Below are 56,803 nucleotides of genomic sequence, written 5' to 3'. Positions count from 1 at the left end.
TCAGATGTGTATAAACGACAGGGCTAGAACGTCAGTTACCACAGAGGCGATCGTCGCCAGAGGCTCATGTTTATAAGAGGCAGCTCGCCGCTATCGACAGTGACGGCAGCGTTGTTCGACATGTTCTGCGGCTTGAACGGCAGCACGCGCAGGCCTTGCAGGCGCTCGCCGCCGGCGTCGAACCGCACACCGACATGAACCCGGTGTTGCTGAAGCCCGAAACCGACGTCGGCGCCCAGATCATCGTGCACGGCAAGCGGATCGCGACCGCGCGCGCGCGGGAATATGCCGGCATGAAGCCTTCGCTGATGACCCCAGTGTTGGAAAGTTTTGGGCGTCTGAAGGATCGCGCCGATCTGGTGCTGGTCGAAGGCGCCGGCAGCCCGGCCGAAGTGAACCTGCGCAAGTCCGATATCGCCAATATGGGCTTTGCGCGCCGGGCCGACGTGCCCGTGGTGCTGGTCGGCGACATCGACCGCGGCGGCGTGATCGCGCAGCTCGTCGGTATCCAGGCGGTGATCGACCCCGAGGATGCCGCGATGATCCAGGGTTTTGTCATCAACAAATTCCGCGGCGATCCCTCGCTGTTCGACGACGGCTACCGTCTGATCGAAGCCCGCACCGGCTGGCGCGGCTTTGGCGTGCTGCCCTGGTTCGTCCGCGCCGGTGAGCTTCCTGCCGAAGACGCACTCGGGCTCGGCGAGGCGCGCAAGCCCGGCCAGTGCAAGATCGCGTTTCTGGCGCTGTCGCGGATCGCCAATTTCGACGATCTCGATCCGCTGAAGCTCGAGCCCGGTGTCGATCTCGTGATGGTACGATCAGGCGAGGCCATCCCCGGCGATGCGAAGCTCGTCATCCTGCCCGGCTCGAAATCGACCCGCGGCGACCTCGCCTTCCTGCGCGCGCAGGGCTGGGACATCGATTTGCTGGCGCATCATCGCCGTGGCGGCCATGTGCTGGGTCTGTGCGGCGGATACCAGATGCTTGGCGAGAGCGTCGCCGATCCCGATGGGATCGAGGGTCCCTCCGGCGAAACGCCCGGCCTCGGGCTGCTCGATGTCACGACTGTCATGACCGAACAGAAGACGCTGACGCGCGTCAGTGCGGTGCATGCCGCGACCGGTCAACCGATCAGTGCCTACGAAATCCATATCGGACGCACCGAAGGGGCGGATCGCGCCCGGCCTTTTGCAACGCTTGACGGCGTGGCAGAGGGCGCGGTTTCCAGTGATCGGCGCGTTCACGGCAGCTATCTGCACGGCCTGTTCGCTTCGGACGAATTTCGCAAGGCGTTCCTTGCGCAGCTCGACATCCCCGCGGCGGATCAGCCGTACGGCGCGAGGGTCGAGGGTGCGCTCGACGCGCTCGCCGAGCACATCGAGGCCCATCTTGATGTCGAAGCCCTGCTCGCGCTGGCGCGCTAGACGGACAATGCGGCGGAAAGACGCGACCATTCGGTCTCGCTGCCCGGCAGACCGAGGCGCAACCAGCCCGGCTTTTGCTGGAAGACACGCGACCAGATCTGCGCACGGGCAAGCTTCTCCTGCGCGGCCAGCGCATCGCCGACTTCATAGAGGCGGAACAGCGACGCGCCACCGACCAGCGTCCAGCCCTGCACGCGCGCCTCCGCATCGAGCCTGACGCAGTCGTTCGCCAAACGTGCAGTCGTCGCCTTTGCCCAGTCGCGATCGAGCAAGGCGCGCCGCCCGATCGCTATTGCGGCACCGGAAACCGGCCATGGTCCAGTCATCGCTGCAAGCGTGACGATATCCGGTTCGCAACTGAGGGCGAAGCCGAGCCGCAAGCCGGCCAAGCCGTAGAATTTCCCGAATGAACGGAGGATCAGCAAACCCGGTCGTCCTGCTTCCGATGCCAGCGAAATGTCGGGTACAGCGTCGGCAAAGCTCTCGTCAATGACGAGCCGGCCGACGCGCGGCAACAGCGCGAGCAGTTCGTCCCGATCGTGGCGTCTTCCATCCGGATTGTTCGGATTGACGACGATGGCAATGTCCGCACCGGCAAGCGCTGCGAGATCGGACACCTCACTGACGTCCCAGCCGGCAACCGATAACACCGCGGCGTACTCATTGTAGGTCGGCGCCAGGATGCGCGCCCGTCCCCGAGGCGCGAGGCGCGGCAGCAACTGAATGGCGGCCTGTGCACCGCCCATCGCCACGATCGGCGCATCGGTCGCGTAAGCCTGCCGCGCGGCGGCGTGAAGGGACTCGATCTCGGATCGCGACGGCAACGCGTTCCATTGCCGCGGCTCGACATCGACCAGGGGATAAGGTACCCGATTGATGCCGGTCGACAGGTCGATCCAGTCTTCCGCAGCTCCGCCGAAGCGTTGCTGGGCGACGTCGAGATTTCCGCCGTGCTCTCGCATGCGTCGGTCTCTTACAGCAACGCCAGGGCGACGAACACCCCGGCCAACAGCATCATGGCGCGACGATAGAGCTTCAATCCGGCGAGGATGTCGGCTGCCGCCGGATCGCGCGCGCCCTCATTCAGCCACGGCTCATCCGCGACGTGCCCGTGATAGATGCGGGGCCCGCTGAGCCGCACCTCGAGCGCGCCGGCCATCGCGGATTCCGGCCAGCCGGCATTCGGCGAGCGATGGCGGTACGCATCGCGCAGCATGCATGACCACGCCCGCGAACGGTTTGGCGCAAGCAGCGCGAACAGAAGCCCGGTCAGCCGCGCCGGAACGAGATTGGCGAGATCGTCGATCCGGGCCGCGGCCCAGCCAAAGGCTTCATGCCGCTTGGTGCGATGGCCGATCATGGAGTCCAGCGTGTTGATCGCCTTGTAGCCGAGGATGCCCGGCAGGCCGAACAGCGCGCCCCAGAACACCGGCGCGACGATGCCGTCGGAGGCATTCTCGGCGAGACTCTCGATGCTCGCGCGCGCGATGCCGGCGCCGTCGAGTGTTGCCGGATCGCGTCCGACGATCTGCGCGACCGCCAGACGTGCGGCCGAGATATCGCCGGAGACAAGCGGATTTGCCACCGCGCCGACATGGTCATGCAGCGAGCGCAGGGCCACCAGCGGCCACGCCAGAACACCCACAAGACCGACGCGAACCCACCCGGGTGCGAGCGCGGACTGAACCGCCCAACCGATCGCCACCGCCAGCGCGATCACCATGATGGCCGCCGCAACACCTGCCACGCGCCGAAACGAAGGCGCATCAGCGTCCCGGTTCCAGCTGCGGTCGAGAAGATTGATCAGCCGGCCGAGCCAGGTCACGGGATGGCCGATGCGTGCAAACAACGCAGGCGGCCAGCCGATCAGGGCATCCACAGCCATCGCCACCGCCATTGCTCCCGCAAAAAACACGTACCCTCTCCTTGCCGCGATCCCCCTGATGCGCAAGACGTCGGCCGAGTGCAAGCCCTCCGTGGCGGATTTCGGCTTTGTGTTTCACCGCGATTGGTGGTTAGAGCGGACGTAACAGGAGATTGCATGGCCGTCATTCTGATCACGGGTGGAGCCCGGTCCGGGAAAAGCCGGCGTGCCGAACTTCGTGCGCGCAGCTTTCCCGGGCAGCCAGTCTATATCGCCACTGCCGAGGCACTCGATGCGGAAATGGACGAGCGGATCGCAAAACATCGCGCGCGGCGCGGCAGCGACTGGATCGAGCGCGAGGTGCCGCTCGATCTGGTTAAGGCGCTCTCCGAGACCGACGGTGGCGGCGCCAGGCTGGTCGATTGCCTGACGCTGTGGCTGTCCAATTTGCTGCATGCGGAGCGCGACTGGTCGCAGGACATCGCGCGGCTGGCGGATGCCTTGCCGCGCCAGCGCAGCCCGGTCATTCTTGTCACCAATGAGGTCGGCCTCGGCATCGTGCCCGACAATGCGCTGGCGCGGACCTTCCGCGATGCCGCCGGTCTGATGAACCAGAGCATCGCCGGCGCGGCGGACGAAGTCGAGTTCGTCGTTGCAGGCCTGCCCATGAAGCTTAAGTAATGAAGCCTAGATGATGTCTGCGATCGATCCTGCCAAAGACCCCACGATGGTCTCATTCGACGATACGTTTCGCCGGCAACTGCACGAGCTGTTCGTGTGGCGGCGCGACGTGCGCCGCTTTCGAACCGATCCCTTGCCTGACGGGTCGATCGAGCGGCTGATCGAGATCGCCTGCCTGTCGCCATCGGTCGGGTTGAGCCAGCCCTGGCGGTTCGTCATTGTCGACGATGCGGCGCGGCGCCGCGCCGTGATCGACGACTTCAAGACCTGCAACGCCGATGCGCTGCGATCCTACTCAGGCGAACGCGCCGCAAAATATGCGGCATTGAAGCTGTCGGGTCTTGAAGAGGCACCCGGCCATCTCGCCGTGTTCGCCGAGAAGAGTGACCAGATCGGCTCCGGCCTCGGCCGCGCGACGATGCCGGAGACCTCCGAATATTCCGTGGTGGCCGCGATCTGCTCGATGTGGCTCGCCGCGCGCGCCGAAGGCATCGGGCTCGGCTGGGTATCGATCCTCAATCCGCCCCGCATTCACGAGATCCTGGAGATACCGGACGCCTGGAAATTCATCGGCTACCTCTGCATCGGTTACCCCCAGACAGAATGCGACCGTCCGGAACTCGAGCAGGCCAAGTGGGAATCACGGCGAGGCCCAGGTGAATTCACCATCCGGCGCTGAGAGCGCGCGAGCGGTCAGCGCCGCCGCCAATAGCGATGTCCACTGGCGCGCCGACATCGCCTCCCTGGTGTTTGCCGTTCCAGAGCACAGCGCGATCTGCGCGGTGCATAGGGGCGCGTTTCGCACGCTGCTCGACGTGGACCCGACGCCGGAGGCGTGTATCGGCTATTTCGCGCGGTATGGAGACACGTTCAGGGCGGCGGCACACGCCAAGATTTTGCGCAAGCGCATACCTCTTGGAACAAATCTGCACCTTACCAGTCGCGACATCGCCCGAAAGCTGCTAGAAGCCGACCAAATCGAACGTGGAGAACGATCATGAGCCAGTCCCAGACCGCGCAAGCCCAGCATCTTCCGGTCGCGACCCGACAGGTCGGACGGCTTGCCCAGTCGCTGATGGCGATGACGCTCGGCCTGTTCATCGTCGGCGTGGTCGGCTTCTCGCATATCGACGTGATCCACAACGCCGCGCACGACGTGCGCCACTCCAACGCATTCCCCTGCCACTGACCCGGTCGGCATGAGCACGTTTCGCTCGATCGTCTTCGCGTCGGTCATCGCCGGATTCATCGTTGGCCTGATCGTCACGGCGGTCCAGCAATTCGGCACCGTTCCCCTGATCCTCAGGGCCGAAGTTTATGAGAAGGCGGCCGAGCACAAGCACGAAGCCTCGGCGCCGCCGCAGGCGATCCTCGTGCACGATCATGCGGATAATGCTCATGGTGCGGAGGCCTGGGAGCCGAAGGACGGCTGGGAGCGCAACCTCTATACGGCCGGCGCGAACATCCTGACCGGAATCGGCTTTGCGCTTCTGCTTTGCGGCTTCTTTTCGGTTCGGAGCGGTGCGACCGGCGAGGCGATCTCGTGGCACGAAGGCCTGATGTGGGGCCTCGCAGGTTTTGCCGTCTTCACCCTCGCGCCGGGCCTTGGGCTGCCGCCGGAATTACCGGGGGTCCCCGCCGCTCCGCTGCTCTCGCGCCAGATCTGGTGGACGATGGCGGTGCTGGCCACCTCGGCGGGGCTCGGGCTGATCGTTTTCCGGCGCTCGGCACCCGCCGCGATCGCCGGCGTGGTCCTGATCATGCTGCCGCATTTGATCGGCGCGCCTGAACTCGAGCATGTCGAGACCAACGTGCCCTCGTCCTTGTCGCATCAGTTCGTGGTCGCGGTCACGCTGACCAGCCTGGTGTTCTGGTCGCTGCTCGGCAGCCTGACGAGCGCGGCGTTCGCGTATTTCGACCGGCCCGCATCGGCGTAACGTCACAGCCATAGCGACAGGAATCATTTGAGATTCGCGGCGGAGCCTGATTAGGTTCGGCGATGCCGTCCGGCGCGCCCGCAATCGGCGCGTGGCGGCGGCAATGCCGAACCGACAGGGCCCAGCTACCCATGACCAAAGCGCGACGGACACGACCGACGATTCGTGACGTCGCGGCGGAGGCCGGCGTGTCCGTCTCAAGCGTCAGCCGCACGCTCAATGGCGGCATCTATACCAGCGCGGAACTGCATGCCCGCATCATGCGCGCGGTGAAACGTCTGGGATTTGAGCCGGACCAGGCCGCGCAGGCGCTGCGCTCGCGCGCTTCCAACACGATCGGCTGCATGGTCGCCGATTTCTCCAATCCGCACTACACCGGCATGGTGAGCGCAGCCGAGGAGGAATTCCAGCGCGCCGGCTTCCTCCTGATGCTCGCCGCGACCAAGCACGAGGAGGCGCGCGAGGCGGCGTTCCTGTCGGCGGTGCGCCGGCGCCAGATGGATGGGTTACTGTTGTTCGCCGGCGACAACTCCCACAAGGACTTCATGAAGGGATTGGCGACGCTCGACCTGCCCTGCGTCACCGTCGACCGCGAGGTGCCGGATAGCATCCCGGTTCGCGTCGATCACCGCGGCGGCGCGCTGGAGGCGACGCGATATCTGATCGGCCTCGGCCATCGCCGGATCGCGCTGCTCACCGGAAGCGTCGCGGTGCTGCCGAGCTCGGAGCGGCTCGCGGGTTACCGGCAGGCACACCAGGAGGCGAAGCTCGAGGTCGATGCTAGCCTGATCCGTCCGCACATGCAGGGCGCCAACACCGCCTTCAGCTCGGTGTGCCAGCTTTTGCAGTCGTCCAAGCCGCCGACCGCGATCATCTCGCTCGGCACCAGCATGCTGGCCGAAGTGCTGGAGGCGATCACGAGCAACGGCCTGCGCTATCCGCAGGACGTCTCGATCGTGTGCAGCGGCGACACCGACCTCGCCCGCCACGCGACGCCCGCGATCTCGGCCTTGAGCTGGGACATGAACGAGGTCGGCCGCACCGCCGCGCGATTGTTGCTGGAGCGGATCCGCGACAGCGAAAGGCCCGGTAGCAGCGCCCCGGTGTTCCTGCCGACGCGCCTGATCCTGCGCCATTCCTGCGCCGCGCCCGCGACGCCCGCACGCGGACGGAAATAGCCTCGCACCAATCAATCCGCCTGCGGCGCCGCTGCGTATTGCGCGTCGGAGACGTGCTCCATCCAGGTCGCATAGTCGCCGTCAAGCGTCTCGTGGATCGCAATGTGGCTCATGCCCGTGGTTGGTGCCGCGCCGTGCCAGTGCTTCTCGCCCGGCGGGATCCACACCACATCGCCCGGTCGGATCACCCGGATCGGACCGTCCCAGCCTTGCACATAGCCGGCGCCTGCAGTCACGTAGAGCGTCTGACCGAGCGGATGCGTGTGCCAGGCCGTGCGTGCGCCCGGCTCGAAGGTGACGCGCGCGGCCTGCACCCGCGCCGGAGCGGGTGCGTTGACAATCGAGTCAGCCCAAACAGTGCCGCTGAACCACTCGGCGTTACCGCGCCGGCTTGCGATTGATCCTGCACGCTTGATGTCCATCTTCTGTCCTCCGACTGTTCCAATCTGGAAACGGTTCCAGTTTATCGTCATTGCGAGCGAAGCGAAGCAATCCACGGCTACCGGTCGCGCGGAGCGATCGATTGCTTCGTCGCTATCGCTACTCGCAATGACCAAGGACGACGCTGCCCGCCCCTGGTGTCAGCGCAGCACAAAGCCTTCGTAATTGCGCTGCGCGATCTGCGCGATCCGGTGGCGATAGCCCTGGCCGACATAGGGCATGAACACGCGCGGCTTCCCCGCGATGTTGGCGCCCTGGTACCAGGAATTGGCCTTCGGATAGAGCGTGCGGCTGGCAGCATCCGCAACATGCGCCATCCACGCGCGTTCGGCATCGCGCTCCGGCTCGATCCGCGTCAATCCCTTGGCGCGCATGCTGCCGAGACAAGCCGTGATCCACTCGACATGGTTCTCGCAGGCATGGATCACGTTGCCGATGACAGATGGACTACCCGGCCCGGTCACGACGAACAGGTTCGGGAAGCCCGACACCATCAGGCCGAGATAGGCACGGGGTCCGTCGGCCCAGGCCTCGTTCAACGTCACACCACTGCGCCCGCGGATGTTCATCGCGGCGAGCGCCCCGGTCATCGCGTCATAGCCGGTCGCCAGCACCAGCGCATCGAGCGCGAACGACCGCACCGCGGTCTCGAGGCCGGTCTCGGTGACCGTTGTCAGCGGCTCCGCGCGGAGATCGACCAGGTCGACATGCGGCAGATTGTAGGTCGCGAAATAGCCGGTATCGATGCAGATGCGCTTGACGCCGAGCGGATAATCCTTTGGTGACAGCGCCTCCGCCGTCGTCGCGTCGTCGACCATACCGCGGATCTTGTCGCGCACGAAGTCGCAGGCGACGTCGTTGACGGCCTCATCGGTCAGGATGTTGGGAAACGCGGTCAGGATGCCGCCGCCGCCCTGCTCCCAGAGCTGTTCATAGCGCGCCCACTGGACCTCCCGCGCCGGTACCGGTGCGTCGAACGCATTCGACGGCACCCGTCCGAACTCCGGCGTCTCGAGGCTCTCGCGATATTTCGCGATCATCGGCTCGGCGGCCGCGATATCGGCGTCGGACAGCGGCGCATTGCGTGCCGGCACCGAATAGTTCGGCGTGCGCTGGAAGACGGTCAGGCGGCTCGCCGACTTCGCGACCATCGGGATCGTCTGCACGCCCGACGAGCCGGTGCCGATCACCGCAACGCGCAAGCCCGAGAAGTCGATCTCCTGATGCGGCCACTGCCCGGTGTGATAGATCGGCCCGCGAAATCGCTCCACGCCGGGCAGTTTCGGCTTGTTGGGAACAGAGAGATTACCGGTCGCCATCACGCAAGTCGATGCAACGATGCAATCGCCTCGATCGGTGCGCACGGTCCAGCTCTCGCCGGCCTCGTCCCAATCGGCACTGATGACGCGCGTATCGAAGCGGATCAGGGAGCGCAGCTCGAACCGGTCGGCGACGTGCTGCGCATAGCGCAGGATTTCGGGCTGACCGGCGTATTTCTCGCTCCAGCGCCATTCTTGCCGCAGCTCCTCCGACCAGGTGTAGGAATAAAGCAGGCTCGGTATGTCACAGCGCGCGCCGGGATAGCGATTCCAGTACCAGGTGCCGCCGACATCCGACGCGGCCTCGATGCCGATCACCTTCAGCCCGAGCTCGCGCAACCGATAGATCGCATACAGCCCGCCGAAGCCGGCACCGACCACGACGGCATCGCATTCGGCAACCAGCGGCGGCCTCGACCCATGGTCCGGGCTCGTCTGCTCCAGTCTGCTCATTTGTCACATCTCTCCGGCCACAGGAATATTGCCATCGGTGGGAACGCGCGCTAATCTGGAAACGTTTCCAGACTGGAAGCGCATACGATAATTGTCGCCGGGCGTCAACGCGCCGGCCCCCGACAAGGGGAGCTGCGCATACGTCACGAGGCGATCGGGAATCATCAGGGAGTGACCAAGGGATGTTGGACGGCTTTTGTCTTCGCGCGTGCGTAGCGCTCGCGGCAACGATCGGCGCGCTGTCGCCGGCTCTCGCGCAGAAGAGCTATGGCCCGGGGGTCTCGGATACCGAGATCAAGATCGGCAACATCATGCCCTATAGCGGCCCCGCTTCCGCCTACGGCGCGATCGGCCGCACCGAGGCAGCCTATTTCAAGATGATCAACGACCAGGGTGGCATCAACGGCCGCAAGATCAACTTCATCAGCTATGACGACGGCTTCTCGCCGCCGAAATCGGTCGAGCAGGCGCGCAAGCTGGTCGAAGGCGACGAGGTGCTGCTGGTGTTCCAGCCGCTCGGCACCGCGCCCAATGTCGCGATCCAGAAATATCTCAACGGCAAGAAGGTCCCTCACCTCTTCATCGCCTCGGGTGCGACGCGTTTCGGCGATCCCCAAAACTTTCCCTGGACGATGGGCTGGCAGCCGAACTACCAGAGCGAGGGGCGCATCTACGCCAGATACATCCTCGATAAATTCCCGAACGGCAAGATCGCGGTGCTTTGGCAGAACGACGATGCCGGCAAGGACGCGCTCAAGGGGTTGCGCGACGGCCTTGGCGACAAGGCCAGCAGCATGATCGTCGCCGACAAATCCTACGAGCTGACCGACCCGACGCTGGATTCACAGATCGTGGCGCTGCGCGCCTCGGGCGCCGACATCCTGTTCACCTGGGCGGCGCCGAAGGGCGCAGCGCAGACCATCAAGAAGGTCGCCGAGCTCGGCTGGAAGCCGACCTTCTTCCTGACCTCGACCGCGACCTCGGTCGCCTCGGTCATGCGCGCCGCGGGCGTCGAAAACTCGCAGGGCATCATCTCGGTCGCTTACCTCAAGGACCCGACCGACACGATCTGGAACGACGATGCTGAAACCAGGGAATGGCGCACCTTCATGGACAAGTACATGCCCGACGGCGACAAGACCAACGGCAACCACGTCTATGGCTACGCTGCCGCGCAGACGCTGGCGCAGGCGCTCAAGCAGTGCGGCGACGATCTCACGGGCGAGAACGTCATGAAGCAGGCCGCCAGCCTGAAGGATTTTGCGCCGAAGATGATCCTGCCCGGAATCAAGATCAACACCGGCCCGAACGACTTCCGACCGATCGAGCAGTCGCAATTGATGCGGTTCGAAGGCGAGAGCTGGAAGCTGTTCGGCAACATCATCACCGGCGAGGTCGGCAGCGAATAGGACTCCTGTGCCGCCTGTTCAATGAGAGGACGGAACGGGACGCAAAGCTGGGGCAATTCGTGTTGCGAGAGCGCGAAGCTGCGTCCCCATCCTCAGCTGTCATCGCCCGGCTCGACCGGGCGATCCAGTACGCCGCGGCCTTTCGATTCAAGCACCAGCGCCTCTGGAATACTGGATCACCCGCATGCGCGGGTGATGACACCGAACAAGCCGTTTGACATTTGAATCACAGTTCGTGCATCTCCCGCCCCTATCCGGCCGGCGTCAGGATCGCCTGCTGCGCCGCATGCCAGCTCTCTTCGTCGGGCGCGCAGAGCAAGCCGCCGGTCAGATTGACCGGCCTGTAGGGTGATCCGTCGAAATGCGCGCTGTAGCCGCCGGCCTCGCGATGCAACAGCCAGCCGGCGGCATGATCCCACGGCATCAGCTTGTTGTAGAACAGCAGGTGGCAATGGCCTGACGCCGCCATGCGATACTCGTGCGCTGCGCATCGGAGCCAGGCGCTGGCGCCGAGCTTGGACAGATTGCCGGCCACGATTGCGCGCAGCGGCTCGGGCAGGAAGTTGACGCCGACCACCGCGTCCATCTGCTTGACCGGCACCGCCGGCGCCACCTTCAAATCATGCCGCCTGCCGTCCGGCAGCTCGAGCCACGCCCCCTCGCCGCGCAGCGCGAATGCGGTATCGTTGCTGACGGGATCATGGATCGCGCCGAACACGATCTCGCCGCGCATCGTGGCGGCCACCATGCTGCCGAACAGCGGCAGGCCGGAAGTGAAGTTCCGGGTGCCGTCGATCGGATCGATGATGAAGGCAAGCTCCGCAGTTCCGACCTGATCGAGCGCGGCCGGATCACGCGCCGTGCCCTCCTCCCCGATCACGGTGGCATTCGGAAACGCCCGGAGCAGCGCCGCCGATATCGCCTGCTCGGCGAGTTCATCGGCTTCGGTGACAACGTCGAACGCCGATGTCTTGGTGCGGACCTCGATCTCCCGCACGCGGCGAAAGCGCGGCATGATCTCGGTGCGGCCGACCTCGGCGAGGATGTTTCCGATGGTCAGCGCATCGGCATGGGACAGTTTCACCCGGCATTCTCCTGCGTTGCGTCAGTATCCTGTCGTGGAATCATGACTGCGCGGCAGTCACCGGCGCTGGTTGTAGACATCGATACAGACGGCGCCAAGCAGGACGAGGCCCTTGATCACCTGCTGATAATCGATGCCGATACCGAGGATCGACATGCCGTTGTTCATCACGCCCATGATCATGGCACCGACCACCGCACCGCCGACCCGGCCGACGCCGCCATAGGCCGACGCGCCGCCGATGAAGCAGGCGGCGATCACGTCGAGCTCGAAGCCGAGGCCGGCCTTCGGCGTCGCGGTGTTGAGCCGTGCGGCGAACACCAGCCCGGCGAGCGCGGCGAGCACGCCCATGTTGACGAAAGTGAGAAAGGTCAGCCGTTCGGTCTTGACCCCCGACAGTTTCGCCGCCTTGGCGTTGCCGCCGACCGCATAGATCTGCCGGCCGACCACGGTCCTCCGCGTGACGAAGCCGTAGAGCGCGATCAAGGCCGTCATGATCACGAGCACGTTCGGCAGACCCCGATGCGAGGCGATCAGGTATGTGAAGTAGAGCACGGCCCCCGCCAGCGCGACGCTCTTGACGATGAAGAATGCATAAGGCTCGACCTCGATGCCGTGCGCCTGCTCGCGCGCCCGGCTCCTGGCGCTCGCCAGCACCAGCACGAACGCCAGCACGACGCCGATCAGGAGCGACGTCGGGTAATGCGTGCCCGCACCGGGGAACAGTTCGGGAATGAAGCCCGACGACAGCTTCTGGAAGGTCGACGGGAACGGCCCGAGCGACTGTCCTTGCAGCACCGCGAGCGCAAGCCCTTTGAACACCAGCATACCCGCCAGCGTCACGATGAAGGACGGGATCTTGAAGTAGGCGACCCAGTACCCCTGGGCTGCGCCGATTGCGCCGCCGAGCAGGAGGCAGGCGACGAACGCGATCGGATAGCCGACATGGTAGCGCACCATCAGCACCGCCGCGACCGCGCCGACGAAGCCCGCGACCGAGCCGACCGAAAGATCGATATGCCCGGTGACGATCACGAGCAGCATGCCGAGCGCCATGATGACAATGTAGCTGTTCTGCAGCACAAGGTTGGTGAGGTTGAGCGGCTGCAACAGCGTGCCGTCGGTGACGATCTCGAAGAACAGCATGATCGCGAGCAGCGACAGCAGCATGCCGTAATTGCGCAGATTGTTCTTGATGAAGCCGGAATGCCTGGGAGACTCGGGAAGTGACACCGTCTTGTCGGTCATCGCGCCTCTCCTCCGGCACGTGCCACGCCGTCATCGGCGCGGTTTCCAGACATTCTGACATTGCGCATGATGGCGCGCATGATCTTCTCCTGGGTCGCATCGTCCTTGTCGAACTCGCCGACGAAGGCGCCGTCATTCATCACGCAGATCCGGTCGCAGATGCCGAGCAGCTCAGGCATCTCCGACGAGATTACGACGACGCCCCTGCCCGCCTCGGCGAGCTCGTTGATGATGGAATAGATCTCGTACTTTGCCCCGACGTCGATCCCGCGCGTCGGCTCGTCCAGCAGCAGTACCTTCGGATCGGTCATCAGCCATTTCGACAGCACGACCTTCTGCTGGTTGCCGCCCGAGAGGTCACCGGTCGCCTGGTAGACGTCGGAGCAGCGGATCCGCATCCGGGTGCGATAGTCGCTCGCGGCCTTCAACTCGACGACATCGTCGATCACCCCGCGCTCCGACACCTTGCGGAGGCTCGCCACCGTCACGTTCTTGCGGACGTCGGCGGCAAGGATCAGCCCAAGCTGCTTGCGGTCTTCGGTGACATAGGCAAGTCCGGCAGCGATCGCCGCCGGCACGCTGGAGAGATCGGCCTCATCTCCGTCGAGCCGGACCTTGCCGGAAATGTTGTACCCCCACGCGCGGCCGAACAGGCTCATGGCGAACTCGGTGCGGCCGGCGCCCATCAGGCCGGCGATGCCGACCACCTCGCCGCGGCGCACGTTGAAGTCGACGTTCTTGATCACCTGCCGCTCGGGATGCAGCGGATGATACACCGACCAGTTCTCCACACTCATCACGGGTTCGCCGATCTCGGCGCTTCGCTCCGGAAAGCGATGCGCGAGATCGCGGTCGACCATGCTGCGGATGATGCGGTCTTCCTCGATCCGCTCGGTGCGGCAGTCGATGCTGTCGACGGTGCGGCCATCGCGCAGCACCGTGATGCGGTCGGCGACCCGCGCGACCTCGTTCAGCTTGTGCGAGATCAGGATCGAGGCGATGCCCTGCTCGCGGAAGGCCAGGAGCCGTTCGAGCAAGGTGGCGCTGTCCGCCTCGTTGAGACTTGCGGTCGGCTCGTCGAGGATCAAAAGGCGCACCCGCTTGGACAGTGCCTTGGCGATCTCAACCAGCTGCTGCTTGCCGACGCCGAGGTCGGTGATCAGCGTATCCGGAGACTCCCGCAAGCCGACCTGCGCCAGCAGCTCGGCGGTCCGCCGATGCACCGCGTGGCGGTCGATGACGCCGAAGCGCGACGGCGGATGCGACAGAAAGATGTTCTCGGCAATCGACATCAGCGGGATCAGCGCCAGTTCCTGATGGATGATGATGATCCCGAGCGCCTCGCTGCCATTGATGTCGCGGAATCGCCGCTCCTCGCCGTCGAACACGATCGACCCGTCATAGCTGCCGGCGGGGTAGACCCCGCTCAGCACCTTCATCAAGGTCGACTTGCCGGCACCGTTCTCCCCGACCAAGGCATGGATCTGCCCTGCCTCGACGGTGAAGCTCACGTCGCGCAGCGCCTGCACGCCGGCAAAGCTCTTGCTGACGCCGCGCATCTCAAGCATTGCCGTCATCGGATCATATCCTGCAGCGTCGATCGTCGCCGGCACGGCTCGCCGCCGCCCATCCGCCCTACTCGAATTGCGAGCGCTTATAGTAGCCGCTGTCAATCAGGACTTTCTCCCAATTGGTCTTGTCCACCACGACCGGCTTGAGCAGATAGGACGGAACCACCTTGACCCCGTTGTTGTAGGTCTTGGTGTCGTTGACGCTGACCTCCTTCTTGCTCAGCACGGCATCGACCATGTCGGCCGTAACCTTGGCGAGATCGCGCGTGTCCTTGAAGATGGTCGAATATTGCTCGCCGCGCAGCATCGCCTTGACCGAAGGCACTTCCGCATCCTGCCCGCTGATGAACGGCATCGGCTGGTCCTTGCTGCCGTAGCCGACGCTCTTCAGCGAGGAAATGATGCCGATCGAGAGGCCGTCATACGGCGACAGCACCGCATCGACGCGCTTCTTGCCGTAGAAGGCGCTGAGCAGATTGTCCATCCGCGCCTGCGCGGTCGCGCCGTCCCAGCGCAGGGTTGCGACCTTGTTCATGCCGGTCTGGCCGCTGCCGACCACGAGCTTGCCGCTGTCGATATATGGCTTCAACACCGACATCGCGCCATCGTAGAAGAAATAGGCATTGTTGTCGTCGGGCGAGCCGCCGAACAGCTCGATGTTGAAGGGACCCTTGCCGTCCTTCAGCCCCAGTGCATTCACGATCGAGCTCGCCTGCAGCACGCCGACCTGGAAATTGTCGAACGTTGCGTAATAGTCGACATTGGGGGTATCGCGGATCAGACGGTCATAGGCGATCACCGTGATGCCCTGGGCCTTGGCCTGCTTCAGAGCGTCGGACAGCGTGGTGCCGTCGATCGCCGCGATGACCAGCACCTTGGCGCCCTTGGTCACCATGTTCTCGACCTGGGAGAGCTGGTTCGGAATGTCGTCTTCGGCATATTGCAGATCGGTGCCGTAGCCGCGCTCCTTCAGCACCTTGACCATGTTGTTGCCGTCGTCGATCCAGCGCGCCGAGGATTTGGTCGGCATCGCGATGCCGATAGTCGGCTTGCTCTGGGCCAGCGCATCCGATGCGGCCGCGGAGAGACCTATTAACGCCAGCGCAAACAAGGCGGTCTTCAATCTGAACATGCTTCGCTCCCTCGATTTTTTTTTGAGTTGGATTACCGTCGTCGTGGACAGCGTCAATCGACCGCCATCATCCGGCCGCCGATCTATGGCGATGTCGGATTTGCGCCGGGACCGCCACCAACCGAAATTGCGGGATGTCGATTGAACCCGTCAACAGCGCCAATGCTCGCTCCGCACGATCAGCCATGTCGATCAGCCAAGTCGATCCTGCCATGCCGGGTTCACCTGCGAGCCATGTCGTGGGACTGATGAGGTGGACGACCATGAGGCGCCTGTCTCCCGGAATCGTCGACGAGCGCCGGCGTGCGCCAGAGCGTCTGGCGGTACGGCACGTGCCTCTGGCAACTTTTGGTGGATGGCGCCCCCATGGATACAAGCACCGACCGCCCATTTATTTCACCATCCGAATAAATCCATCGGAAAGCGGAGGATCATGGGGTGCAAACTCCCGGAATTGGCTGGCACGACCACCTTCAACTAGGTGGCGCCGCTGCTTCTGGCAACCTTCGGTGGGATTGTGCCCTTACCATACTAGGGATGCAAGGGTCATTTATTTCACTAAACGAATAAATTGATCGGGACTGTCGCTCGGCGGCGGCGGCGGCCTTCAGGCATCGATGTCAGAGAGATCACCGACGACAAGCAGCGCCTCGGCGAAATCGTCATCGCTGAAATAGGTGCTGCGGGTGATGACCACGGGAATGCCGGCCTGCGCCGCGGCGGCGAGGCCGTTGCCGGAATCCTCGACCGCGATGCAATCCGCCGGCCCGAGCCCGAGCCGCGCCAGCACCTCGACATAGACATCCGGCGCCGGCTTCTTGCGTGGCACGTCGTCGCTGGCGACGATCGCCTCGAACAGATCGACCCAGTCCACCCCAAGCGCAACCGAGAGCAGCGCCTCGATATGGCCATGCGAGGTCGTCGTGGCGATCGCCAGGCGCTGGCCACGGCGGCGCGCGCCGGCGAGCCAGGCCCGGACGCCCGGCCGCAAGGGGCAACCGCCTCCCGCGATCAGCGCCGCGTAACGCGCGGTCTTGATCCGGTGCAGGTCGGCGATCTCGGCGAATGTCAGCGAGGGAACCGCATTGCGCTGGTCGAAAGCACGAATGCGCTCCTTGCCTCCGGCGGTGCGAAGCAGCCGCGCGTAGGTGACCTGATCCCAGAACCAATCGAGCCCTGCTTCGGCAAACGCCTCATTGAAGGCGCGGCGATGCACTTCCTCGGTCTCGGCAAGCGTGCCGTCGACATCGAAGATCAAGGCACGCCCGCTTGCGATGATGTCGCGCATCCCCGCGGAGCGGATCATCGCGAGCGCCTGGTTCATCGTCCCTCGCCCGCCCCTTTCGCGAACACGCGGCTGGCCAGCACGTCGCCGGCCTCGATCGACATTACGTCGTCGGCGGTGAGCGTACGGTCGAGCTTCGCCACGATCCGGTTGGCCTGGCGCAGCCGGATGCGGTCCAGCGCGTTCCGGATCGAGCGGGCGTTGGAGAACAGCGGCTGTTCCTTGCGGATGCCGATATACCGGGTGAAGGCCTCCCGCGCCTCCGGAGAGAAACGATAATTCTGCTGCTGCAACATCAGCTCGGCGATCCACAGCAGCTCGCCGTCCGAATAATCAGGGAAGTCGATGTGATGGGCGATACGGGAGCGGAATCCCGGATTGCTCTGGAAGAATTTCTCCATGCGGTCGCCATAGCCCGCCAGGATCACCACCAGATCCTCGCGTTGCGCTTCCATGATCTGCAGCAGGATCTCGATCGCCTCCTGCCCGTAGTCGCGCTCGTTATCGGGACGATAGAGATAATAGGCCTCGTCGATGAACAGCACGCCGCCCATCGCCTTCTTCAAGATTTCTTTCGTCTTCGGCGCGGTGTGGCCGATGTATTGCCCGACGAGATCATCGCGCGTGACGCTGATGACGTGTCCGCGGCGCACGAAGCCGAGCTTGTGCAGGATGCCGGCCATCCTGAGCGCAACCGTGGTCTTGCCGGTGCCGGGATTGCCGGTGAACGACATGTGCAGGGTCGGGAATGTCGTCGCCAGCGCCATCTTCTGCCTGATGCGTTCGACCAGCAGGAGCGATGCGATCTCACGGATGCGGGTCTTCACCGGCTTGAGGCCAATCAGTTCGGAATCGAGCTGGTCGAGCACGTCCCCGATGCCGAGGTCGGCGAATTCATGCCAGAGGTCGATGGTCTGGAGCGGGGTCTCGCCGATCTGTTCGCTGATCTGTTCTTGCGCTTGCGTCATTATCCTCTCGCTTTCAGAAAAGCTCCGTCGCCGCTGCGGCGACGACGGAGAAGTGCATCCGGACCAGACGGTCGAGGGAGCAACCCGCCTGGCTTGTCAACCGGACGCGGTCACTGATCTGCGTAGCGCTCGCCCTCGGGGCGATCAGCCGCATAGGAATGCGTCGCGTAACGGAGGTTGCGTCCGGCAGCCTCCGAGCGGTCGAGCCGGAAGCCGGGCTCCTCGCGCGGCCGGTTAACGATGAAGGAGATGCGAACCGACTCCCAGCCGTGGCCGGAATCAAAGCCGGAGATCCGGATGTAGCGGTCGCCATAGACCCGCCGGCAATCGGCGAGTTCCTTCATGATGCCGGCCGCATCGCGCAGGTCGAACATCGGCAGGCCCCACATGTCCCAATAGGTGTTGCGAGGGTGCGGATCGTCGGTGAACTCGATGTTCACCGCCCAACCCTTGTCGAGACAGTATTGCACCTGCGCAGCGATCTGCTCATCGGTGAGATCGGGCAGGAAAGAAAAGCAGCCTTGGGTCACGCGCATGAGAAACTCCTGTCAGACCGCCATGCTCGGCGTGGGAACGAAATCGGGGGCATCCGTCGATTCGTAGTTGAAGGTGACGTCCTTCCAGACATCGAGCGCCTCGCGCAGCGGCGTGCAGGTCTGCGCCGCCTTGGCCAGGATCTCCGGTCCCTCGTGGACGTAGTCGCGTCCCTCGTTACGGGCGAGGATCATGGCTTCCAGCGCGACGCGGTTGGCGGTGGCGCCGGCCTGGATGCCGCGGGGATGGCCGATGGTGCCGCCGCCGAATTGCAGCACGACGTCCTCGCCGAGCAGGTCGAGCAGCTGGTGCATCTGGCCGGCATGAATGCCGCCGGAGGCCACCGGCATCAGCTTGTTGAGGCTCGCCCAGTTCTGGTCGAAGAACACGCCGTGCTCGAGCTGCATCGGATTTAAGTCCTCGCGGCAGATATCGTAGTAGCCGCGCGTGGTATTCGGATCACCCTCGAGCTTGCCGACAACGGTGCCGGCATGGATATGATCGACGCCGGCGAGCCGCATCCATTTCGCGATCACGCGGAACGAGACGCCATGGCTGCGCTGCCGCGTGTAGGTCGAGTGACCGGCACGATGCAGATGCAGGATCATGTTGTTCCTGCGCGCCCACTTCGCCATCGACTGGATCGCCGTGTAGCCGATCACGAGGTCGATCATGACGATGTTGGAGCCGAGCTCATGAGCGAACTCGGCGCGCTCGTACATGTCCTCCATGGTCGCCGCGGTGACGTTCAGATAGGTACCCTTGATCTCGCCGGTCGCGGCCTGCGCGCGGTTGACTGCCTCCATGCAGTACAGGAAGCGCTCGCGCCAGTGCATGAAGGGCTGCGAGTTGATGTTCTCGTCGTCCTTGGTGAAGTCGAGCCCGCCCTTCAGCGCTTCATAAACGACACGGCCGTAGTTGCGGCCGGACAGGCCAAGCTTCGGCTTCACCGTGGCACCGAGCAAGGGACGGCCGAACTTGTCGAGCCGCTCGCGCTCCACCACGATGCCGGTTGCCGGGCCCTGGAAGGTCTTCACATAGGCGACCGGCAGCCGCATGTCCTCGAGCCGCAACGCCTTCAGCGGCTTGAAGCCGAACACATTCCCGATGATCGACGCGGTCAGGTTCGAGATCGAGCCCGGCTCGAACAGATCGAGGTCGTAGGCAATGTAGGCGAAGTAGCTGCCCGGCGAATTCGGCACCGGATCGACGCGATAGCACTTTGCGCGATACTTCTCCGCGGCGGTCAGCCGATCGGTCCACACCACGGTCCAGGTCGCGGTCGAGGATTCACCGGCCAGCGCAGCGCAGGCCTCGGTCGGATCGACACCGTCCTGGGGCGTGACGCGGAACAGCGCGATGACGTCGGTGTCCTTGGGCTCGTAGTTCGGCTCCCAATAGCCCATCCGCTTGTATTCCATCACGCCGGACTTGTAGCGATCCTTGCCACGCACGGTCATCGATTGCTGAATGTTCATCTGAATCTCCTGTCTTTCGCTGGCCATTGCTCAGGCGGCCTGGGTCATCTTTCCAATCTGCGGGTCGAGCGCGCCGGCGCGGTAGCGACGGGCCATCTCGGGCAGTGCAACCACCTTGATCCGGGCGGCATTACCGGCCGTGCCGAACTGCTCGAAGCGGTCGCGGCAGAGTTCGCGCAGCGCATCCATCGCCGGCTTGAGGAATTTGCGCGGATCGAACTCGCTCTTCGACTGCACGGCGACCTTGCGGAAGGCCGCCGCCATCGCCAGCCGACAATCGGTATCGATATTGACCTTGCGCACGCCATGCTTGATGCCGCGGACGATCTCCTCGACCGGCACACCCCAGGTCTGCGGCATCTCGCCGCCGAACTGGTTGAACATGTCCTGCAGCGGCTGCGGCACCGAGGACGAACCGTGCATCACCAGATGCGTGTTCGGCAGGCGCGTGTGAATCTCCTCGACCACGCGCATCGCCAATATCTCGCCGTCGGGCTTGCGCGTGAACTTGTAGGCGCCATGCGATGTGCCCATCGCGATCGCGAGCGCGTCGACCTTGGTGGCGCGCACGAACTCAACCGCCTGGTCGGGATCGGTGAGAAGCTGATCGTGGCTGATCGTGCCTTCGACCCCGTGACCATCCTCCTGCTCGCCGCCGCCATGCTCGAGCGAGCCGAGCACGCCGAGCTCGCCTTCGACCGACGCGCCGACCCAGTGCGCCATGTCGACCACCCGGCGGGTGATGTCGACATTGTAGTCGTAGTCGGCCGCGGTCTTGGCGTCGGCCTTGAGCGAGCCGTCCATCATGACAGAGGTGAAGCCGTAGCGGATCGCGGTGGCGCAGGTCGCCTCCTCGTTGCCGTGATCGAGATGCAGGCAGAGCGGGATCTGCGGATACATCTCCTCCAGCGCGTCGATCATCTTCGCCAGCATGATGTCGTTGGCGTAGGACCGCGCGCCGCGCGACGCCTGGATGATGACCGGCGCGTCGCAGGATGCCGCCGCCTCCATGATGGCGAGGCCCTGCTCCATGTTGTTGATGTTGAAGGCCGGCACGCCGTAGCCGCGTTCGGCGGCGTGGTCCAGCAATTGCCTCAGGGTGATCCGCGCCATGGTGGCGTCCTCCTCTCAATTCGCTCGTTGAATGAGCTGTTTTGCTGCGGCTGCGACCGCCGCAGGCGTGATGCCGAATTCCCGGTAGAGCACATCGGCCGGTGCCGAGGCGCCGAAGCCGGTCATGCCCACGAACGCACCGGCCTCGCCGAGCCAACGCGCCCAGTCGCCTTCGACTGCGGCTTCCACGCCGACGCGCGGGGCGCTGCCCAGCACCTTCGTGCGATAATCGCGCGGCTGCTGGCGGAACAGGTCGAAGCACGGGGCCGAGACGACCGCGGCCTGTACCCCGTCTTCCGCCAGCAGCTTTGCGGCTTCGAGCGCGATCGCCACCTCCGAACCCGTTGCAATCAGGGTGACGTCACGCGCGAAGGCCGGCTCGACGAGAACGTAGGCGCCGAGCGCAACCTGGTTGTCTTTGATATCGGTGCGGACCGTCGGCAGCGCCTGCCGCGACAGGCAGAGGATCGACGGCGAACTCTCCGCCTTCAGCGCGCAGTCCCAGGCTTCCGCCGTCTCGACCGCATCGGCCGGACGGAACACCAGCACGTTCGGGATTGCGCGCAGAGCCGCCAGATGCTCGACCGGCTGATGCGTCGGCCCGTCCTCGCCCAGCCCGATCGAATCGTGGGTCATGACATGGATGACGCGGATCCCCATCAGCGCCGCGAGACGGATCGCCGGCCGGCTGTAATCGGCGAAGCTCAGGAAGGTGCCGCCATAGGGAATGAGCCCGCCATGCAGCGCGATGCCGTTCATCGCCGCGGCCATGCCGTGCTCGCGGATGCCGTAGTGGATATAGCTGCCGTCGAGCGTTTCCGGCCGCACCGAAACCTGCGACTTCGCCTGCGTCAGGTTGGAGTGCGTCAGATCGGCCGAACCACCCAGCAGATTGGGCAAGGCCTCCGCGATCACGTCGATGACCTGCTGCGAGGCTTGCCGCGTCGCGAGCTTCGGTCGCTCGGTCGCAAAGCGCTCGACGAGCGCCGCCATCGCCTTGGTGTAGGTGCAGGGCAGTTTCCGGTTCAGCGCATCGTGGAACGGCGACCGTTCGCCCTTGTCTGCCTTGCAGGCGACACGCGAACGCTCGATCCAGGCCCGCCGCGCGTCACGGCCACGGCCGCCGAGCTCGCGCCATTCGGCCAGAACCACATCGGGGATCTCGAACGCCGGATACGGCCAGCGCAGCGCGCTGCGGGTCTTCGCCACCTCATCGGCACCGAGCGGCGCGCCATGCACCTTCTCGCTGCCCTGCCGGTTCGGCGCACCGAACCCGATCACCGTGCGGCAGGCAATCAGCGACGGACGATCGCTTGACCGTGCCTGCCTGATCGCCGCGGAGATGGCCTGCGGATCGTGGCCGTCGATGCGGCAGACGTTCCAGCCGCTGGCCGCAAACCGCGCAGCCTGATCGTCCGAACAGGACAGCGAAGTCGCACCGTCGATCGAGATGCGGTTGTCGTCGAACAGAACGATCAAGCGGTTCAGCCGCAAATGGCCGGCGAGCGAGATCGCCTCTTGGCTGAGGCCCTCCATCAGGCAACCATCGCCGGCGATCACATAGGTGTAGTGGTCGACGAGGTCGTCGCCGAAACGGGCGTTCATCAGCCGCTCGGCGAGCGCCATGCCGACCGCGGTCGCGACGCCCTGCCCGAGCGGCCCGGTTGTGGTCTCTACGCCAGGCGTATGGCCATATTCGGGATGCCCCGGGGTCTGCGAGCCCCACTGCCGGAACGCCTTGAGCTGATCGAGCGTCATGCTCTCGTAACCGGTGAGATAAAGCAGCGCATAGAGCAGCATCGAGCCGTGGCCGGCCGACAGGACGAAGCGGTCGCGGTCGGGCCAGGCCGGATCCGCCGGATCAAATTTCAGGAAGTCGGTGAACAGCACGGTGGCGACATCGGCCATGCCCATCGGCATGCCGGGATGGCCGGCTTTCGCCTGCTCCACCGCGTCGATGGCGAGGAAGCGGATGGCGTTGGCCATCTCGTCGTGTGCGACGTCAGGGCGGCTGGTAACGGACGCAAGTGCGGTCGTCATATCGTTCGCCTCTTTCGTTCGATCAGTTGCAGGATCAGCGGGGTCAGGATCAGCTGCATCGCGAGGTCGAGCTTGGCGCCGTGCACCACGATCGAGTTGGCGCGCGACATGAAGCTGTTCGGGATCATCGAGAGCAGATAGGGAAAATCGATGCCGCGCGGGTTCTTCAAGCGGATCACGACCATCGATTCATCCGGCGTCGGGATCCAGCGCGCGATAAATGGATTCGACGTGTCGACCGTCGGCACGCGCTGGAAGTTGATGTCGGTCTCGGTGAATTGCGGGCAGATGTAATTCACATAGTCCGGCATGCGGCGCAGGATGGTGTCGGTCACCGCCTCGGTGGAGTAGCCACGATGGCTGCGATCGCGATGCAGCTTCTGGATCCATTCGAGGTTGATGACCGGCACGACGCCGATCTTGAGGTCGGCGTGCTGCGCGACATTCACCTTGTCGGTGACCACGGCGCCATGCAGGCCCTCGTAGAACAGCAGGTCGGAATTCTCGGGCAGCGCTTCCCAGGCGGTGAAGGTGCCGGGCTTGGCGCCGTAGAGCCGCGATTCCTCCTCGTCGTGCACATAGTGCCGCGTCGTTCCGGTGCCGGTCTCGGCATAGTCGCTGAACAGCTTTTCCAGTTCCTCGAACAGATTGGTCTCGGGGCTGAAATGGCTGAAGTGCTTGTTGCCGCGCTCGGCCTTCTCCGACATCATGCTGCGCATCTCGGCGCGGTCGTAGCGGTGGAAGGCGTCGCCCTCGATGTAGGCCGCAACCACATTCTCGCGGCGGAAGATGTTCTCGAACGTCTTCTTCACCGAGGTGGTGCCGGCGCCGGACGAGCCGGTGATCGAGATGATGGGATGTCGACGAGACATGCGTTCCCCCTCAGCGGAACAGGCCGCGCCGCGCGAACAGCGGGGCATCGCTGCTCTCGAACAACGGCTCGACGGTCAGGTGGATCGCATCGACGTCGCGCACGGCGCGCGCCGATCCCATGATGAGCGGCACCCGCTGATGCGGCGTCCGTGCCGATAGTTCGAGGATGCGCGCCCGGCCACTCGACGCGGCGCCGCCCGCCCATTCCATGATCAGTGCGATCGGATGCGCCTCGTACAGCAGGCGCAACCGGCCTTCGCGGTAACCCTGGCGCGCATCCGCCGGATACAGGAACACACCGCCCCGCATCAGGATTCGGTAGGCTTCCGCCACCAGCGAACCGATCCAGCGCATGTTGTAGTCCTGCCCGAGCTCGCCATTCACCCCGGCGAGGCAGTCGTCGATGTAGTTGCGCACCGGGCCGCTCCAGTGCCGCCGGTTCGAGGCATTGATGGCGAACTCCGACGCGCCCTGTGGCACCCGCAGGTCACGCGCAGTCAGGACGAACTCGCCGGTTCGCGGGTCGAGCGTGAAACAGTCGACGCACTGGTCGAGCGCCAGCACCAGCACGGTCTGCGGACCGTAGATGAAGCAGCCGGCGGCACATTGCGCCGTGCCGGGCTCGAAGAAGGTCGAGATGACGTCGTTGCCCTTCGGCCGGATCGAGAAGATCGTGCCGATCGAGATATTGTTTTCGAGATTGGCGGAGCCATCGAGCGGATCGATCGCGACACAGAGCGGCGCGTCGGGATCGAGCGTCTCGGGCAGCTCGACCTCCTCGGACAGAACCGCAGCGACCGGCGCGGCCCGCAGCGCCTCGCGCATCAGGCGGTCGGCGACGATGTCGATGGTCTTCTGGCGATCACCGTCCGGATTGACGCCGCCGCTCTCGCCGCCGATGCCGGCGAGCGGCCCGGCGGCAATGATGCGCGACAGCTCGATCGCGGCACCGGCAAGCGCTTCAATCACCGTGACGGTCGCGGCACGCAACGGGTTGTGCTGCGTCGGCCACTCCAGATGGGCATGTAATGCAGGACGAATCTCCACCGGCCTCTCCCTATGATCGCGCCCTCTGTCCCGAGGCTTCGAGAGGCGACCTCAGGGGAGTCGCCTTCGCCGTATCAACGCGCGAATTGCCCAATTAGGGAAATTTTATTATCTTTGGTCCGAGCAAAGTATTTCTTATGGAGCTGTCATGGCCGGCAACTTCTCGCGGGATCTCACCATCCGCCAGCTGCGCGCATTGTCGACCTTGCACGAGGCCGGCTCGATCACGTCCGCGGCCAACCGCTTGAACCTGACGCAGCCGGCGGTGACACTGCAGCTTCGCAACCTGCAGGCGCTCGCGGGTTTGCCGCTGATCCAGCGCACCGGCGACGGCATGGCGCTGACGGATGCCGGCGCGCATGTGCTGACGCTGGTCGAGCGGATCGAAGCGGCGTTGAAGGATTGCGAGCAATCGCTCGACATGATCGCGGGTCGCAGCGGCGGCCGCGTCGCGATGGGCGCGGTCTCTACCGCGAAATACTTCGTGCCGTTCGCGATCGCGGCGTTCTCGCGCCGCTTCCCCAAGATCGAAGTCACGCTGCGGATCGGCAACCGCGAGGAGATCCGCGACGCGCTGCGCGGCTACGATCTCGACATCGCCGTGATGGGCCGGCCGCCGGCCGATGTCGAGGTCGAGATGAAGCCGCTCGGCCGGCATCCGCACTTCATCATTGCCGCACCCGATCATCGGCTGGCGCGACGCCGGCACGTCGCCCCGTCGGAGCTCGCCAATGAAACCTTCATCACCCGCGAGCAAGGGTCAGGTACGCGGATGCTGATGCAGCAATATTTCGAGCGGGTCGGGCTGGAGCCGAAGCTCGGCATGGCCATGGACAGCAACGAGACCATCAAGCAGGCGGTCATGGCCGGGCTCGGCATCGCCTTCATCTCCCAGCATACGGTATTCCATGAGCTGGAGGACGGCCGCCTGGTGGTGCTCAAGGTGAAAGGCCTGCCAATCGTCCGGCAGTGGCACGCGATCCGACGCACCGACAAGATCCTGCTGCCGCCCGCGCAGGCGATGCTGGACTTCCTCGGCAAGGAAGGCTGGCGGTATCTGCCGAATTCCCACTAGCCGCAGCGCGCACGATCGAAAAAATCGAGCCGGTACCGTATGTTAACCATTGAAGTTCCGGCAGACGCATGTCACATCTTGAGTGCGGTCGCGGACCGTATCCCTGCGTGGGAGGATGAACTGCAAAATCAGTCCCCGCCGATGCCTGACTTCAAGGCGTTATTCGAGGCGGCGCCCGGCCTGTATCTGGTGCTGACGCAGCCCGACTTCCGTATCGTGGCAGCAAGTGATGCCTATCTGCGTGCTACCAAGACCGAGCGCGCGGCGGTCCTCGGACGCCACCTGTTCGAGATCTTTCCCGACAATCCGGATGATCCGGCGGCAGACGGAGTGCGGAACCTGCGCGCTTCGCTCGAGCGCGTGGTCCAGTTCCGTCGCCCCGACACCATGTCGGTGCAGAAATACGACATCCGCAAGCCCGAGTCGGAGGGCGGCGGATTCGAGGAAAAGTACTGGAGCCCGCGCAATACGCCGGTGTTCGGGCCGACCGGACAGTTCATCTACATCATCCATCGGGTGGAAGACGTCACCAGCTTCATCCAGCTGAAGCAGCGCGGCGCCGAGCAGGCCGAGCTGACCGACCGGCTGCGCGAGCGCACCGAGCAGATGGAAGCCGAAATCTTCATGCGCGCCCGCGAGGTCGAGGCCGCCCGCGAGCAACTGGAAACCGAGCAGAAGCTGCGCCAGGTGCAGAAGATGGAGGCCGTCGGGCACCTCACCGGCGGCATCGCCCATGACTTCAACAACATCCTGACCGTCATCACCGGCCTGATCGACATTCTCGCAGAGGCGGTCGAGCACGACGCCGCGCTGTCGTCGGTGACAAAAATGATCAGCGACGCCGCATTTCGCGGCGCCGAGGTGACCAAGCATCTGCTGGCGTTCTCGCGGCAGCAGCCGCTGCAGCCGCGCGAAGCCGATCTCAACACGCTGGTGCAGGACACCGCGCGGCTGCTGCGCCCGTCGCTCGGCGAGCAGTTCGAGATCGATACCGCGCTCGAGCCCGACGCCTGGCCGGCCTTCATCGACCCCAACCACATGGCGACCGCGCTGCTCAATCTCGCCGTCAATGCCCGCGATGCGATGCCCGACGGCGGCAAGCTGATGCTGGAGACCAGCAACGTCATCCTCGACGAGGTCTATGCCGCCGCGAATCCCGACGTGCGCGCCGGCGAGTATGTGATGGTCGCGGTCAGCGACACCGGGGGCGGAATCCCTGCGGCAATCCGCGACAAGGTGTTTGAGCCGTTCTTCACCACCAAGGACACCGGCAAGGGCACCGGCCTCGGGCTCAGCATGGTTTACGGCTTCATCAAGCAGTCCGACGGGCATCTCAAGATCTATTCCGAAGAGGGCCACGGCACGTCGATCAAGCTCTATCTGCCGCGCAGCATGGGCGACATGGTCGACGTCGAACCGCCCGCCCCGGTCGACACCCGAGGCGGCCATGAATCCATCCTGGTCGTCGAGGACGATCCGCTGGTCCGCAATTACGTCAGCGCCCAGCTCGAGCAGCTCGGCTACCGCACCATGGTCACCGCCAACGGCCCCGAAGCCCTGGCCGCGGTCGAGAAGGGCTTCGTCTGCGACTTGCTGTTCACCGACGTCATCATGTCCGGCGGCATGAATGGCCGGCAGGTCGCCGATGCGGTGATCGCCAAGCTGCCCTCGGTGCGCGTGCTCTTCACCTCGGGCTATACCGAGGACGCGATCATCCATCACGGCCGTCTCGACCCCGACGTGACGCTGTTGCCGAAGCCTTACCGAAAAGCCGATCTGGCGCGCATGATCCGGCAGGTGCTGACGCAGCCTCCCGCAGCAGCGATGGCCGCCAAGTAACGCTTAGGGTCCAAAGCTCGAACGGCTCTGGATCTTCCAGGCGCCGTCGAGCAGGCTCAGCACATAGAGGGAATCGTAGACCCCGATCACCGATCCGTTCTCGCGGTAGCGCGTGTAGCGGACGGCGTAGTGGGCTTTGGCCGGCGAGGACTGCACCAGCCGGGTCTCGTTCCAGGCGCTGTGGTGCCAGCCGTCCTGCTTGCGCAGCCGCTCGAACAGGTCCATCGGATTGTTGCCGGCATGCTGATAGACGGTGACCACGCCGCCGGCGATCCGCACATGCGGGAAGTGCATTAGCCCATCCATGGCCGCGGCGTCATAGCGATTGAGCGCTGCCATCCAGCACATCAGCACATCCTCGCACTTCGCTTGATCGTCGCGTGAGATCTGCGCCTCGACGGAATAGGTCGCGGCCGGCTCCGGCATCAGGCGTCTCCGCTCTGTTTCTTGATCTGGTCGGCCGGCACGGCGCATCCGGAGAGGAACAGCGCCGCACAGGCCTTGGCGCGTGCTTCGATCTCGTTGCGCGTCAGCACCGGCTTGTGCCCGAACATCACGTCGCGCTGTGGCATGAACACGAACATGCCGAGCAGCATGCCTGCGGCCGCCTCGGTATCATCAAGCACGATCCGCCCTCGCCGCTGCTGCACGCCAAGCCAGCTCGCCAGCGCCGCGATGGTCCGCTGCATGGCCTTCTCGTAGAAGGTCTCGGCAATGTCGGGAAATTTGTCGCTCTCCGCCAGGATGATCCGTTGCAGCGCGATCACCTCGGCATCGAGAATGAGCTCGGCGCAAGTTCGTAATGCAGCCTCCAGCGCCGCCGCAACATTGCGACCGTCGCAGGCGCCGAGATTCACGATGGACACGAACCGGTCCACCCTGTCGGTCACCATGCCTTCGAACAGCGCCAGCTTGGTCGGAATCAAACGATAGAGCGTCTTGGTGGAGACGCCGGCCCGGCAGGCCACGTCGGCGATACTTGCCGCCGCGAAGCCGCGCTCGGAGAACTCGCGCCGCGCCGCCTCGTAGATCAGCGCGCGCGTCTCATCGTCGGAACGAAGCTGCGGCCGCCCGCGACCGCGCCGCTCCGGCACGCCTTGCTCAGTCTGGACTTTGTCGTTCCGGTTCATCCGCGAGCCATGCTTTTAGATGATGACTGTCATTCTATTGACAGCCCCAATATGGGCTCTATTTTGGAAAACATCAAGTTTCCTAATTAATCCCGTGCCCGGACACCGAGATTAGCAAGGTTTTCCAACGGGATAGAGCAGATCAGGAGCCCCTGCCATGAGCCAGCATGAGACATCATTCAAGGCCGAAAGCCAGGTTCCGGCCGAGACCGCCAAGCAATTGATCGCCGCCCCGGAGGCCGCCAAGCCAGCCGCCGCCAAGGGCAAGCTTCGCCGCCTGCTGCTGACCGGCGCAGCACTCGCCGCCCTCGCGGGCGGGGCATGGTACGGCTGGGATTACTGGACGGTCGGCCGGTTTCAGGTCTCGACCGACGACGCCTATGTGAAGGCTGATAACACGACCATCGCGCCTAAGGTCTCTGGCTATCTCAGCGCGGTGCTGGTGGGTGACAACGAGCACGTGCGAGCCGGCCAGATGCTGGCGCGGATCGACGATCGCGATTTCAAGGTCGCGCTGGATCAGGCCAAGGCTGACGTCGCCGCTGCCGAAGCCGCGATCACCAGCAAGCGCGCGCAACTCGACGTGCAGCAGTCGGTGATCGAAGCGGCCCGCGCGACGCTCGCCGTCGACACCGCGACGCAGACCTTCGCCGAGCAGGAGAACAAGCGCTACACCGACCTCGCCGGCACCGGCTTCGGCAGCGTGCAGAACGCGCAGCAGGCGCAGTCGCGCTACGCCAGCGCGCAGGCCGCCGTCGCTCGCGATACCGCAAACCTCGCCTCCGCGCTGCGCCAGGTCGAGCTGCTCAAGGCCGACATCGCCCAGGCGATCGCGGCGCAGGCCCGGGCGACCGCGCTCCAGCATCAGGCCGAGCTGAACCTCGGCTACACCACCATCATTGCCCCGATCGACGGCGTGGTCGGTAACCGCACCCTGCGCACCGGTCAGTTCGTCCAGGCCGGCACGCAACTGATGTCGCTGGTGCCCGCTACCGGCGCCTATGTGATCGCGAACTACAAGGAGACGCAGCTCACCAACGTCCGTAAGGGTCAGACGGTCGAGATCGAGGTCGACATGTTCCCCGGTCAGGTCGTGCGCGGCCATGTCGACAGCCTGGCGCCGGCGAGCGGCCAGGAGTTCGCGCTGCTGCCGCCGGATAACGCCACCGGCAACTTCACCAAGGTGGTGCAGCGCATCCCGGTAAAGATCGTGCTCGACGCAACCAATGTCGACCTGCGGCCGGGCATGTCGGTAATCCCCTCCATCGCGACGCTGTCGCGTCCGACTGAGGAAGCTCCGCACGCAAAAGCCACGCCGAAACTCGCTGTCGCCTCATTCAAATAGGTGATGTCATGTCCGACCTCGCGCTCTCCTCCGCCGCCGCGCCCCGCGCCACTGTTGATCCCAATCGCGCCAGTCTGACCGTCTGGATCTCGATCCTGGCGGCCATGATCGGCGCCTTCATGGCGATCCTCAACATCCAGATCACCAACGCCTCGCTGCTCAACATCGAGGGCGGCATCGGAACCGGCGTCGACAATGGTTCGTGGATCTCGACGTCCTACCTGATCGGCGAGATCGTGGTGATCCCGCTCACCGACTACCTCAGCCGGGTGTTCTCGTTCCGCAAGATCATCATCAGCTTCGCCACGCTGTTCGCCGCCTTCTCGGTCGCCTGTGCCTTCACCCACGATCTGCCGTCGATGATCGCGATGCGCGGCCTGCAGGGCTTCTTCGGCGGCGTCCTGATCCCGATGGCCTTCACGCTCGTTTTCACCAAGCTGCCGAAGCCGCAGCAGCCGATCGGGCTGGCGATGTTCGCGCTCGCGGTGACCTTTGCGCCGGCGATCGGCCCGACCATCGGCGGCTACCTGACCGAAAATTACGGCTGGCAGACCATCTTCTTCGTCAACGTGATCCCGACCGCTGTCATGGTCGCGACCCTCTCTTTCACGCTGGAGCGCCAGCCGATGCAGCTGCATCTGCTCCGCGAAGGCGACTGGCTCGGTATCATCACGATGGCGATCGGTCTGTCGTCGCTGCAGGCGGTGCTGGAGGAAGGCAACAAGGACGACTGGTTCGGCTCGCCCTTCATCGTCAAGCTCGCGGTGATCGCCGCGGTCAGCCTGACCCTGTTCATCTGGATCGAGCTGGTCGTCGAGAAGCCGCTGCTCCGGCTGCGGCTGCTGACGCAGCGCAGCTTCGGCTTCGGCACCATCTCGGCGGTGTTCGTCGGCTTCGCGCTGTTCGGCTCGGTCTATTTGCTGCCCGCCTATCTCGGCCAGGTGCAGCGCTACAATGCCGAGCAGATCGGCCAGGTGCTGGCCTGGACCGGCCTGCCGCAGCTGATCCTGATCCCGCTGGTGCCGAAGCTGATGCAGCGCTTCGATGCCCGCCTGATCGCGTTCACCGGCATGGTGCTGTTCGCGGTCTCCTCCTTCATGAACATCCAGATGTCGCTCGACTATTCAGGCGACCAATTCTTCTATCCGAACATCGTTCGCGCTGTCGGCCAGGCGATTACGCTGGCGCCGCTGTCCGCCATCAGCCTCGGCAGCGTCGCGCCGCAGGATGCGCCGGCGGCCTCCGGCATCTCCAACATGATGCGCAACCTCGGCGGCGCGATCGGCACCGCGCTGCTCTCGACCATCGTCACCAAGCGCGAGCAGTTCCACTCCAACATCATCGGCCAGTCGGTTCATCTCGGCCGCGACGAGGTACGGACCCGGATCGCCGAGGTCACCAACTACTTCCTCAGCCACGGCATCTCGGACCCTGCCACCGCACACAACCAGGCGATCGTGGCGATCGGCAACATCGTGAAGCGTCAGGCGCTGGTGCTTGGCTTCAGTGACGCCTTCGCCGTGATCGGCGTCGTGCTGGTGCTCGCTGCGATCGCGATCGTTCTGACCGGCAAGCCGAAGAGCGCGGCCGGCGGCGCCGGCGCGCATTGAACTCGAGGGCGGCAGCCACGGCTGTCGCCCTGCCCCCTCAGCTCGCCTCGCGCAGCTTGAAGCGCTGGATCTTTCCGGTCTGGGTCTTCGGCAACGCCTCGACGAAAGCGATTGCGCGGGGATATTTGTACGGCGCGATCGTCGCCTTGACGTGATCCTGCAACAACTTGACCTCGGCATCGTCGCTGCGCGCACCCTGCTTCAGCACGACGAAGGCGGACACGATTTGCCCGCGCTCCTCGTCCGGTGCGCCGATCACGGCGCATTCCGCGACATCGGGATGCCCCAGCAGCGCGGCCTCCACCTCGGGGCCGGCGATATTGTAGCCCGCCGAGATGATCATGTCGTCGGCGCGTGCCACGAACGACAGCCGGCCGTTCTCGTCGCTGACGAAGGCATCGCCGGTGATGTTCCAGCCGTCGCGGACATATTTGGTCTGCCTGGAGTCCGCGAGATAACGGCAGCCTGTCGGGCCACGAACCGCCAACTTGCCGACCTGCCCCGGCGGCAGCTCGTTCATGTCCTCGTCGACGATCCGGGCTTGGTAGCCCGAGACGGGCGTGCCGGTGGTGCCGCCGACGGCGCTGCCGGTGCGGTTGGTGATGAAGATGTGCAGCAGCTCGGTGCTGCCGATGCCGTCGAGGATCGGCTTGCCGGTCTTTTTGGTCCAGCTCTCGAACACCGGCGCCGGCAGCGTCTCGCCGGCCGAGACCGCCAGCCGCAGCGACGACAGATCGGCGCCCTTGTCCATCGCGGCCATCATCGCCCGATAGGCGGTCGGCGCGGTGAAGCAGATCGTCGCCTTGTAGGTCTCGATGATCCGGATCATCTCGCTCGGCGCAGCGTTCTCCAGCAGCGTCGCGGTGGCGCCGAAGCGCAGCGGGAAGATCGCGAGACCGCCGAGGCCGAACGTAAAGGCGAGCGGCGGCGAGCCGACGAAGACGTCGTCCGGCGTGACCTTGAGCACTTCCCTCGCATAGCCGTCCGCGACGATCAGGAGATCGCGGTGGAAGTGCATCGTCGCCTTGGGCTCGCCCGTGGTGCCCGACGTGAAGCCGAGCAGCGCGACGTCGTCGCGGCCGGTCTTCACCGCATCGAACTTGACCGGCTTGTTCAGCGCGATCCGATCGAGCTCGGCATCGTGGTTTTGCGTGCCGTCGAAATTGACCACCTGCTTGAGGAATTTGCTGGTCTTGGCGCAGGCCACCAATTCGTCCGCGATGCGGCTGTCGGTCAGGGCCAGCGCAATCTCGGCCTTGTCGACGATCTTGGCCAATTCGCCGGCGCGCAACATCGGCATGGTGTTGACGACGACGGCGCCGGCCTTGGTCGCCGCGAGCCACGCCGCCACCAGCGCCGGGTTGTTGCCCGAACGGATCAGGACGCGATTGCCGGGCTTGACGCCGTAATTCTCCACCAGCGCATGCGCCAGGCGGTTCGACCAGTCGGTCAATTCCTTGTAGGTGCGCTGGCGGCCGTTGCCGATCAGCGCGATGCGATCGCCCATCCCTTGCTCGACGATGCGGTCGGTGAGTTCGACCGCAGCGTTGAGATAATCGGGGTATTTGAATTCCGGTCGGTCGAGCAGCAGCTGCGGCCATTGCTCTGATGGCGGCAGGTTGCGCCGCGCGAAATCGTCGACATGCCCGGATGGGCCGAGCCCGGGAAATTCACCTGACATTCGATTGCCCCTCGCTTTCTATCCAGAAAGGCCAAGACCAAATATCGAGAAGACCAACGTCGTATCGAGGACGCCCGGCAGCGTTCCGATCGCCAATCATTTTATACTTAAAATAATTTGGCGCAAGGGTGCAGAATGGACGCGCCCCTGGAATCTTAGATTTGTGTGAGCTGCCTCAACCGCGCCACCATGTCCGACGCCGGGTCGGCGAGCGGCGCGATCGCGGTGAAATGATTGGCATCGGGCACGGTGCCGAACTGCGTCGCCACGCCGGCCTCGCCCCAGACATCGACGATAGTACGGCTCTGGCGATGATATTCGGCGCTCTCGGTGCCACCGACGACGGCGTCGAGTGTCGCGCCGGCGGGGGCTTTCCAGAGCAGTGGGCTCGCCGCCCTTGGAGCGTCGCGGTCAAGGCCAAGCGCCTTGTTGATGGTGGTGCCGACCAGCGGCTCGAGCTCGAACAGGCCGGAGATCGCGTAAGCAGCCCTGACCAGATTGTTCGGCAACGACGCGTCGAAGGCCGGCCAATCGGTCGCGAGCATGCATGCGGCAAGATGTCCGCCGGCGGAATGTCCCGATACGACCAGCGGCCGGCCGAGTTTCGCAAGTTCACGGCACGCCGCGCGCATCTCGCCGATGATGTCGTCGACCGAGACGGCGGGGCAGAGGTCGTAGCTCGGCACCGCGACGCCGATGCCGTGGCCATTGAGACCGCGCGCGCAGTGGCTCGAGGACGAGCCGTCGAGCGCCTGCCAGTAGCCGCCGTGGATGAAGACGACGAGCGGCCCGCCACGGTCGCCCTCAAAGAGGTCGATGACGTTTCGGGCACCCGGACCATAGGTCAGCCGTCGCGGCGGGTGCTGCTCGCGATAGGCCGCGGCGTCCCTCGCCCAGCCCGCCATCAACGCCGGGTTTTCCGGCACCCGTGCCCGGTTGTTGTATTCGACCTCGTAATCGATCCCGGTCACGGCTTAAGCTGACCTCGCCTTCGCGGAGCGCTGCGCCGAGCCCTTGGCCTTGGCGAGCAGCCGCATCAATTCGCGGATATCCTTCGGCGAGAGGTCGCCGAAGACATCGGCGATCCATTTCTCGTGCTCGGTAGCCATCTTGCGGAATTCAGCGCGGCCGAGCTTGGTCAGCCGGATGAACTGCACGCGGCGATCGGTCTCCGAGGTGCGGCGGTCGAGATGGCCTGATTCAACCAGGCGCTCGACCAGCCCCGTGACGTTGCCGTTGGACACCATCATCCGCTTCGACAGGTCCGACAGCGTCATGCCGTCGGACACCTTGTCGAGCTGGGCCATCAGGTCGAAGCGCGGCAGCGTGACGTCGAATTTCTCGCGCAACCGGCTGCGGACCTCGCCTTCGATCAGCGTGGTGCAGGTCAAGAGGCGCAGCCACAGCCTGAGCTCGGTGCCGTGATCGTCAGGCAGTTCGACGGCTTTGGTTTCAGAATCGAGGTTCATGCGGCGATCGTGCCTCCGCGGCGGGTTCCTGTCGGACCGGTTACTTTGAGCTTCAAGCAATTCGCTGCGCGCCGCAAGGACAATTGCGAATCCTGGCTGGTGCGCCGGCCCGATCCTGCAATTTCTTTAAACTTCAAGCAATTGGCGCGGCGCTTGCATGTGCAGCACTTGCATGCTGCGCGACGATCGCCCTGACGCATTGCCACATCGCTTGCAGCGGTCGCGCGCGTCAGATTAAGCTGAGGCAAAACAGGCTGAGACCAGGTCATCAAGGCAATGGTTGGGGGAGTGAGATGAAGCAATCGACGAAGCTCGTGGGATTGGCGGCGCTGCTGGGTATCGCAATCACGCCGGCGGCAGCGCAGGACAAGATCAAGATCGGCGTGCTGGTCACGACCTCCGGTCCGGCCGCGGCGCTAGGCCAGCAGGTCCGCGACGGCTTTGCGCTCGCGATCAAGGACCTCGGCGGCAAGATGGCCGGCCGCGATGTCGAGATCGTCAACGCCGACGACGAGCTGAAGCCCGACGCTGCCGTGGTCAAGGTGCGCGGCCTGCTCGAGCGCGACAAGGTCGATTTCGTGGTCGGCCCGATCTTCTCCAACATCCTGCTGGCGATCCATCGCCCGGTCACCGACAGCAAGACCTTCCTGATCAGCCCGAATGCCGGCCCCTCCAGCTATGCCGGCAAGGAGTGCAACCCGTTCTTCTACGTGACCTCGTACCAGAACGACCAGGTGCACGAGATCCTCGGCAAGGTGGCGCAGGACCGCGGCTACAAGCGCGTCTACCTCTTGGTGCCGAACTACCAGGCCGGCCGCGACTCCGTCGCCGGCTTCAAGCTCGACTACAAGGGCGAGATAACAGAGGAATCCTACACGCCGCTGAACACGCTGGATTTCCAGCCCGAGCTCTCCAAGATCGCTGCGCAGAAGCCGGACGCGCTGTTCACCTTCATGCCCGGCGGCATGGGCGTGAACCTCGTCAAGCAGTACAAGCAGGCCGGCGCCACCGTGCCTGTGCTCTCCGCCTTCACCGTCGACGAATCCACTTTGCCCGCGCAGCAGGACGCCGCGGTCGGCATGTTCGGCGGCGCCAACTGGGCGCCGAACCTTGATAATCCCCAAAGCAAGAAGTTCGTTGCGGCCTATGAGGCCGCCTATAACGGTGTGCCCGGCACCTATGCCATGCAGGCCTATGACGCAGCGCTGCTGATCGACAGCGCGGTGAAAGCCGTGAAGGGCGATCTCTCCAACAAGGACGCGGTCGCGGCCGCGCTGAAGAAGGCCGACTTCACCTCGCTGCGCGGTAACTTCAAGTTCAACAACAACGGCTATCCGATCCAGGATTTCTACCTCACCAAGGTCGCGAAGCGGCCGGACGGCAAATTCCAGACCGAGATCGTCGAAAAGGTGTTTTCGAATTACGGCGATCGCTACGCCAAGGACTGCGCCGCCAAGTAAGTCACAAAGCGTCTTCAGGCGAAGAGGACACCTGTTCGCGTGAAGAAACCGCGTCAAACAAAAGAGAGGGAAATATGACGATGAAAGACGAGATCGCCGGCATCACCCGCGCCAATGAGGGCATGCAGGGCATTTCCTGGAGCATCCTTGGCCAAACCTACGTGCCGAAGAGCCGCACCGAGCATTCCTTCTCCTGGCACGCCACCTTCCCGCCAGGCACCTTCGTTCCGCCGCACATCCACCCCGACCAGGACGAGTATCTCTACATCCTCGAGGGCAAGCTCGACTTCATGCTGAACGGCGCCGATGAATCAGCCACGCCAGGCGATCTGGTGCGGCTGCCGGCGGGCAAGCCGCACGGCATCTTCAACAAGTCGCAGCAGACGGCCAAGACGCTGTTCTGGGTGTCACCGACGCGCAGGCTCTACGACCTGTTCTGGGCGATCCACAACATGAAGGAGCAGAACCCGGAAGACGTGGTGCGGCTCGCCGCTGAGCACAACATCCACTTCCTGCCGCCGCCTCCGGCGTAACGGAGGCGCCGTTTGTAACTCGTCATCCCCGCGCAAAGGCTTCGCCTTTGTCGCTGGAGGAGCCGCGAAGCGGCGTCTCGAAGGATGCAGGGCCGCCAGCCGGGCCGTGCACCCTTCGAGACTCGCTCCGCTCGCACCTCAGGATGACGCGTGAGAAATTGTAGCGTCCTCCCCACACCGTCGTCCTGGCGAAAGCCAGGACCCATAACCACCGAGTGTCGATTGAGAGTGCGATAGGGGCCCCAGCGTCGCACAACAGCAGGCAGCTGGGGTAATGGGTCCTGGCTTTCGCCAGGACGACACTGAATGCATTCACACTCTCTCAGGGTGACGGATCGGATGTTACCTCCTCACCACGAAGGACAACAGTCTCGGCTCCTACGCGCGCTGTCCTCCCCGAGCCTCCCCGTTACTGCCGCGCCACCACGCGCGCGGCGAAGCCGGCCTTGGCGGCATAGCCGCGGACGATCGCTTCGCGCGCTTCGTAGTTGAGAATGGTATCGACGTCGGTGAAGCCCTGCGGCGCAAGCTGCTCGACGGCGTCGATCACACCCTCCGGCCCGCCGCGGCGGTTGGAGGCGACGATGTCGGCGGTCATCGGCAACCGCTGCCGCTCATAGGCCGCCAGCGCCTGGCGCGGATGCTCCGATCGCGCCAGCATATCGGCGAGGCAGCGCGCATCGAGGACGGCCTGCGACGCGCCGTTAGAGCCGACCGGATACATCGGATGCGCGGCGTCGCCGAGCAGCGTGACCCGGCCGCTCGACCAGTATGGCAGCGGATCGCGGTCGCAGCACGGATACTCCCAGAACTCCGGCGTCGCGTTGATCAGGCCGGTGAAATCGACCTGCGGGATCGTGAAGCTCGTGACATAGGGCATCATCTCGTCGCGCCGGCCGAGATTGGACCAGCCCTCGCGGCGCGGCGGCGGCGAGGAGCCGTCGCCGATCCGCACCAGCACCGCCCAATTCGTGAGACGGCTCGCCGGGCTCGAGCCCGGCGCGATCGGATAGATCACGGCCTTGGCATTGAGCCCGCCGGCGATGATCATCGAGCGTCCGGTCAGGAATGCCGGCCAGTCGGTGGCGCCGCGCCACAGCATCAGCCCGTTCCAGCACGGACCACCCTCGTCCGGAAACAGCGTCTGCCGCACCTTGGAGTGGATGCCGTCGGCGCCGATCAGGATGTCGCCGCGCGCGGTGTGCACATGGGCCCCGCTGCGGTCGAAGAAATAGGCCGAGACGCCGCCCTCATCCTGCTTGAAGGAGCCGAGCCGGCAGCCGGTGCGGATCGCATCCGCGCCGAGCCGGTCGATCACCGCCTGATGGATCACGCTTTGCAGGCGGCCGCGATGGATCGAAAACTGCGGCACGTCGTAGCCGGCATCGAGCCCGCGCTTCTCATGCCAGACCTGCTGGCCATGCCGCGTCAGGTAGAACAGCTCATAGGTGCGGATCGCGACCTCGTCGAGCTTGTCGAGCAGACCGAGCCCCGCCAGCTCGCGGATCGCATGCGGCAATGTGTTGATGCCGACGCCGAGCTCGCGGATCGTCTCCGACTGCTCGTACAGCTCGCAAGCGATGCCGCGCGAGCGCAGCATCAATGCGGTGGTGAGGCCTCCGATTCCGCCTCCGACGATAATCGCCTTCATCGTCCCTTACTCCACTCACAACAGGACGTTTTTACGCTTTGGCCTAGGGTCGCATGGCCCGTTGCCCGGCCGCAAGCGGGTTTGTCGCCCCCGCTCTCGTCCAATCCACGCCGTTTTGCCTTAGGCTTAACATTGCTTCAGCGCATTCCCTTCTATGTCCGTCACCCTGAGGTGCGAGCGGAGCGAGCCTCGAAGGGTCGACGGCCACCAGCCGGGCCGTGCATCCTTCGAGACGCGCTACGCGCTCCTCAGGATGACGGGTTTGGCAATCGCCCCCCAGAACAGTTAATCCGGCACCACCGCGAACGCCTGGATTTCCACCTTGGCGCGATCCTCGATCAGGCCGGCAACCTGGATTGCGGTCATCGCCGGAAAGCGCCGGCCGATCACGTCGCGATAGACCGTACCGATCTCCTTCAGCCGTGCGGAGTATTCCTTGCGGTCGAGCAGGTACCAGGTCATCGAGACGATGTGCTCGGGCCCGGCCCCGCCGGCGGCGGCGACCGCGACGATGTTGCGCAGGGTCTGGCCGATCTGCGCCACGAGATCGTCGGTCTCGAACACGCATTGCCCGTTCCAGCCGATCTGGCCGGCGATGAATATCTGTTTGCCGCGCGCGGCCATGCCATTGGCGTAGCCGATCGGCTTGGCCCACCCTTCCGGTTGCAGGATCTCGATCATCTCAATTGCCCTCGAAAGCGGGTTTCTGCTTGGCGGCGAAGGCCTCGAAGGCGCGGCGGAAATCGCCGGTCACCATGCAGATCGCCTGCGCCTGCGCTTCGGACTCGATCATCTCGTCGACGCCCATCGCCCATTCCTGGTTGAACATCGTCTTGGTCACGCCATGCGCGAACCACGGTCCGTCCGCGAGCGAGCGCGCCAATTCATGCGCGGCGGCAGCAAGCTCCGCCGGCGGCACCAGGCGGTTGTGGAAGCCCCAGGCAAAACCTTCGTCGGCGGTCATCGCGCGGCCGGTGTAGAGCAGGTCGGCGGCATGGCCCTGCCCGATCACGCGCGGCAGCAATCCGCACGCACCCATGTCGGCGCCGGCAAGGCCGACGCGGGTGAACAGGAAAGCGGTCTTGGCCTGCGGCGTCGCCAGCCGCAGGTCGGACGCCAGCGCCAGCATCGCGCCGGCCCCGGCGCAGATACCGTCGATCGCGGCGACGATGATCTGCGGGCATTTGCGCATCGCGCGCACCACCTCGCCGGTCATCCTGGTGAAGGCGAGCAGGTCCGGCATCGCCATCCGCGTCAACGGCTCGATGATCTCGAACACGTCACCGCCGGAGCAGAAATTGCCCTCGGCGCCGGTCAGCACGATGGCGCGGACGTCGGAGGCATATTTGAGGTTGGTGAAGAGGTCGCGCAGCTCCTCGTAGGACTCGAAGGTCAGTGGATTCTTCTTGTCCGGCCGGTTCAGCGTGATCGTGGCGACGCGGCCGCTCGCATCCGTCGACCAGCGGAAGTGCTTTGCGGGATAATCCTTGAACGGCCGGAGCTTTGCTTTCATCTCGGACATGATTTTTCCTTCACCCGGTAAAGACTTCGCCGCCGGCAACCGCGACGGCTTGTCCGTTGATTGACGATGCGCCCTCGGAGGCGAGCCAGAGGATGGTGTCGGCGACCTCCTCCGGCGTCACCAGCCGTTGCATCGGATTGACTTTTGCGAGCGCGGCGCGCGCTTCCTCCTCGCTGCGGCCGGTCTTGGCGACGATGTTGGCCGCGGCATCCGCCACCAGCGGCGTATCGGTGTAGCCGGGACAGACTGCATTCACGGTGACGCCGCGCCGCGCATATTCCAGCGCCAGCGAGCGCGTGAGACCGATGACGCCGTGCTTGGCGGCGACATAGGCCGAGACATAGGCATAGCCGGTGAGGCCCGCGGTCGAGGCCACGTTGATCACGCGGCCGCGGCCGCGCCGCGCCATCCCGGGCAACACGGCCTGCGTCACCAGGAACACGCTGGAGAGATTGCTCGCCAGCATGTCGGTCCACAGCGCCGCGTTCGTCTTGTCGAACGGCGCGCTGCCGGCCTTGCCGGCGTTGTTGACGAGAATATCGATCGGACCGGCCTCGGCTTCGATCTGCGCGACACCCTTGGTCACCGCAGCCTCATCGGTCACGTCGATCGAAACAACTGCGCCGGTATGCTTGTCGAGCGATGCCGCAGTCGCCTTCAGCGCATCGATGCGGCGCCCGGCAACGCTGACGCGCACGCCGCCCTTCGCCAGCGCTATCGCCGTCGCGGCGCCGATGCCGGAACCGGCACCGGTCACCAGCGCATGTGCATTAGGCCAGAAGCGTGTCATGCCTTCCCTCCCGCGGTGGCGCGTTCGAGATTGGCCTCGTATTGCGACTTGCCCGACACATACTGCTTCGGCCACGCGATCTGCTTGACGCCGATCTTGGCGGCTTCGTGCAGCGTCCAGGCCGGATCGGCGAGATGCGGCCGCGCGATGGCGCAGAGATCGGCACGTCCGGCAGCGATGATCGAGTTGGCATGATCCGCCTCCGAGATCGCGCCGACCGCGATGGTGGCGATGCCGACCTCGTTGCGGATCTTGTCGGCGAACGGCGTCTGGTAGAGCCGGCCGTAGATCGGATGGTCGTCTGCCCAGACCTGCCCCGAGGAACAGTCGATCAGATCGGCGCCGGCCGCCTTGAACAGTTTTGCAAAGGCCAGCGCGTCCTCGGGCGTGTTGCCGCCCTCGGCCCAGTCGTGACAGGACAGGCGGACCGACATCGGCTTGGCCTCCGGCCACACCGCGCGTACGGCGCGGAACACCTCCAGCGGATAACGCGCGCGGTTCTCGATCGATCCGCCGTACTCGTCGGTGCGGCGGTTGGTCAGCGGCGACAGGAAGCTCGACAGCAGATAGCCGTGGGCGCAGTGCAGCTCCAGAATATCGAAGCCCGCGGCAGCAGCGCGCTTGGCGGCGGCAACGAACTGGTCGCGCACCTCGTCCATCTCGGCGCGGCTCATCGGCTCCGGGACCTGGCCGTCGGGCAGATAGGGCACCGACGAGGCCGACACCAGCGGCCAGTTATGGTCCGGTAGCGGCTCGTCCATGCCCTCCCAGGCGACGCGGGTCGAGCCCTTGCGGCCGGCATGGCCGAGCTGGATGCCGATCTTCGCCTGCGAATTGCGATGCACGAAGTCGACGATGCGCTTGTAGGCCGCCGCCTGCGCATCATTCCACAGCCCGCAGCAGCCGGGCGTGATCCGCGCCTCCGGCGAGACGCAGGTCATCTCGGTGAACAAAAGGCCGGCGCCGCCGAGCGCGCGGGAGCCGAAATGCACCAGATGGAAATCGTTTGGCACGCCCTCCTCCGCCGAATACATCGCCATCGGCGAGACGATGATCCGGTTGTGCAGCGACAGGCCGCGGATGTGGAACGGCGTCAGCATCGGCGGCGTGACGCGGTCGTTGGTGGCGGGCACACCGTTGCGCTCGGCGAACCATCGCTCATAGCCCTCGAGCCATGTCTTGTCGCGCAGCCTTAAGTTCTCGTGGCTGATGCGCTGCGAGCGGGTCAGCAGCGAATACATGAACTGCTCCGGCTCCAGCGTGTCGGCATAGCGCGAGCCGACCACCTCGAACCATTCCATCGCATTGCGCGCGGCGTTCTGAATCCGCGCCACGTCGACCCGGCGCAGCTCCTCGTAGGCCTTCAGCACCGCGGGAATGCTGTCCTTGGTCGCGCCGTGGATCTTGAACTGGTTTGTCAGCTCGATCGCGTCTTCCAGCGCCAGCTTGGTGCCCGAGCCGATCGCGAAATGCGCGGTGTGGGCGGCATCGCCCATCAGCACGACATGGCTGTTGCCGTTGAACGCGGTCCACTTGCCGCAGATCAGCCCGGGGAATGACAGCCAGGCCGAACCGCGCAGATGCCGCGCGTTGGAGACCAGATGATGCCCCTCGAGGATTTCCGCGAACACATTCTCGCAGAACGCGATGGAATCGCCCTGCTCCATTTTGTCGAGGCCGTGGGCGAGATACGCCTCCTCGGTGGTCTCGACGATGAAGGTCGCCGCGCCCTCCTCGAACTTGTAGATATGCGCCTGGAACCAGCCGTGCTCGGTCTTGCGGAAGTCGAAGGTGAAGGCGTCGAACGGACGGTTGGTGCCGAGCCAGATGTAGCGGTTCGGCCGCATCAGCATGTCGGGCTCGAAGGCCTCGGTGTATTTGGCGCGGATCTTCGAGTTGACGCCGTCACACGCCACGATCAGATCGGCATCGGGAAACTCGAGGTCCGAATTGACCTCGCGCTCGAAGATCAACTCGACGCCGAGCTCCTCGGCCCGCGCCTGCAGGATGTTGAGCAGCCGCTTGCGGCCGATGCCGACGAAGCCGTGGCCGGTGGTCCGCATCCGCCGGCCCTTGATCAGGACCTCGATGTCATCCCAATGATTGAACGCCTGCTCGATCGTGTCTGATGTGACGGGGTCCCATCTGCGCATGTTGTCCATGGTCGCATCCGAGAACACCACGCCGAAGCCGAAGGTGTCGTAGGGCCGGTTGCGCTCGACCACGGAAATCACGTGCGTGGGATCCAGCATCTTCATCAGGATGCCGAAATAAAGCCCGGCCGGCCCGCCTCCAATGCAAACGATACGCATGGCGTTCTCCCGTTGGCTTCGACGACCGGGCAGGTTCCTCCCGTTAGCCGATGCGCCATATTATTTTATACTTAAAATAATTGTCAAGGCCTGACCTCTACGCGCAATCGCGGCCGCCCCCGTCATCCTCAGGAGCCGCGAAGCGGCGTCTCGAAGGATCGACGGCCACCAGCGGGGCCGTACATGCTTCGAGGCTCGCTCCGCTCGCACCTCAGCATGACGGGATAGCGGCGGGTATAAAGAGCATTTCCCACCCGTCATTCCGGGGCGGCCCGAAGGGCCGAGCCCGGAATCCATCAAGCCGCGTTGCGTGCGGCCGAATGGATTCCGGGCTCTCGCTTCGCGGGCCTTCAGGTGCGCAGTTGCGCACCGGGGAATGACGATGGAGAGAGGTCGGGCCGCGCTTCGGCCCTCAGCAGTGCTGTAGGGCGGATTAGCCAAAGGCGTAATCCGCCGCTTGTGGCGACATGGCAAGATGGCGGATTACGCTGCGTTAATCCGCCCTACGGCAATTCGCGCGTCTCTCAATGCACCGCGGCGTACAGGATCTTGTCCTGCGTCGCATCGGCGGCGTCGAACTCGGCGACGATGCGGCCGGTGCGGGCGACCAGGATGCGGTCGGACACCGCGAGGATCTCCGGCAGATAGGACGAGATCACCACCACCGCCTTGCCCTCGTCGGCAAGGCGGCGGATTTCGCCGTGGATGTGCGGGATGGTGCCGACGTCGACGCCGCGGGTCGGCTCGTCGAAGAAGATGATCGAGGGCTCCTGCACCAGCGTCTTGGCGAGCACCACCTTCTGCTGGTTACCGCCGGACAGCTCGATGATCCGCGCCTTGCGTTGCAACGCGCTGATCTTGAGCCGGTCGACCCAATAGTTGGCGAGCTTGCTGCGCTTCGCACGCGACAGCAGGAAGCCCCAGCCCTTCCTTGTGGCGAGGCTGCCGAGATAGACGTTGTCGTCGACCACCATGGTCTCGAAGAACCCGTTGGCCTTGCGGTCCTCGGTGATGTAGGCGATGCCGTCATTGATCGCCTGCCGCGGCACGCGGTAGCGGATCGGCTTGCCGCGCAGGCGGATGGTGCCCCCATTGACCAGATTACGCTTCAGCGCGCCGTAGATGATCTTGGCGATCTCGGTGCGGCCGGAGCCGATCAGGCCGGCGATGCCGACCACCTCGCCGGCATAGACCGAGAACGACATGTTCTTGACCGCCATGCCCATGGTGACGTTCTCGACCGTCAGCACCTTCTCGCGGCGCTGATGGGTCTTCGCTTTGCCGCCATAGACCGCCTGCGCCACCTCGCGGCCGACCATGTGCTGCACCAGCGCATCACGTGTGAGCTGCTTCGCGGGCGCCGTGATCACCAGCTTGCCATCGCGCAGCACGGTGATGCGATCGGCGATCTGCAGCGATTCCTCGAGCGCATGCGAGATGTAGATGATCGAGACGCCGCGGGAGCGCAGATCGCGCACCAGGTGGAAGAAGTGGACGATCTCCTCCGGCGTCAGCGATGCGGTCGGCTCGTCGAAGATGATGATGCGCGCCTTGTTGTAGATCGCGCGCGCGATCTCCACCATCTGCTTCTTGGCGGTGCCGAGCAGCGCCACCGGCGTTGCCGGGTCGACGTGGAAGTTGAGCGACTGCAACAGCTGCTGGGCCTGGATGTTCAGGGTGCGGAAGCGCGTCAAGAGCTTCTCGTTGCCGAGCTCGATGTTCTGCGCCGCGGTCATGGTCGGCACCAGGCTGGTCTCCTGATAGACCATGCAGATGCCGGCATCGAGCGCGTCGCGCGGCTGCTCGAAATTGGCAGCCTTGCCGTCGAGCAGATAGTCGCCCGAGGTGAGGTTGATCGCGCCCGCAATCGCCTTGCACAGCGTCGACTTGCCGGCACCGTTCTCGCCGACCAGCGCATGCACCTCGCCGGGATAGAGATCGAAATTGACGCCCTCGATGGCGTGGACGCCGCCATAGATCTTGGAGCCGTTGCTGATCCGCAGCACCGGCTCGCGGGCTGCGGACGTCTCAGCGCTTTTGGTCGCGGTCGCCGCCTGCATCACACCGTCATTCATCGCAGGTCTCCCGTATGGAGCAGCAGGCGTCCGGCGCCGCGCGCGGCGATCACGATACCCGAAGGCGTGGCGCAGGCAGCGGTGATGCCGTGGAAACGGCCGCCGGCGCGGCTGTGCAGGCTGTCGGTCGCATCGCCCTCGGCATCGAGATGCACCAGCAGGCCGTAGGAGCGCGGCGGCGCCCACGGCTTCTGGATGCCGAGCGCCTTGACGCTGCCGATCTGCATCGGCTCCAGGCAGTCGCTGCCGCCGACCAGCGCCGGCGCCACCCAATATTCGGGCGGCATCGTCGCCATCATCTCCTCGCGGAAATCGTCTTCCTTGAGCACGAACTCGATCAGATGGGTGCGGCGCGCGAACATGCCGAGCAGCAGCCCGCCATGGCCGTCCGGATGCAGCCGCGCCGGATAGCCCGGCATGTTGGCGGCGACGGTTTCGCGCGGACCAAGCCCATTGCCGCCAAGCGCGAAGCGGCTGAGGCGATGCGCCCAGCTCTCGGTGAGCCACAGGCTCTTGCCGTCGTCGGAGACCGTTACGCCGTAGGGATATGGCAGGTCGCGCAGCAGCACCTGCGGATTGTCGAGACCTGCGCCGCAGCTGATCAGGCGGCCGCCGGCGCGCTTCTCCATCAGATCGTGCCGCCACTCGCCGGGGCGGCGGCCGGCGCCGCCTTCGACGGCATAGATGCGGCCATCGGGCGCCGCCGTGACCGACAGCAGGCCGACGAGCGCGCTGCCGCCGGCAGACTCCAGCCAGCGCGGCGCGGGCTTGGCGGGATCGATCGCGGCAAGCCCCCTGCCCGCGACGCACACCAGCAGTCGGCCATCCGGATGCAGCGCGAGCCCGCCGGCATCGTCCTCGAACTCGGCGACGACCGTACGTGTCGCGAAATCCGCACCGCTGAGCTTCAGCACCTGGCGGCCGGCGGAGACGTAGACCGCGCTGTCGGCGGCAGCGATCACATCGTCGACGCCGGGCAGCGGCTCGCCGATCGGCACGGCTGAATCGAGCCGATCGTTCGGGCTCATCGCACCGTCGAGCGGCGGGATCGCGTTCTGGCCGCCGTCGCGGTCGATGACGCTGCGGATGTCGCGCAGCAGATGATCAAAGAATCCCATTATTTCGTCACCCTGCTCTTTGCGCCCCAGTACGCGTCGTAGCCGGTCCAGCTGTCGTCGACGCCGTCGAGCTTGATGCGGCCGATCCGGTTGTTCTCGAGCCCGCCGAGATAGAGATAGCCCTGGTGCTCGCGCATCGAGGTCAGGGTCGAATGCGAGATGCCGGTCGGATCCCACCAGGACTCCAGCGCCTCGCCCTTCTCGTTGAACTTGAGCACACAGCCATGGTTGAGCGCCGGCGCCAGCCATTCGTCGGTCGGCACCTGCTTGACCATGCGCAGCCGGAAGCCGGGCTTGCGCGCGGCAAGATCGAAGGTCGGCGTGCGGATGCCGACCAGCGCCAGCCAGTAGGTGCCGTCGGAAGCGCGGTTGATGTTGTCGGGGTTGCCCGGCAGCTCGTCCATCAGCACTTCGGTCTTGCCCTTGTTCGGCCCGTCGATCCAGTGCCGAAACACCTTGCACAGCGAGGTCGACGCAATCAGGATCGACTTGCCGTCATGGGAGACGCAGATCCCGTTCGGGAAATAGAAGTGGTTGATCACCGTCCGCGTGGTCTTGGTCGCGGGATCGTAGCAGACCACGCGGCCGTTCGGCCGGCCCTCGAGGATGTCGAGGGTGTTGGTGGTCATCTCGTACCGCGTGGTGCAGTCGCTGAAATAGATCTTGCCGTCAGGCGCGATGTCGAGGTCGTCGGCCATGCGCAGGCGGCTGTCGTCGTTCAGCTTGTACCAGGTGCGGTTGGTCTCGTCGGTGACCTTGAAGATGCGGCCGTCCGGCGCGACGCCGTAGACGCCCATGCCGGCGACCGCGACGATCAGGTTCTCGTCGCGATCGAACTGCATGCCGAGCGGCCGGCCGCCGATATGGGCGAACACCTCGCGGGTCTTGAAGTCAGGTCCGGAGAAGCGGATCACATTGCCGTCGCGGGTCGAGCCGTACAGCCGGCCCTGACGGTCGAGGATGACATCCTCGGGCCCCTCGACCTGGTCGACGCCGATCGCCTGCGCCTTGATCAGCCGGTCGTTCTGCGCATAGGGCGATGCCGCGCCGGGCTGCACCGCCGGCGCCGAGGCCAGCGGCACGAAAGCCGGATTGACATAGATCTTCTGGATCGCCTTACCGCGGTTCTTCGACCATTTGACGTCGATGCCGACGGCGGCGAGCAGGATCATGCCCGTCACCGCCGAGGTGACGTAGCCCGGGATGCCCATGCGGACGAGGCCGTTGATCAGAAGGAAGATGATCAGCGCGCCGATCATCGCCCGCCACACCGTGCCCTTGCCGCCGGCCAGCGACACGCCGCCGAGCACCACGGCGGTGAGCGCCTGGAATTCCCAGCCCACACCGGTGGTGGAATCCGTCGAGGCCTGACGTGCCGCGTAGAAGATGCCGCTCGCCGCGCACAGCGTGCCCGACAGCACATAGGTCATGAACAGCATCAGGCGGACGCGGATGCCGGCATGACGCGCCGCCTTGCGGCTGGCGCCGATCGCAGTGAGATGCCAGCCGTAGCGCGATCGCGACAGGAAGATGTGGCAGATCAGGAGCACCACGAACAGGGTCGCCGCATTGACGGGAATTCCGAGCACGCTGCCGCCGCCGACGAAGTCCCAGGCGTCGCTCTCGACCGAGTTGGTCGCGAACACCTGGGCGTAGCTGGTGTTGAGCAGATTGACCGAGGCGCGCAGGATGATCAGCGTCACCAGCGTGGTCAGGAACGGCCGCGTCTTGAGGAAGCCGATCAGGAAGCCGTTGATGCTGCCGAGCAGCGCGCCGACCAGCAGCGTCGCCGGAATGGCGAGGCCGACCGGCCATTCGCGCACCAGCAGGAAGTACAGCGCCGCGAAATTGCACAGCGCGAAGATCGCGCCGACCGACAGGTCGATGCCGCCGGTGACGAGGCAGAAGCCCATCGCGAGCGCGACGAAGCCGAACTCGGCGAACAGCCGCAGCAGCGACACCGAGTTCTGCACCGAGGCGTAGTCGGGAATGGTGAGCGCGAAATACGCCCACAGCCCGATCATCACGGTGAACGGAACGACCGGCTCGAACCACTGTTTCAGCAACAGCTCCGACAGCAGGAGCCGGGGTGAAAACCGCCGCACCGAAGCGGAAAAGGAATCAACTGCCATCGACATCGCCAAAGCACTCCCTCGATCCGGTTTCACGTGTCCGGATTCTGATCCTTGATACAGCCGACGCGGGAATGCCCCCCGCGCCGGCTGTCTCGCGCCTTGTTAGTTTTTCTTGGGTAGCGCGAAGCAGGTGCCGCCGAGCGAGGCGTTCGACTTGTCGATCCAGATCGGCCGCGTGTAGTAGGACAGGTTCTTCGTGCCGGGCTTGTCGCCGGACATCAGCAGCGTCTCGGCTGCGAACATCAGGTCATGGCCCTGCTCGGTCGCCTTGTAGCTGAGGAATTTGCTGAAGTTGCCTGAGGTGACCTGGTCGCAATCGAGCTGCGAGCCCTCGCCCGAGGCGAACACCTTCACATCGTCGATCTTGCCGGCATTGCGGATCGCCTGCGCGGCGCCCGATTCCATGATGCCCCAGAAGCCGATCGAGGCGCAGAGATCGGGGTGCTGCTGGATCACGGTGGCGGTGACGTTGAGCGCGGTGTTGGCATCCCAGTTCGCCGCCTGGTTCGACACCACCTTGATATTGGGATCCTTGTTCAGCACCTCCATGATGGCGCCGACCTGGTCGACGCTGGCGGCCGCCGTCAGTTCGCCCTGCACGATCTGCACCTTGCCCGACTTGCCGGAACCGGTGCCGCAGGCCTTGACGGTTTCGTTCGCAAGCATCCGGCCGATCTCGCGCCAGTCGACGCCGACAAAGGCGCCGGACTTGTAATTCGAGGCCATGTTGACCTGGATCACATGCGTGCCCTGGGCCTCGGCGCGCTTGAGGTCCTTCATCAGCAAGGTCACGCTCGGGTTCTGCACGATCAGGACGTCGGGCTTCTGGTCGACCAGCGCGGTCAGCGCCTGCTGCATCGCCGACGGATTGTTGTTGGGGTCGCGCACGACGTACTTCATGCCGCGCCACTCGGCCTCTTCCTGCACCACGCGGCCCCATTCGTCGGACAGCGGAACGCCGAGCGCGATCGGCAGATAGGCGACGGTCTTGCCTTGCAGCGACTTGTCGTAGGCGGCGCGCAATTCGCGCCCGGCCTTGGTACCTTCCTCCTGCGCCGACGCCGCGAAGGGCATCGCGGCAACCGCCACACCGGCGAGCAGGATCGTCCAGAACTTGGTCGTCTTCATCGTCTCCTCCACACAAAATTCTTTTGATTGATCTGGAATTGTTTTGATGGGTGCGGCCGCGCGGCCAGTCGCCTTGTTTCAGTCCCCTTGCCGCGCGGTCTCCTCGTCGCGGGGATGCAGCCAGTTGTCGAGCACGATCGCGGCCAGCAGCACCACGCCCTTGACGATGTTCTGCACCTCGCTGTTGACGTCCATGATGGTGAAGGCATTGAGCAGCGTGCCGATCAGGATGCAGCCGACCACGACGCTGAACACGCTGCCGCGGCCCCCGATCAGGCTGATGCCGCCGATCACGACGACGAGGACGACGTCGAAGATCATGGTGCCTTGCGTGATCGCCATCTGCATGCTGCCTGTGGTGCCGACCCAGACCAGGCCTGCAATCCAGGCGAGCAACGCAACCAGCACGTGCTCCAGCACGATCAGCGGTCGCAGCGGGATGCCGGTCAGCCGCGCGGCCTCCGGATTGTCGCCCTGTGCGTAGATGAAGCGGCCGATCGAGGTGCGCGACAGGAACAAGTGCATCGCGATCGCTGCGACTGCGAACACCAGGATCGGAACCGGAATGCCGAACAGCCGTCCGGCGCCGAGATACATCAGGCCCGGCGCATCCTTCGGCGCATAGACCACCCAGGCCGGCGCAATCCAGAACGCGAGGCCATAGATCACGAAGCCGGCCGCCAGCGTCACGAACAGCGCCGGCGCCTCGACAAAGGCGACCATCACGCCGTTGACGACGCCGATCAGCACCGCAATTGCCAGCGCCAGCAGCACTGCCGTGAAAACAGGCATGCCGTTCTGCATATAGATCAGCGCGATCGCCCAGGAACCCGCCATGATCGCGACCTCGGAGAGGTCGATGCCGCGGCTGATCACGATCAGCCCCATGCCGAGGCCGAGCACGCCGAGGATCGAGATACTCCGCAACAGGTTGAGGAGATTCGAGACGGTGGCAAAGCCGTTCAACGTCAGGCCGAACACGACCAGAAGCGCGATCGTGATCAGGAGCACGATCTGCTCCTGGCTCGGTTTTGCAAACATCGCGCCCGAGCGAGATGATGCCGCAGGGACAGCAACGCCGCGCGATGGCGATTGCACGCTCATCGTTTCCTCCAGGTATTATTTTGCTTGAGACTTTAAGAGTGCCAACTCATATTCGTCAAATGCATTCGACGGATAGGGATGGATCATTTTCATGCATGTACGCGACGTCGATCTGAACCTGTTCGTGGTGTTCGACGCGATCTACACCGAGGGCGGCGTCAGCCGCGCCTGTTTCCGTCTCAATCTGACGCAGCCTGCGGTGAGCCACGCGCTGAGCCGGCTGCGCGCGATGTTCAACGATCCGCTGTTCGTGCGCCGCCATCACCTGATGACGCCGACCCCGCTGGCGCGCCAGATCATCACCACCGTGCGCCAGGCGCTCAACGGCCTCGAGACGACGCTGACCCACACCAACCGCTTCGATCCGGCCAGGACGCCGAAGCGATTCGTGATCGGCCTGCGCAACAATCTCGAGGCGCCGATGCTGAGCGCGCTGGTCAACCGCATCAGCGCGGTCGCGCCGCTGGTCGAGATCGCCACCGTGCGCAGCGAGCGCAACAATCTGGAGCGCGAGCTTGCCGCCGGCACGCTGGATGTCGCGATCGATACGCTGCTGCCGCTCTCGACCGAGGTGCGGCGCGAGCAGATCCTGACCGAGCATATCGCGGTGTTCGCCCGGCGCGGCCATCCCGAGCTCGGCACCCGGCTCGACAAGAAGGCCTATCTGCGCATGGAGCATGTCTGCGTGACGTCGCGCCGCAGCGGCGTGTCATTCGAGGACTTCCAGCTCCAGCGCCTCGGCCTGACCCGCACCGTTCGCCTGACCTGCCAGAATTTCGCGACCGCCTGTCATGTCGTGAGCCGCAGCAACATGCTGCTGACGGCGTCGGAAAGCGCCGCCTCGGTGCTGGAAGACCCCGGGCTGTTGCAGTGCTTCCCCTGCCCGTTCCCGATCAGCCCGCACGTCAATTATCTCTACTGGCACGCCACTGCCGAGGGCGACACCACCAATCAATGGCTGCGCGAGCAGCTCCGCGCCGCCGCCGCGCTGCTGGCCGGCAGCCGCTTCAGCAAGAAGAACCGGCGCGCGGCCAAGACGCGGCCGAAGGTGGGAGTTCCGATGCCGACCAGTCTCGCCGCCGAATAGCGGGCACGCTGCGCGCCTCTTCACCTCGCCCCGCTTGCGGGGAGAGGTCGCATCGCATCGAAGACGCGATGCGGGTGAGGGGGTGTCTCCGCGAGTTCAGCTGTTATTGGATGTGCGGAGACAGCCCCTCACCCCAACCCTCTAAGAGCAAGCTTCGCTTGTCTCGACCCCGTAAGAACGGGGCGAGGGAGCGCAGCACCGTCGCGGTTACAATGCGACCCTATCGCGACCTACATCCCGCTCAGGCCGCTATCGACCGCCAGTGTCTGCGCGGTGACGTAGACGCTCTCATCCGACATGAAGAACAGCACGGCATAGGCGATCTCCCACGCCGTCGCCTGACGGCCGAACGGAACCTGGCCCTTGCCGCGCGACGGCCGGCCCGCACCGGCCTCGCGGCCGTTCGGGGTGTCGACCAGCCCGGGATAGACCAGATTGGCGCGGATGCCGCGCCGCGCGCCGGTGTGCGCGATGTTGCGCGTCAGGCCGCCGAGCGCGGCCTTGGAGGAATCATAGACCGCCATCTGCGATCCCGCCTTCAGCGCCGCGATCGACGAGATGAAGACGATCGAGCCGCCGTCTTCGAATTTCGGCAAGGCGGCGCGGCAGCACAGCATCGGACCGCGGACATTGACGTCGTAGATCCTGTTCCACTCCTCCGCGCTGACATTGTCGAGCCCGGTCTTGCCGAAGGTGCCGATGTTCAGCACCATGCCGTCGAGCCCGCCCATGGCGTGATGAGCTTCATCAATCATTCTGATGACATCGGCCTCTCGGGTGACGTCGGCGGCGATCGCGGACGCGCGGCCGCCGTCAGCCGCGATCCGCGCGACCGTGTCCTCAGCGGAGCCACGGTTGAGATCGGCAACCGCGACATGCGCGCCCTCGCGCGCGAACAGCAGGCTCATGGCGCGGCCATTGCCGATCGGATCGGTCGGGGCGTCGAACACACGCTGGCCGCCGCCGACCACCAGGATGCGGCGGCCGTAGAGGCGCCCCCTGCCCGGCGCGGTGCCTGACGATTCCGCGCTCAGCGGACGGACATAGCGGTCAGGCTTCGCGTCTTGCGAGGTCCCTTGCGGAGTCTCGGACATCTCATCAACCCCGCTTCTTGCTGGCCTCGTACACGACCATGCCGGCGGCCGGATCGAGATCGGTCTCGGTGGCTTCCGTCAGGCGTGCCATCATCATGTAGAAGCCGAGCGTAACGATCGCCTCGACGATCTCCTGATCGCTGAAATGCTCGCGCACCCCTGCAAAGGCGGCGTCGCCGACGCGCACCTTCTCGACCACCTCGCGCCCGAAGCCGAGCAGTGCGCGCTCGGCGGCGTTGAGCGAGGGATCGTCGTAACTGCCGCGCTCGACGGCATCGATCTGCGGCTGGGTGACGCCGACGCCGAGCGCGATCGGCACATGCTGGCGCCATTCATAGGCGCCGCCCTCGAGCTGCGCGGCTTGCAGGATCAGGAGCTCGCGATTGACCGCGGAGAGCTTTTGTTTGTGCAGGATCGAATTGGCGAGCCGCATTGCCGGGATCATGTTGGTCTCGGCGTGGGCCATCATGCGGAAGATGTTGAGCTTGACCGGCATGCGGTCGAACGCCGTGCGGATGTCGCCGCTGGTGGTATCCGGATCAATCAAAGGCAGCCTTGCCACGTGTCTCTCCCTTTTTCGTTTGTTCGTTGTCTTGCCTATCCGTGCGTCCACCTAATGCACCGGGCTGACCGAGATCAAGCCGACCGTCCGGCATTGCCCGAATTGCGGGGTTCAGCCATGCGGTTCCGCGCTTGAATCCACATCCGCGGGCGGGCATAAGGATCGGCATCTCCCTGAAAAAATGACCATAGCCCAAGGATTTACGATGCCCGCCTATCGCTCCCGCACCACCACCCACGGCCGCAACATGGCGGGTGCTCGCGGCCTCTGGCGCGCCACCGGCATGAAGAACGAGGATTTCGGCAAGCCGATCATCGCGGTGGTCAATTCCTTCACCCAGTTCGTGCCCGGGCATGTGCATCTCCAAAACCTCGGCCAGCTGGTGGCGCGGGAAATCGAGAAGGCCGGCGGGGTGGCAAAAGAGTTCAACACCATTGCGGTCGATGACGGCATCGCGATGGGCCATGACGGCATGCTCTACAGCCTGCCCTCGCGCGAACTGATCGCCGACAGCGTCGAATACATGGTCAATGCGCATTGCGCCGACGCGATGGTCTGCATCTCCAACTGCGACAAGATCACGCCCGGCATGCTGATGGCGACGCTGCGCCTCAACATCCCGACCGTGTTCGTCTCGGGCGGCCCGATGGAATCGGGCAAGGTCCTGCTCAAGGGCAAGAAGCGCGCCGTCGACCTGATCGACGCGATGGTTGCGGCCGCCGACTCCAACGTGTCGGACGAAGAGGTCGAGGTGATCGAGCGCTCGGCCTGCCCGACCTGCGGCTCCTGCTCTGGCATGTTCACCGCGAATTCGATGAACTGCCTGACCGAGGCGCTTGGCCTCGCGCTGCCCGGCAACGGCTCGGTGCTGGCGACCCATGCCGACCGCAAGAGCCTGTTCGTCGAGGCCGGCCATCTGATCGTCGACCTCGCCCGCCGCTACTACGAGCAGGACGACACCAAGGTGCTGCCGCGCAACATCGCGAACTTCAAGTCGTTCGAGAACGCGATGACACTCGACATCGCGATGGGCGGTTCGACCAACACCGTGCTGCATCTGCTCGCCGCCGCGCGCGAGGGCGAGGTGCCGTTCACGATGGCCGACATCGACCGTCTCTCCCGCAAGGTGCCGGTGCTGTGCAAGGTCGCGCCCTCGGTGCCGGACGTCCACATGGAGGACGTGCATCATGCCGGCGGCATCATGGCGATCCTCGGCGAGCTCGACCGCGCCAGGCTGCTGACGACCGACGGCCCGACCGTACACGCCGCGACATTGAACGACGCGCTGAACCGCTGGGACGTGGTGCGGACCACGAGCGACAAGGTGCGCAACTTCTACTGCGCCGCCCCGGGCAACGTGCCGACCCAGGAAGCCTTCAGCCAGGATCGCCGCTTCGACGAGGTCGATCTCGACCGCGAGAAGGGCGTCATCCGCAACGCCGAGCACGCCTATTCCAAGGACGGCGGCCTCGCCGTGCTGTTCGGCAATCTTGCGGAAGACGGCTGCATCGTGAAGACCGCCGGCGTCGATCAGAGCATTCTGAAATTCTCAGGCCCCGGCCGCATCTTCGAGAGCCAGGACGCGTCGGTCGATGCCATTCTCGGCAACAAGGTGAAGGCCGGCGATGTCGTGCTGATCCGCTATGAAGGTCCGCGCGGCGGCCCGGGCATGCAGGAGATGCTCTACCCGACCAGCTATCTGAAATCGAAGGGGCTCGGAAAGGCCTGCGCGCTGATCACCGACGGCCGCTTCTCTGGTGGATCGTCCGGCCTGTCGATCGGCCACGTCTCGCCGGAAGCCGCCGAAGGCGGCCTGATCGGCCTGGTCGAGGAAGGCGACATCATCGAGTTCGACATTCCGAACCGCAAGGTCAACCTCAAGGTCGGCGATGCAGAACTCACGCGCCGTCGCGCTGCGATGGAAGCCAAGGGCAATGCGGCGTGGAAGCCGGCGGCGCCGCGCAAGCGCGCCGTCTCGACTGCGCTGAAGGCCTATGCGGCGTTCGCGAGCAGCGCGGCGAAGGGTGCGGTGCGCATCCTGCCGGAGTGATCGGCAACAAGTGCTAAGTCACATGCAGGTCGGCCGCCTCGATCCGGATGCGGTCGGCATGCAGAGACCAGTCGCACAACGATTGTTCCTGACAGAATTTGACCTTGGCCATCTCGGTGGCCTGACCTTCGCTCAAGGCGTCGATCTCGAGCGCGCCCTGGCAGACCTCGCGCTCGCGGCCATTGCCGCCGAGCACGTCCTTCATGAAATGAACGACGAAGCGTGACATGGAACCCTCCCCGCTGGACCGGAAGAGCCGGGGGTACCACGCTAGCACTAACGCGAAATAGGGGTGAGTTAATTCGGAAGGGCGCGTGCGATTGTTCGCGGCGGGAAAACTACGCGCCGGCCTGAGGCAGGCTGGCGGCAGCGATCGCAACGATCTGCGCAAGACGGCGGCCGATTTTCGCGGGCGCGTTGCGGAGCAATGATTGGACCTGTCGCATGGCACGTTTTCCTTCGGTGTCCGGAATGGTCGGGCACATCGAGAAAATGGCGACTTCGGGCTAAGCCGTCGATATCTCAGGGAAAATAACAACGGACGCGTTGCGGCGCGGCGGCTTGGCAGTGGGTTTGTTGCTCGATTTGGCGCGGTGACGAAGGAGATTTTCTCTGGTGCTTTCAGCGGGCCCGAACGCTTCGGCGAGATTCCCGCTTCCAGGTGAGGGACGCATAACCGGTAGGGTTCCCTCTCCCCTTGCGGGAGAGGGTTAGGGAGAGGGGTACCACACGGCACACTCTCTCACGTTGGGCTCCAACAACGCGGGATCGGAATTGCGACAGCGGTGCCTTCATCGATGCTCTCGCCCGGGGCCACCCCTCTCCCCACCCTCTCCCGCAAGGGGAGAGGGAGCCTGGCCAGCGTGCTCACCTAACAAGAGGCCGCGCCACCTACCCCGGCATGTACCCGAACGTCTTCTCGAACCGCTTCGCATACACCGGCCAGACCTCGGG

At 64.8% G+C, this 56,803-nt stretch carries 50 protein-coding genes and 1 pseudogene; 17 read left to right on the top strand and 34 right to left on the bottom strand.

Going from position 1 to position 56,803, the window contains the following annotated elements; all coding sequences use genetic code 11:
• Positions 1–140 precede the first annotated feature (140 nt).
• A pseudogene (locus FNJ47_RS08830) lies at positions 141–1,424 on the top strand (cobyric acid synthase); the annotation flags it as partial.
• Here FNJ47_RS08830 and cobD read toward each other — a convergent pair.
• Complete coding sequence (gene cobD / locus FNJ47_RS08825; RefSeq protein ID WP_163152647.1) at positions 1,421–2,386, bottom strand: threonine-phosphate decarboxylase CobD; 966 nt, start codon at positions 2,384–2,386, stop codon at positions 1,421–1,423. The pseudogene FNJ47_RS08830 and the gene cobD sit on opposite strands and share 4 nt — an antisense overlap.
• A gap of 11 nt (positions 2,387–2,397) precedes the next feature.
• The gene (cbiB, locus tag FNJ47_RS08820) at positions 2,398–3,339 is read right to left on the bottom strand and encodes an adenosylcobinamide-phosphate synthase CbiB (RefSeq protein ID WP_163152645.1); all 942 of its coding nucleotides are present in this window, start codon (positions 3,337–3,339) and stop codon (positions 2,398–2,400) included.
• 126 nt (positions 3,340–3,465) lie between these two features.
• Here cbiB and cobU point away from each other — a divergent pair, with 126 nt between their 5' ends.
• From cobU to FNJ47_RS08790, 6 genes are all read left to right on the top strand, one after another.
• A complete protein-coding gene (gene cobU, locus FNJ47_RS08815; RefSeq protein WP_163152643.1) occupies positions 3,466–3,969 on the top strand; it encodes a bifunctional adenosylcobinamide kinase/adenosylcobinamide-phosphate guanylyltransferase in 504 nt (167 codons plus the stop codon).
• Positions 3,970–4,015: 46 nt separating this feature from the next.
• Positions 4,016–4,648: a 5,6-dimethylbenzimidazole synthase gene (gene bluB, locus FNJ47_RS08810; protein ID WP_163152641.1), complete on the top strand. Its 633-nt coding sequence runs from the start codon at positions 4,016–4,018 to the stop codon at positions 4,646–4,648.
• Positions 4,626–4,970, top strand: coding sequence for a hypothetical protein (locus FNJ47_RS08805; protein ID WP_347341637.1), 345 nt, complete (start codon positions 4,626–4,628; stop codon positions 4,968–4,970). The genes bluB and FNJ47_RS08805 overlap by 23 nt, the downstream gene beginning before the upstream one ends.
• Positions 4,967–5,158 (top strand): CbtB domain-containing protein, encoded by a 192-nt coding sequence (locus FNJ47_RS08800; RefSeq protein ID WP_021082128.1) that lies wholly within the window; start codon positions 4,967–4,969, stop codon positions 5,156–5,158. The genes FNJ47_RS08805 and FNJ47_RS08800 overlap by 4 nt, the downstream gene beginning before the upstream one ends.
• Before the next feature lie 10 nt (positions 5,159–5,168).
• Positions 5,169–5,906 carry a CbtA family protein gene (locus FNJ47_RS08795; RefSeq protein WP_163152639.1) on the top strand — a complete coding sequence of 246 codons (738 nt, stop codon included), beginning with the start codon at positions 5,169–5,171 and terminating at the stop codon, positions 5,904–5,906.
• Positions 5,907–5,968: 62 nt separating this feature from the next.
• Complete coding sequence (locus FNJ47_RS08790; RefSeq protein WP_347341636.1) at positions 5,969–7,084, top strand: LacI family DNA-binding transcriptional regulator; 1,116 nt, start codon at positions 5,969–5,971, stop codon at positions 7,082–7,084.
• An 11-nt stretch (positions 7,085–7,095) separates the two neighbouring features.
• Here FNJ47_RS08790 and FNJ47_RS08785 read toward each other — a convergent pair whose 3' ends face one another.
• Complete coding sequence (locus FNJ47_RS08785) at positions 7,096–7,506, bottom strand: (R)-mandelonitrile lyase (RefSeq protein WP_163152635.1); 411 nt, start codon at positions 7,504–7,506, stop codon at positions 7,096–7,098.
• A gap of 159 nt (positions 7,507–7,665) precedes the next feature.
• Positions 7,666–9,297, bottom strand: a complete 1,632-nt coding sequence (locus tag FNJ47_RS08780; RefSeq protein WP_163152633.1) for a flavin-containing monooxygenase — start codon at positions 9,295–9,297, stop codon at positions 7,666–7,668.
• Between the two features lie 182 nt (positions 9,298–9,479).
• On the opposite strand from FNJ47_RS08780, the gene FNJ47_RS08775 reads away from it, so the two are divergent.
• Complete coding sequence (locus FNJ47_RS08775) at positions 9,480–10,706, top strand: ABC transporter substrate-binding protein (protein WP_163152631.1); 1,227 nt, start codon at positions 9,480–9,482, stop codon at positions 10,704–10,706.
• A 250-nt stretch (positions 10,707–10,956) separates the two neighbouring features.
• Here FNJ47_RS08775 and FNJ47_RS08770 read toward each other — a convergent pair whose 3' ends face one another.
• The 12 genes from FNJ47_RS08770 to FNJ47_RS08715 form a co-directional block, all read right to left on the bottom strand.
• Positions 10,957–11,790 carry an inositol monophosphatase family protein gene (locus tag FNJ47_RS08770; RefSeq protein WP_347341635.1) on the bottom strand — a complete coding sequence of 278 codons (834 nt, stop codon included), beginning with the start codon at positions 11,788–11,790 and terminating at the stop codon, positions 10,957–10,959.
• 57 nt (positions 11,791–11,847) lie between these two features.
• Positions 11,848–13,038 carry a multiple monosaccharide ABC transporter permease gene (mmsB, locus tag FNJ47_RS08765; RefSeq protein WP_163152629.1) on the bottom strand — a complete coding sequence of 397 codons (1,191 nt, stop codon included), beginning with the start codon at positions 13,036–13,038 and terminating at the stop codon, positions 11,848–11,850.
• On the bottom strand, positions 13,035–14,615 hold the full coding sequence (gene mmsA / locus FNJ47_RS08760; protein WP_163152627.1) for a multiple monosaccharide ABC transporter ATP-binding protein: 1,581 nt from the start codon (positions 14,613–14,615) through the stop codon (positions 13,035–13,037). Before mmsA ends, mmsB begins: the two co-directional genes overlap by 4 nt.
• 58 nt (positions 14,616–14,673) lie before the next feature.
• Entirely contained in the window at positions 14,674–15,741 is a 1,068-nt protein-coding gene (gene chvE / locus FNJ47_RS08755; protein ID WP_163152625.1) for a multiple monosaccharide ABC transporter substrate-binding protein, read from the bottom strand.
• 607 nt (positions 15,742–16,348) lie between these two features.
• Positions 16,349–17,065 carry an HAD family hydrolase gene (locus tag FNJ47_RS08750; RefSeq protein WP_163152623.1) on the bottom strand — a complete coding sequence of 239 codons (717 nt, stop codon included), beginning with the start codon at positions 17,063–17,065 and terminating at the stop codon, positions 16,349–16,351.
• The gene (cbbX, locus tag FNJ47_RS08745) at positions 17,062–17,994 is read right to left on the bottom strand and encodes a CbbX protein (protein WP_163152621.1); all 933 of its coding nucleotides are present in this window, start codon (positions 17,992–17,994) and stop codon (positions 17,062–17,064) included. The genes FNJ47_RS08750 and cbbX overlap by 4 nt, the downstream gene beginning before the upstream one ends.
• A gap of 110 nt (positions 17,995–18,104) precedes the next feature.
• A complete protein-coding gene (locus FNJ47_RS08740) occupies positions 18,105–18,530 on the bottom strand; it encodes a ribulose bisphosphate carboxylase small subunit (protein WP_163152619.1) in 426 nt (141 codons plus the stop codon).
• Between the two features lie 12 nt (positions 18,531–18,542).
• Positions 18,543–20,006, bottom strand: coding sequence for a form I ribulose bisphosphate carboxylase large subunit (locus FNJ47_RS08735; RefSeq protein WP_163152617.1), 1,464 nt, complete (start codon positions 20,004–20,006; stop codon positions 18,543–18,545).
• A 30-nt stretch (positions 20,007–20,036) separates the two neighbouring features.
• Positions 20,037–21,119, bottom strand: coding sequence for a class II fructose-bisphosphate aldolase (gene fba / locus FNJ47_RS08730; protein ID WP_163152615.1), 1,083 nt, complete (start codon positions 21,117–21,119; stop codon positions 20,037–20,039).
• A gap of 15 nt (positions 21,120–21,134) precedes the next feature.
• Entirely contained in the window at positions 21,135–23,159 is a 2,025-nt protein-coding gene (tkt, locus tag FNJ47_RS08725; protein WP_163152613.1) for a transketolase, read from the bottom strand.
• Positions 23,156–24,031, bottom strand: a complete 876-nt coding sequence (locus tag FNJ47_RS08720; RefSeq protein WP_163152611.1) for a phosphoribulokinase — start codon at positions 24,029–24,031, stop codon at positions 23,156–23,158. The genes tkt and FNJ47_RS08720 overlap by 4 nt, the downstream gene beginning before the upstream one ends.
• 10 nt (positions 24,032–24,041) lie before the next feature.
• Entirely contained in the window at positions 24,042–25,073 is a 1,032-nt protein-coding gene (locus tag FNJ47_RS08715) for a class 1 fructose-bisphosphatase (RefSeq protein ID WP_175068364.1), read from the bottom strand.
• Positions 25,074–25,227: 154 nt separating this feature from the next.
• On the opposite strand from FNJ47_RS08715, the gene FNJ47_RS08710 reads away from it, so the two are divergent.
• Positions 25,228–26,154, top strand: coding sequence for a LysR family transcriptional regulator (locus FNJ47_RS08710; RefSeq protein ID WP_028345195.1), 927 nt, complete (start codon positions 25,228–25,230; stop codon positions 26,152–26,154).
• A 141-nt stretch (positions 26,155–26,295) separates the two neighbouring features.
• On the top strand, positions 26,296–27,993 hold the full coding sequence (locus FNJ47_RS08705; RefSeq protein WP_163152607.1) for an ATP-binding protein: 1,698 nt from the start codon (positions 26,296–26,298) through the stop codon (positions 27,991–27,993).
• 3 nt (positions 27,994–27,996) lie between these two features.
• On the opposite strand, the gene FNJ47_RS08700 is transcribed toward FNJ47_RS08705, so the two are convergent.
• Entirely contained in the window at positions 27,997–28,419 is a 423-nt protein-coding gene (locus FNJ47_RS08700; RefSeq protein WP_163152604.1) for a DUF6841 family protein, read from the bottom strand.
• Entirely contained in the window at positions 28,419–29,123 is a 705-nt protein-coding gene (locus FNJ47_RS08695; RefSeq protein ID WP_163152602.1) for a TetR/AcrR family transcriptional regulator, read from the bottom strand. Before FNJ47_RS08695 ends, FNJ47_RS08700 begins: the two co-directional genes overlap by 1 nt.
• Before the next feature lie 157 nt (positions 29,124–29,280).
• On the opposite strand from FNJ47_RS08695, the gene FNJ47_RS08690 reads away from it, so the two are divergent.
• Both FNJ47_RS08690 and FNJ47_RS08685 read left to right on the top strand, forming a co-directional pair.
• Positions 29,281–30,468 carry an HlyD family secretion protein gene (locus FNJ47_RS08690; RefSeq protein WP_163152600.1) on the top strand — a complete coding sequence of 396 codons (1,188 nt, stop codon included), beginning with the start codon at positions 29,281–29,283 and terminating at the stop codon, positions 30,466–30,468.
• Between the two features lie 8 nt (positions 30,469–30,476).
• Positions 30,477–32,078 carry an MDR family MFS transporter gene (locus FNJ47_RS08685; RefSeq protein WP_175068363.1) on the top strand — a complete coding sequence of 534 codons (1,602 nt, stop codon included), beginning with the start codon at positions 30,477–30,479 and terminating at the stop codon, positions 32,076–32,078.
• Positions 32,079–32,115: 37 nt separating this feature from the next.
• Here FNJ47_RS08685 and FNJ47_RS08680 read toward each other — a convergent pair whose 3' ends face one another.
• The 3 genes from FNJ47_RS08680 to FNJ47_RS08670 form a co-directional block, all read right to left on the bottom strand.
• Positions 32,116–33,759 (bottom strand): benzoate-CoA ligase family protein, encoded by a 1,644-nt coding sequence (locus FNJ47_RS08680; protein ID WP_163152598.1) that lies wholly within the window; start codon positions 33,757–33,759, stop codon positions 32,116–32,118.
• A 155-nt stretch (positions 33,760–33,914) separates the two neighbouring features.
• Positions 33,915–34,730: an alpha/beta hydrolase fold domain-containing protein gene (locus tag FNJ47_RS08675; RefSeq protein WP_163152596.1), complete on the bottom strand. Its 816-nt coding sequence runs from the start codon at positions 34,728–34,730 to the stop codon at positions 33,915–33,917.
• Between the two features lie 3 nt (positions 34,731–34,733).
• A complete protein-coding gene (locus tag FNJ47_RS08670) occupies positions 34,734–35,228 on the bottom strand; it encodes a MarR family winged helix-turn-helix transcriptional regulator (protein ID WP_163152594.1) in 495 nt (164 codons plus the stop codon).
• 293 nt (positions 35,229–35,521) lie between these two features.
• On the opposite strand from FNJ47_RS08670, the gene FNJ47_RS08665 reads away from it, so the two are divergent.
• Positions 35,522–36,688: an ABC transporter substrate-binding protein gene (locus FNJ47_RS08665; RefSeq protein WP_163152592.1), complete on the top strand. Its 1,167-nt coding sequence runs from the start codon at positions 35,522–35,524 to the stop codon at positions 36,686–36,688.
• Positions 36,689–36,768: 80 nt separating this feature from the next.
• Positions 36,769–37,221: a cupin domain-containing protein gene (locus FNJ47_RS08660; protein ID WP_163152590.1), complete on the top strand. Its 453-nt coding sequence runs from the start codon at positions 36,769–36,771 to the stop codon at positions 37,219–37,221.
• Positions 37,222–37,630: 409 nt separating this feature from the next.
• Here FNJ47_RS08660 and FNJ47_RS08655 read toward each other — a convergent pair whose 3' ends face one another.
• From FNJ47_RS08655 to FNJ47_RS08610, 10 genes are all read right to left on the bottom strand, one after another.
• Positions 37,631–38,872, bottom strand: a complete 1,242-nt coding sequence (locus tag FNJ47_RS08655; RefSeq protein WP_163152588.1) for a flavin-dependent oxidoreductase — start codon at positions 38,870–38,872, stop codon at positions 37,631–37,633.
• 285 nt (positions 38,873–39,157) lie between these two features.
• The gene (locus FNJ47_RS08650) at positions 39,158–39,553 is read right to left on the bottom strand and encodes a RidA family protein (protein WP_163152586.1); all 396 of its coding nucleotides are present in this window, start codon (positions 39,551–39,553) and stop codon (positions 39,158–39,160) included.
• 1 nt (position 39,554) lies between these two features.
• Positions 39,555–40,394 (bottom strand): enoyl-CoA hydratase family protein, encoded by an 840-nt coding sequence (locus FNJ47_RS08645; RefSeq protein WP_163152584.1) that lies wholly within the window; start codon positions 40,392–40,394, stop codon positions 39,555–39,557.
• Positions 40,395–40,404: 10 nt separating this feature from the next.
• On the bottom strand, positions 40,405–41,184 hold the full coding sequence (locus tag FNJ47_RS08640; protein WP_163152582.1) for an SDR family NAD(P)-dependent oxidoreductase: 780 nt from the start codon (positions 41,182–41,184) through the stop codon (positions 40,405–40,407).
• Positions 41,181–43,496, bottom strand: a complete 2,316-nt coding sequence (locus FNJ47_RS08635; RefSeq protein ID WP_163152580.1) for a bifunctional salicylyl-CoA 5-hydroxylase/oxidoreductase — start codon at positions 43,494–43,496, stop codon at positions 41,181–41,183. Before FNJ47_RS08635 ends, FNJ47_RS08640 begins: the two co-directional genes overlap by 4 nt.
• A 524-nt stretch (positions 43,497–44,020) precedes the next feature.
• Positions 44,021–45,556 carry a sugar ABC transporter ATP-binding protein gene (locus FNJ47_RS08630; protein ID WP_163152652.1) on the bottom strand — a complete coding sequence of 512 codons (1,536 nt, stop codon included), beginning with the start codon at positions 45,554–45,556 and terminating at the stop codon, positions 44,021–44,023.
• 11 nt (positions 45,557–45,567) lie between these two features.
• Positions 45,568–46,689 carry an SMP-30/gluconolactonase/LRE family protein gene (locus FNJ47_RS08625; protein ID WP_163152578.1) on the bottom strand — a complete coding sequence of 374 codons (1,122 nt, stop codon included), beginning with the start codon at positions 46,687–46,689 and terminating at the stop codon, positions 45,568–45,570.
• The gene (locus tag FNJ47_RS08620) at positions 46,689–48,821 is read right to left on the bottom strand and encodes an ABC transporter permease (protein ID WP_347341634.1); all 2,133 of its coding nucleotides are present in this window, start codon (positions 48,819–48,821) and stop codon (positions 46,689–46,691) included. Before FNJ47_RS08620 ends, FNJ47_RS08625 begins: the two co-directional genes overlap by 1 nt.
• Positions 48,822–48,926: 105 nt before the next feature.
• Complete coding sequence (locus FNJ47_RS08615; protein ID WP_163152574.1) at positions 48,927–49,952, bottom strand: sugar ABC transporter substrate-binding protein; 1,026 nt, start codon at positions 49,950–49,952, stop codon at positions 48,927–48,929.
• A gap of 78 nt (positions 49,953–50,030) precedes the next feature.
• Positions 50,031–51,056 (bottom strand): ABC transporter permease, encoded by a 1,026-nt coding sequence (locus tag FNJ47_RS08610; protein ID WP_235999674.1) that lies wholly within the window; start codon positions 51,054–51,056, stop codon positions 50,031–50,033.
• 91 nt (positions 51,057–51,147) lie between these two features.
• Between FNJ47_RS08610 and FNJ47_RS08605 the strand changes: the two genes are divergently transcribed.
• Positions 51,148–52,143, top strand: a complete 996-nt coding sequence (locus tag FNJ47_RS08605) for a LysR family transcriptional regulator (protein ID WP_163152572.1) — start codon at positions 51,148–51,150, stop codon at positions 52,141–52,143.
• Between the two features lie 230 nt (positions 52,144–52,373).
• Here FNJ47_RS08605 and FNJ47_RS08600 read toward each other — a convergent pair whose 3' ends face one another.
• Both FNJ47_RS08600 and FNJ47_RS08595 read right to left on the bottom strand, forming a co-directional pair.
• Positions 52,374–53,237 carry an SDR family NAD(P)-dependent oxidoreductase gene (locus FNJ47_RS08600; RefSeq protein WP_163152570.1) on the bottom strand — a complete coding sequence of 288 codons (864 nt, stop codon included), beginning with the start codon at positions 53,235–53,237 and terminating at the stop codon, positions 52,374–52,376.
• 4 nt (positions 53,238–53,241) lie between these two features.
• A complete protein-coding gene (locus FNJ47_RS08595) occupies positions 53,242–53,799 on the bottom strand; it encodes a carboxymuconolactone decarboxylase family protein (protein WP_163152568.1) in 558 nt (185 codons plus the stop codon).
• Between the two features lie 205 nt (positions 53,800–54,004).
• On the opposite strand from FNJ47_RS08595, the gene ilvD reads away from it, so the two are divergent.
• Positions 54,005–55,849, top strand: coding sequence for a dihydroxy-acid dehydratase (gene ilvD / locus FNJ47_RS08590; protein WP_163152566.1), 1,845 nt, complete (start codon positions 54,005–54,007; stop codon positions 55,847–55,849).
• Positions 55,850–55,862: 13 nt separating this feature from the next.
• On the opposite strand, the gene FNJ47_RS08585 is transcribed toward ilvD, so the two are convergent.
• Positions 55,863–56,078 (bottom strand): hypothetical protein, encoded by a 216-nt coding sequence (locus FNJ47_RS08585; protein ID WP_163152564.1) that lies wholly within the window; start codon positions 56,076–56,078, stop codon positions 55,863–55,865.
• Positions 56,079–56,280: 202 nt separating this feature from the next.
• Between FNJ47_RS08585 and FNJ47_RS08580 the strand changes: the two genes are divergently transcribed.
• Positions 56,281–56,514, top strand: coding sequence for a hypothetical protein (locus tag FNJ47_RS08580; protein WP_163152562.1), 234 nt, complete (start codon positions 56,281–56,283; stop codon positions 56,512–56,514).
• Positions 56,515–56,803 lie beyond the last annotated feature (289 nt).

This window comes from Bradyrhizobium uaiense (assembly GCF_010811875.1).
GTDB classification, from domain to species: Bacteria; Pseudomonadota; Alphaproteobacteria; order Rhizobiales; family Xanthobacteraceae; genus Bradyrhizobium; species Bradyrhizobium uaiense.
The sequence above is the reverse complement of the archived record's forward strand: the minus strand, read 5'-3'. Positions and strand labels throughout refer to the sequence as shown.

Bases quoted from the DNA above. Each gene is read 5' to 3' on its own strand.
- FNJ47_RS08795 (WP_163152639.1), top strand. From the start codon at position 5,169: ATGAGCACGTTTCGCTCGATCGTCTTCGCGTCGGTCATCGCCGGATTC.
- FNJ47_RS08650 (WP_163152586.1), bottom strand. From the start codon at position 39,553: ATGATCGAGATCCTGCAACCGGAAGGGTGGGCCAAGCCGATCGGCTAC.
- FNJ47_RS08695 (WP_163152602.1), bottom strand. From the start codon at position 29,123: ATGAACCGGAACGACAAAGTCCAGACTGAGCAAGGCGTGCCGGAGCGG.
- fba (WP_163152615.1), bottom strand. From the start codon at position 21,119: ATGGCGCGGATCACCCTGAGGCAATTGCTGGACCACGCCGCCGAACGC.
- FNJ47_RS08790 (WP_347341636.1), top strand. From the start codon at position 5,969: ATGCCGTCCGGCGCGCCCGCAATCGGCGCGTGGCGGCGGCAATGCCGA.
- FNJ47_RS08775 (WP_163152631.1), top strand. From the start codon at position 9,480: ATGTTGGACGGCTTTTGTCTTCGCGCGTGCGTAGCGCTCGCGGCAACG.
- ilvD (WP_163152566.1), top strand. From the start codon at position 54,005: ATGCCCGCCTATCGCTCCCGCACCACCACCCACGGCCGCAACATGGCG.
- FNJ47_RS08720 (WP_163152611.1), bottom strand. From the start codon at position 24,031: ATGTCTCGTCGACATCCCATCATCTCGATCACCGGCTCGTCCGGCGCC.
- FNJ47_RS08585 (WP_163152564.1), bottom strand. From the start codon at position 56,078: ATGTCACGCTTCGTCGTTCATTTCATGAAGGACGTGCTCGGCGGCAAT.
- FNJ47_RS08780 (WP_163152633.1), bottom strand. From the start codon at position 9,297: ATGAGCAGACTGGAGCAGACGAGCCCGGACCATGGGTCGAGGCCGCCG.
- FNJ47_RS08800 (WP_021082128.1), top strand. From the start codon at position 4,967: ATGAGCCAGTCCCAGACCGCGCAAGCCCAGCATCTTCCGGTCGCGACC.
- FNJ47_RS08665 (WP_163152592.1), top strand. From the start codon at position 35,522: ATGAAGCAATCGACGAAGCTCGTGGGATTGGCGGCGCTGCTGGGTATC.
- FNJ47_RS08685 (WP_175068363.1), top strand. From the start codon at position 30,477: ATGTCCGACCTCGCGCTCTCCTCCGCCGCCGCGCCCCGCGCCACTGTT.
- FNJ47_RS08645 (WP_163152584.1), bottom strand. From the start codon at position 40,394: ATGTCCGAGATGAAAGCAAAGCTCCGGCCGTTCAAGGATTATCCCGCA.
- FNJ47_RS08705 (WP_163152607.1), top strand. From the start codon at position 26,296: ATGCCTGACTTCAAGGCGTTATTCGAGGCGGCGCCCGGCCTGTATCTG.
- mmsA (WP_163152627.1), bottom strand. From the start codon at position 14,615: ATGACGGCAATGCTTGAGATGCGCGGCGTCAGCAAGAGCTTTGCCGGC.
- FNJ47_RS08750 (WP_163152623.1), bottom strand. From the start codon at position 17,065: ATGAACCAGGCGCTCGCGATGATCCGCTCCGCGGGGATGCGCGACATC.
- FNJ47_RS08625 (WP_163152578.1), bottom strand. From the start codon at position 46,689: ATGGGATTCTTTGATCATCTGCTGCGCGACATCCGCAGCGTCATCGAC.
- FNJ47_RS08740 (WP_163152619.1), bottom strand. From the start codon at position 18,530: ATGCGCGTGACCCAAGGCTGCTTTTCTTTCCTGCCCGATCTCACCGAT.
- FNJ47_RS08700 (WP_163152604.1), bottom strand. From the start codon at position 28,419: ATGCCGGAGCCGGCCGCGACCTATTCCGTCGAGGCGCAGATCTCACGC.
- FNJ47_RS08670 (WP_163152594.1), bottom strand. From the start codon at position 35,228: ATGAACCTCGATTCTGAAACCAAAGCCGTCGAACTGCCTGACGATCAC.
- FNJ47_RS08680 (WP_163152598.1), bottom strand. From the start codon at position 33,759: ATGTCAGGTGAATTTCCCGGGCTCGGCCCATCCGGGCATGTCGACGAT.
- cobD (WP_163152647.1), bottom strand. From the start codon at position 2,386: ATGCGAGAGCACGGCGGAAATCTCGACGTCGCCCAGCAACGCTTCGGC.
- mmsB (WP_163152629.1), bottom strand. From the start codon at position 13,038: ATGACCGACAAGACGGTGTCACTTCCCGAGTCTCCCAGGCATTCCGGC.
- FNJ47_RS08615 (WP_163152574.1), bottom strand. From the start codon at position 49,952: ATGAAGACGACCAAGTTCTGGACGATCCTGCTCGCCGGTGTGGCGGTT.
- FNJ47_RS08660 (WP_163152590.1), top strand. From the start codon at position 36,769: ATGAAAGACGAGATCGCCGGCATCACCCGCGCCAATGAGGGCATGCAG.
- FNJ47_RS08655 (WP_163152588.1), bottom strand. From the start codon at position 38,872: ATGAAGGCGATTATCGTCGGAGGCGGAATCGGAGGCCTCACCACCGCA.
- FNJ47_RS08600 (WP_163152570.1), bottom strand. From the start codon at position 53,237: ATGTCCGAGACTCCGCAAGGGACCTCGCAAGACGCGAAGCCTGACCGC.
- FNJ47_RS08610 (WP_235999674.1), bottom strand. From the start codon at position 51,056: ATGAGCGTGCAATCGCCATCGCGCGGCGTTGCTGTCCCTGCGGCATCA.
- FNJ47_RS08735 (WP_163152617.1), bottom strand. From the start codon at position 20,006: ATGAACATTCAGCAATCGATGACCGTGCGTGGCAAGGATCGCTACAAG.
- FNJ47_RS08630 (WP_163152652.1), bottom strand. From the start codon at position 45,556: ATGCAGGCGGCGACCGCGACCAAAAGCGCTGAGACGTCCGCAGCCCGC.
- tkt (WP_163152613.1), bottom strand. From the start codon at position 23,159: ATGACGACCGCACTTGCGTCCGTTACCAGCCGCCCTGACGTCGCACAC.
- FNJ47_RS08710 (WP_028345195.1), top strand. From the start codon at position 25,228: ATGGCCGGCAACTTCTCGCGGGATCTCACCATCCGCCAGCTGCGCGCA.
- FNJ47_RS08640 (WP_163152582.1), bottom strand. From the start codon at position 41,184: ATGACACGCTTCTGGCCTAATGCACATGCGCTGGTGACCGGTGCCGGT.
- cobU (WP_163152643.1), top strand. From the start codon at position 3,466: ATGGCCGTCATTCTGATCACGGGTGGAGCCCGGTCCGGGAAAAGCCGG.
- FNJ47_RS08620 (WP_347341634.1), bottom strand. From the start codon at position 48,821: ATGGCAGTTGATTCCTTTTCCGCTTCGGTGCGGCGGTTTTCACCCCGG.
- FNJ47_RS08605 (WP_163152572.1), top strand. From the start codon at position 51,148: ATGCATGTACGCGACGTCGATCTGAACCTGTTCGTGGTGTTCGACGCG.
- bluB (WP_163152641.1), top strand. From the start codon at position 4,016: ATGGTCTCATTCGACGATACGTTTCGCCGGCAACTGCACGAGCTGTTC.
- FNJ47_RS08635 (WP_163152580.1), bottom strand. From the start codon at position 43,496: ATGCGTATCGTTTGCATTGGAGGCGGGCCGGCCGGGCTTTATTTCGGC.
- chvE (WP_163152625.1), bottom strand. From the start codon at position 15,741: ATGTTCAGATTGAAGACCGCCTTGTTTGCGCTGGCGTTAATAGGTCTC.
- cbbX (WP_163152621.1), bottom strand. From the start codon at position 17,994: ATGACGCAAGCGCAAGAACAGATCAGCGAACAGATCGGCGAGACCCCG.
- FNJ47_RS08785 (WP_163152635.1), bottom strand. From the start codon at position 7,506: ATGGACATCAAGCGTGCAGGATCAATCGCAAGCCGGCGCGGTAACGCC.
- FNJ47_RS08690 (WP_163152600.1), top strand. From the start codon at position 29,281: ATGAGCCAGCATGAGACATCATTCAAGGCCGAAAGCCAGGTTCCGGCC.